The organism is Sphingopyxis flava (assembly GCF_900168005.1).
GTDB classification, from domain to species: domain Bacteria; phylum Pseudomonadota; class Alphaproteobacteria; order Sphingomonadales; family Sphingomonadaceae; genus Sphingopyxis; species Sphingopyxis flava.
The window spans coordinates 1-52,338 of sequence record NZ_FUYP01000022.1; the positions used below are offsets into that span (position 1 = coordinate 1).

Below are 52,338 nucleotides of genomic sequence, written 5' to 3' on the forward strand. Positions count from 1 at the left end.
TGCGCAGCTTCAAATCGGAATGCTGCGCGAGATCACGTCGGAATGCTGCGCACGATCAAATCGGAACACTGCGCGCGATGAACCCGGAATCCGCATTTTGCGGGATAAAAGCCACTCCGCATCACAGACCGATCGAAGGATGTTATTATCTCGGGAGGCGAGAATATCTCGTCTGTGGAGATCGAAGAGGTGTTGCACCGCCACCCCGCTGTCAGCGTTGCGGCCGTCGTCGCAAAGCCGAACGAGCGTTGGGGAGAAGTGCCTTGTGCATTCCTCGAGCTCCGCGATGGAATGGAGGTCGATGCTGCCTCTATGGCTCTTTTCTGCCGCAAGCATCTTGCAGGCTTTAAGGTGCCAAAGCATTTCGTATTCGGTACTATCCCAAAGACGGCTACAGGTAAGATGCAGAAGTTTGTGCTCCGAAAGATGGCAGTCGATTTCGACGTGGATTAAGATTACGCATCTACGCTCCGTCGCAAGAGACTGGGCGCCAACGGAAAAGGAGTAGAGCCCGGTCGTGTCCGTCAGCGCGGTGTCGTTTCGGCGGTGGCCTTCGTCATCGTCAGGCGGCTTTGGCGGTGATGTGCAGGGGCTGATTTTCCCCTCGATCATGGGTCGATTGAGTTCGGTCTTGCCTTCGATCTGCATGTATCGGTGCTGGTGCTGCGCAAGCGAGGTCTGAAAGCCGTCTTGTCAGGGTGATTTTTTGGCTTGGGATGCTTTGCCGGCAGCGCGACGCTTGGCGATGGCACCGATCCGGAGCTTTGCGTCGCGTTCGTCGATCACATCGGGATCGAAGGCTTTCCCGTAGCATCCGTGATGCCACTCGCAGGCGTCCTTGTGCTCTGGATGTCGGGGGTTGGCGATTGCGTCGAGGAACTTCTCGAACCCGGGCGTACCGCCGCAATCTTCAGGCGGAGCGCGGCGTTCGCCATCGACATATCGAGGATATTGGGCGCCGCGCTGCCCGGTCTCGACCTCTTCGATGGCGATGAGATGTTCCCAGTTATCGCCCATGTCGTAGGTATAGAGAAGTTGACGAACGCCGCGGTCGAGCAAGGTCCTGAGCTTGGCGTTTTTGGCGGCAAGCAGGCGGTCATCGTTCCAGTCGGGATCGAGCACGCCGTAACGCCGGTCCTCCGCCTCGAACTCCCAGAGGTGGTAATCGAGCCAGCCCATCGCGCCCTGGATCACATCATGGAGCATTTTGAGGCTGGCATCGACGGGCATCTCGACGCGGCGCCAAATGGGCGGGTCTGTGTCGGCGAGTGTGATGCGAATCCGGACGATCTGGTCGGTCATGCCGCCATGTTGACGGGCGCCCTTTGCGCTGTCCAGTTCCACGGCATGATCTCGTCCCACCGGGATGCGGGCCAGCCTGAAGCGACCTTCTCGATGATGCCGAGCGGGGGCGGGATGTCCTTGCTTTCGCGACTGGAAGAGGAGAGAGTGATCCTACTGCCGTGTTGCGGGGGGCGCTGATCGCCCCGCGTGTGACGTACCACGCCGCGCTCTTGGAACCGGAGGCAGTTGGTGCTTTGCTGCGGTCTATCGATGCATACACCGGAAACACGATTACGCGGCTCGGGTATCAAATTGCGCCTCATGTGATGGCCAGGCCCGGAGAGCTGCGTAAAGCCCTGTGGTCGGAGATCGACTTCGATAGTGCGGTATGGATTATCCCGGCGGAGCGCATGAAAATGCGCCGGCCGCATGCCGTAACTTTGTCGCGTCAGGTAGTGAGCCATTTGGGGGAGCTTCACGAGCTTACCGGACCAGAGGGTCTGTCTTTCCTGCCTTTCACACGTTTCGCCGCCCAATGAGCGAGAACACACTCAATCAGGCGTTCCGCCGCATGGGATATTCCACCGGGGAGGTGACGGCTCACGGCTTGCGCACCACCGCTTCGTCGCTCTTGAATGAAAGCGGCAAATGGCATCCCAATGCGATCGAGCGTTCACTGGCGCATGCGGACGCTAATGCCGTTCGCGGGACCTATAACCGAGGGCGATTGGGATGAACGGGTAGCGATGCATCAGTGGTGGAGCGATTATCTCGACGCCTTACGCGCGTCTGATGAAACCCAAATCTCGGCCCTAACCGCCAAATGAAACGCCTCCACTTGCAAAATTAGGCGTGTGTTCCTATGAATGGAAATGTAAATTTTCATTCTGGAGAATGTCATGGCAACGCGGCTGGCCTCACAGGCGGATCAGGGACGAGTTCTCTCGGAAGCGGTCGCGCGTGTAGCGACGTGCTGGAAACTGACGAACGAGCAGTTGGGCTCGGTGGTAGGCATTTCCGCAGCAACGGCCTCGCGGCTTCGTTCCGGCAGTTATCAACTTCAGCGAGCCGAGAAGGCATTCGAACTGGGGCAGTACCTCGTGCGCCTTTTTCGCAGCCTCGATGCGCTCATGGGAAGCGACGATGCGGCGTCGACGTCCTGGTTGAAGTCGGAAAACTTGGATCTTGGCGGCAGACCGATCGATCTGATCCGCACGATCCGCGGTCTGAACGATGTGGCCGACTATGTCGATGATTACCGCGCCCGCGTTTGAGCGAACGCCGAAGCCGGAGCATTTTCGCTCCTACAGTGGAAAGCTGTGGCGGATCGTCGAGGCGCAACATCGGATTTCGACCAACCGTCTGGCCGCTGGCGCCGACGATCAAGCGTTGCTCGAGCAGCTTGTGGAGGAAGTGAAACCGAACTTGCCGGTAGCGGCGCGACATCTCCACTATCTGCTCGCGACGCCGTTTCGCTACGGGCACAAGAGTAGCTCGAGATTTCGCCGCGCCGGCGAGAAGCCCGGCATCTTCTATGCCGCAGAGGCGATTGGCGCTGCGATTGCCGAGACAGCCTATTGGCGGCTGCGTTTCTACTCCCGGTCGCCTGGATTTCAGCCGCCGAGCACGACCGTGGAAAACTCGGCAATCAGTGTCTCGGTAGCGATGGATCGTCTGCTCGACCTGTGTGCAGACCCATTTGTTGCGGGCGCGTCGCTGTGGATGGCGCAGGACGACTATTCCGCTTGCCAGCAGTTTGCGTCTGAAGCGCGAGAGATTGACGCGCAGGCTATTCGCTATGCGTCCGTTCGAGATCCTGAGCATCGCGCGAACGTGGCCCTGCTTGACCCATCGGTCTTTCGTGACCCAGCGCCCGGCAACGCTCAAACTTGGCATATTCGCTACGAGCAAGGCGAGTTGATCGCTCTTCGCGCTTTTCCGTCGGAGGAGCGGTATAGGTTTCGGCCTTCAGACTTCGGCCTCTGACTAAGCTCTTTGACAAGCGAGTTGGGTCAGACGATCAGCGATTGCGGCGCAGTTATTTTGTCCTGATATAAACCCGAAGCTGGTCGCGCCTAATGTCGAAGGCGCCAGATTTTTCGATCAACAAGACGAGCTTGGCGCACCCGTAGCTGCGTGGATCGAAATCGGGCATCTCTGCCAGAAACCGGCTTCCAACCGCGCTTAGCGGGTACCAGCCATCCAGATCGTCGAGCTGGCCCAGCGCCGCGGTCAAGAAAGCATTTCACGACCGCAATATCGGTCAATTATCACACAAAGCCCTTCAATGCAGCGAATTGACGACCGTCCCGATCCCGTCGCCGGCACCGCGCGACTTCCTGCTCGATGCAGGCCAAGCTTCGCTCCCTGTAGCGTCAGGGCCCGAGCAAGTCGCTAAGATACATCCAGAACGGGTCCATTTCCCGCTCGTCATCATGTCGAGAGGGTCCGCCCTTCACCTCCCATGCTCGGGCGTCGCTTGGGAAAGGGAGGCTATTGTTCTCGCAGGGCGGAAGGCGACTTAAACCTGCGGTGGAAGTCGTCGAGATCGATGGTGAACTCGTCGCGCTTCAGAAAATCCTCGTCCGACAGGTGGGCCTGCTTGTCACGCGCCTTGTACCAGGCGCCATATTCGGGAATTTCCGAGGCGAACTTGCCGTAGTGGGTCGAATAGGTTCGCACTGCGATATGGGGCCGAGGTGTGTCCAGGCGGAAATTCAGCAGTCGCAGCCAGCCATCTCCGATGGCCGTGTGCGGAGCGGCCAGATCCACCACCGTCTGGCCGCGGCCCTGATAGTCGGCCATCATCTGGTAGACCGCGTTGCCGGCGCGGTTCTTATCGACACTGAATGCTTGGCCACCGACATGGCCGCTCAGCACGAGAAATATCTGATCGTGCCGGCTGATGAATTCCTCCCACATCATCCCCGGGTCATTGTCATGCGGGTCGAGACGGCTTTGCCGCGGGTTGGATTTCAGATTTCGCCTCCCGTCGCGACCAAGATAATCGTGAGTGGACACGATCGTGGGCAGGGCGGGAAAGCGTCCAATGACGCTTCTGGCCCACGCCAGTGATGCATCGGGCGCGTGATACTGCAGGCCGATGTGCAGAAACCGACATTGTCCCGCCGTGAAAAGCTGGGCGCTATCGGCACCGCCATCGTGCGAGCCGACATACCAGGGTTGGCCCTTGAAGACCTGGGACTTTTCCGAAAAGGCCGACCGAAAGCCGTCAAGTCCGCCTACGTGGCGCACGCCGTTCTTCCCTCGCTCGGGTTGCGGCGGGAACGCAGGATCGGTCCACAGCGCGTCATAATCGTGATTGCCGGGGACGACCGAGAAGGGCACTTTGCCCGCGATGAGCTCATATCCTTTAACGGCTGTGGGAATTTCAAAGGCCTGGGTATGAACCTTGGGCGACATTGCGATTTCGGATCCACCGTTGGACATCCATTTGAGAACGGCGGTGAGAAAGTCGACCACGGTAGCGGCGGGATGAGCCCGCTGCGGGCGGCGTAAAAGTCGTCCACCTTTACCCTTTCTGGCGACAGGGAGGGCGGGAGGATTTTCACCGTGGATTTGTATCGGAAGGTTCGCCTGGCTTGTTCAGAAGGCATGAGCCAGCGCGAGGCTGCGCGTCAGTTTGGAGTTTCCCGCGACAGCGTTCGGAAGATGTTGGCGTTCTCGGTTCCGCCTGGATACCGGCGGACGGCGCCGGTGAAGCGGCCGAAGCTGGATGGGTTCACCGAGATCATCGATGGCTGGCTGGAGGGGGATCGCGAGGTCCATCGAAAGCAACGGCACACGGCGAAGCGGGTATTCGAGCGGCTTCGCGATGAGCATGGCTTCACCGGCGGCTATACGATCATCAAGGACTACATGCGGGAGCGCGAGCGGCGCGGCCGAGAGATGTTCGTGCCGCTGGCCCATCCGCCAGGACATGCCCAGGCCGACTTCGGCGAGGCTGTGGTCGTCATCGGCGGCGTCGAGCAGAAGGCGCACTTCTTCTTTATGGACTTGCCGCACAGTGATGCCTGCTTCGTGCGCGCCTATCCCGCGGCGACAGCGGAAGCCTGGGTAGACGGCCACGTCCACGCCTTCGCCTTCTTCGGCAGGGTTCCGGTATCGGTCCTCTACGACAACGATCGCTGTCTTGTTGCGAAGATCCTGGCGGACGGCACACGTCAGCGGGCCACGCTCTTCAGCGGGTTCCTGTCCCACTACCTGTTCCGAGACCGCTATGGCCGCCCCGGCAAGGGGAACGACAAGGGCAGCGCGGAAGGATTGGTCGGCTATTCCCGCCGCAACTTCATGGTCCCGGTCCCGCGGTTTGTGAGTTGGGCTTCGTTCAACGCCTATCTGGAGGAGCAGTGTCGCAAACGTCAGGCGGATGTTCTGCGCGGCCAGTCCGAGACCATCGGGGAACGCCTCGTGCGAGATCTGGTCGTGATGTCTGATCTGCCACCCGCGCCGTTTGATGCCTGCGACCAAGCCACCGGGCGAGTCAGTTCCCAAGCGCTGGTGCGCTACAAGACCAACGATTACTCGGTGCCGGTCGCCTACGGCCACCGCGATGTCTGGATCAGGGGCTATGTCGACGAGGTTGTGATCGGCTGCGGTGGGGAGCTCATCGCACGCCATCCCCGCTGCTATGACCGCGAGGACATGGTGTTCGATCCGGTGCATTACCTTCCGCTCATCGAGAGGAAGATCAATGCTTTGGAGCAGGCCGCGCCTCTTGCCGAATGGAACCTGCCGCCTGAGTTCGCAACCCTGCGCCGCCTGATGGAGGCGCGGATGATCAAGGCGGGACGCCGGGAATATGTGCAGGTTTTGCGCCTGCTGGAAACCTTCGACATCGATGATCTCCACGCGGCCGTGAAGAAGGCCCTGCAATTGGGCGCGGTCGGCTTCGATGCCGTGAAGCACCTCGCTCTCTGCCATGTTGAGAAACGGCCGCCGAAGCTGGACCTCGATGTCTATCCCTACCTGCCGCGGGCCAACGTGGGGACCACCTCGGCGGCAAGCTACATGTCTCTGCTGTCGGGAGACGCGGCATGACCGGTGCGCCGCAGATCCTGCTTGCTCATCACCTGAAGACGCTGAAGCTCCCGACCTTCTTGCGGGAGCACGAGAAGCTGGCGCGCCAATGTGCAGCCGAGGGCCTGGACCACGTCCAGTTCCTCGCCCGACTGGTCGAACTGGAACTGATCGACCGCGAGGGACGGATGATCGAACGCCGGATCAAGGTTGCAAAGTTCCCCGCCAAGAAGAGCCTGGACAGCTTCGACTTCAAGGCGATCCCGAAGCTCAACAAGATGCAGGTACTGGACCTCGCCCGTTGCGAATGGATCGAGCGGCGCGAAAACGTCATTGCGCTCGGACCGAGTGGCACGGGCAAGACGCATGTTGCTCTGGGGCTGGGACTGGCCGCTTGTCAGAAAGGAATGTCGGTCAGCTTCACTACGGCCGCGGCACTGGTCAACGAGTTGATGGAAGCCCGCGACGAGCGCCGCCTCCTGCGGCTCCAGAAGCAGCTGGCCTCGGTCAAACTGCTCATCATCGATGAACTGGGCTTCGTGCCTCTGTCAAAGACCGGCGCCGAGCTACTCTTCGAGATGATCTCGCAACGCTACGAGCGCGGCGCCACGCTCATCACCAGCAACCTGCCGTTCGACGAATGGACCGAGACCTTCGGAACAGAGCGGCTGACCGGCGCTCTGCTCGACCGCCTGACCCACCACGTCAACATCCTCGAGATGAATGGCGAGAGCTACAGGCTCGCGCAAAGTCGGGCCCGAAACGCCGGCCAGACCCCATAGAAAACCGCAACGCGCGCTTGAGCCCGCCGCTCGGGCTACGCCCTCCCGGCGGGCTCAAGCGCGCAAGAAAGTGGCCTGCTTTTGCGCCGCCCCGTGGCCGGTTTTTGCTCCGCCGTTGACAGTGGTGCCGCTTACAGGACTCGAACCTGTGGCCCCATCATTACGAATGATGTGCTCTACCAACTGAGCTAAAGCGGCAACGCCGGCGCCTCTAACAGCGGGTTTCGGCGATGACAAGCGCCCAGTCATATTTGTTGCAGGCTATGCGAGCGGCGGCGGCTATTTTGATTCCTATCAGACGGGGAAGGGCGGCCGCCCATGGCGCTCACCCCGCCATCGCGCTGTGCCGATCGTGCGCACGGCTCCGGTTTCGGGCCGGATCCGCTACGCGCCCGCCTCTGCATCGCCGAGCGCCTTCTTGAGCGTGGCCTTGATATTACGGAGCAGGCGGCGGAGGGCGATGATGACGATCACCCCGGCAATCGCCAGGAGAACAGCAATGACGATAGCAAGGGGAGGGTAGGCGATCGCGAGCGCGAGCAATCCGCCTGTGGCGACGTCTTCGCCGGCCGACACGACGGCGTTGCTGTAGGGTTCAGGGCTGACATTGACGACCGCGCGGGTGGTCGCTTTGGCGCCGTGGCTGAGCAGAGCGCCGCCTCCCCCGAGGAGAAAGGCGATCACCTGCCAGGCGGGGTCCGACGAGTCGACGAGCGCGAGCGCCAATAGCGCGCCGCCGAGGGGGCGCACGATGCTGTGAATGCCGTCCCAGATCGAATCGATCCAAGCGACCTTGTCGGCGAGGAATTCCGCAAGCGTGCCAGCCGCCGCCACGCCAAGCACCCATGGATTGGCAAGGATCTGCAGGGCCTTCAGATGTTCGGGAAGAGGTAGCCATCCAAAATACATCGCGATGCCTGTTGCGAGGATCGTCAGGTAGAGCCGCCATCCGGCGAGCAGGCTGAGGCTGCTTGCGACGCCCAAGATCTCGACAATAGTCATGAGCCTGCTCCCGGCTGTCTTTCGGCGCATCCTGCACCGCCGCGCCCACGCTCGCAATGCTGGATGACAATGCGGCGAACGGCGGTTATCGATATTCTCATGACAGATAACAATGTGCAGACCCACGCATCCCGAACGCCGCCCGCCAGCGCCATTCCCGCCGCGACCCTCGTGATCATGCGGCGTTCCGATAGCGAAGGGCCTGATGAGATACTGATGGTGAAGCGGTCCAACACGATGGCGTTCGCTGCCGGGGCCGTCGTATTCCCGGGGGGGCGGATCGATCCCGACGATTATCTCGTTGCGGCGCAGCATGGTTTTGCCGAGGGTGATGTCGAAGGGGCAGCGCGCGTCGCTGCGCTACGCGAAACGCTCGAAGAAACGGGGCTGGCGGTTGGCTGGCCGACGCTCGCCGATACGGAGGCTGATGAGGTGCGCCGCGCGCTTCTCGCCGAGGAGCGGCTTTCGGACATTTTGAGCGCGCGCGGCGACCAGCTTGCGCTCGACGCCCTCGTTCCGTTCGCCCGCTGGTGCCCGAATTTCAAGGAGGCAAGGACCTTCGACACACGCTTCTTTGCCGTCGAGGCACCCCCGCACGGACACGAGCTCACTGTCGAAGCGGCCGAGCATAGTCACATCTTCTGGGCCAGCGCCCGCGCGACGCTAATGATGGCCGACCGCGGCGAAGTGTCGATCATCTTTCCGACGCGCCGGAACCTTGAGCGCCTTGCACAGGTCAATGATTTTGCTTCCTTTTCTTTCCATGCGGCCGATTATCCCGTCGAACTCGTCACGCCCTGGATCGAGGAGCGCGGGGGCGAGCCTCATCTTTGCATCCCCGGGCATCTCGGCTATCCGGTCACGAGCGAACCCTTCGAACGCGTTCGCCGCGGGTGAAGCGGGACGCGATGCTTGCGCTTTTGTGCCGTATTAAGACTTTTTGAGCCAATTACCGCTACAGGGCGAAAGTCGTTGCAATTATTGGCGACCATGCATAGAAGAACCTGCGGAATCGGGATGGGGAGTGATTCTCCTTGGCTTGGTTCGAGAAGATTAAAGTCCAGTGGATGGAGAAAAAGATGAATCTGCTCAAGAAAGCTGCGATCTCCCTCGCGGCCACTTCGATGATTGCGGCCCCGGTCGCGGCATCGGCTGCTCCTGTTGTTGCGGACGCTGTGTCGCGCGTTGACGGCCAGAGCGAACTCGAAGGTAGCTCGGGCTGGCTCATCGGCCTCCTGGCGCTGATCGCTATCGTCGGCGGTATCATCATCGCTGCGGACAACGACAAGGACACGCCGACCAGCCCGTAATTTGGCTGCTTAGCAAGTTTCGAAGGGCTCCGGATATTTTCGGGGCCCTTTTTGTATTGGGGCTTCGGCTGCGTGATGGGAGCCTTGGTCTTGCAGGTCAGCGAGCCCGAATTGCCGAGCTATAATCGAATGTTTCGCATCGTCCGCGAGCGCGCGAGCGGGATCGCCCCGCGCGCCTTGTCCGGCGCTGCGAGGTCGATATCGGCGAAGGCCAAGGTGAAGCCGGATCCCGGCATATCGGCGCCTGCATCGACCAGGATCGAGCCCCAGGGTTCGGCAACGAGACTGTGGCCATAGGTGGCGCGGCCATCGGCATGTTTGCCGCATTGCGCCGCCGCGATGACAAAGGATCCGGTCTCGATCGCGCGCGCGCGCAAGAGCACGTGCCAATGGGCCTCGCCGGTCGGGACAGTGAAGGCTGCCGGCACGGCCATTATGTTGGCGCCCCGCTCGACGAGCGCATGGTACAGCTCAGGAAAGCGAAGGTCGTAGCAGACGCTGAGGCCGAGCATCCCGACCGGCGTTTCGACGACCGCCAGTACATCGCCGCCCGCATAGTTTGCTGACTCAGTCCAGCGTTCCCCTGTGGGGAGGTCGACATCGAACATGTGGATCTTGTCGTATCGTGCGCGGATAGAGCCGTCTGCCGCGATGACATGGCTGCGATTGACGCGGCGATCGCCGGTATCAGCAAGGAGCGGCATCGATCCTGTATGGAGCCAGAGGCCGCGGCGGCGCGCCATCTCCTGCAATGCTTCGGGCCAGCGGCTCTCGGCTTCGCGCGTAATATGGGCCGCCGATCGCCCGCGGTCGCGATCGAGAAGGATCGACATTTCGGGAAGAAACGCCATTACGGCGCCCCCCGACGCAGCCTTGGCGAGCGCGCGGTCGATGAGTGCAAGATTGGCGTCAGGATCGATGCCGCTGGTCATTTGGACCAGCGCGATGCGGGAGGTCGGTACGGAGGTTTCCATGCGGTATCGCTAGGCAGAAGCGGTTGGCCGCGCAAGCGCGTCCCGGCACCCACAGTTCAGTGGCCAGCAAGGTTCGAACGGGATAAGATCGGGTGATGTCCATTCTTCTCGCGTCGGCGCCGCTGCGTCTCGCCCGCTCGATCCTGTCGGCTGCCGCCTTTGCCCTTCTGCTCGCGCCGCCCATTGCTGACGCTCAGCAGGTTGCGCCCGCAGCGCTGGCAGCGCCCCAGAAGCCCGCTTCGCTCAAGCCCGCGGCTGAAAGCTGGCTTTACGAAGGCAGCGACATTCCCCGCGACGCGGGCTGGCTGTTCGGCGAGCTCCCCAACGGGCTGCGTTATGCGGTTCGGAGCAATGGCGTGCCCCCCGGGCAGGTGTCGATCCGGGTCCGGATGGACGTCGGCTCGCTTTTCGAGACCGAGAAGGAGCGCGGCTTTGCGCACCTGCTTGAGCATCTCACCTTCCGGGGCTCGGAACATATTCCCGATGGCGAGGCGAAGCGTATCTGGCAGCGCTTCGGCGTGACATTCGGGAGCGATTCGAACGCGCAGACAACACCGTCGCAGACGGTCTACCAGCTCGACCTGCCGAGCGTGACAGCGGCGAGCCTCGATGAAAGCATGAAATTGCTCGCAGGTATGGTACGCGAGCCGCGGATTTCGGACGCCGCGGTGACGGCGGAGCGCGGCGTCGTCATGTCCGAGCTCAGGGAATCGGACGGCCCGCAAAAGCGGATTGCCGATGCGACCACAGCGCATCTGTTCGCCGGGCAGCTGCTCAGCAACCGTTCGCCGATCGGCACGATCGAATCGCTGACTGCCGCGCGCGCCAACGCCGTCGCGGCGTTCCACAATCGCTGGTATCGGCCCGACCGGGCGGTTGTGGTCATCGTCGGCGATGGCGACCCGCTGGAGTTCGCAAGGCTGATCGAGAAATATTATGGCGACTGGGAGAGCAACGGCCCCAATCCCCACCAGCCCGACTTCGGAAAGCCCGACCCCAGCGCCCCCGTTGCGCGCATAATCGTCGAGCCCAATCAGCCGCTGTCCTTGACGCTTGCAACGGTCCGGCCCTGGATCAAGCGGGTTGATACGGTTGAAAATACCCGCCGGCTTTATCTCGAATTCCTTGCGGTCGCGCTCGTGAACCGCCGGCTTGAAAACCGGGCCCGCAGCGGCGGTTCCTACCTCGTTGCGAGTGTTGAGCAGGAATATATGAACCGCAGCGCCGACATCACCATGGCGCAGATCGTACCGCTCAGCGACTGGCAGGCGGCGCTTGCCGACGTGCGCGGCGTCATCGCCGATGCAATTAAGACGCCGCCCTCGCAGGCTGACATCGACCGCGAGGCGAACGAGATCGAGGCGTTCCTGCAAAAGGAACTCGAGAACGCGCGCAACGAACCCGGCGCGCGGCTTGCCGACGACCTCGTGCGCGCGGTCGACATCCATGAGGTGGTGACGAGTCCGCAGGCGCAGGTCGACATGTTCAAGGCGATCCGCGCCTCCGCGACGCCCGAGGTGATGCTTAACATCAGCCGGGCTATCTTCACTGGGCCAGCGACGCGGCTTGTCCTCACAACGCCGACGCCTATCGAGGGCGGCGAGGGCGCGCTGCTGGCAGCGCTCGCGCGGCCCGCGACGATCAAGGACGAGCGCCTCGCTGCGATCAAGGCGGACTTCAGCCAGCTTCCCCCGCTCGGCGCGCCGGGAACGATCGCCTCGAGCACGATGATCGCCGGACTGCGCGCAGAGCGGATCGAGTTTGCAAACGGCGTTACCGCGCTCGTGTCGAACAATCCGGTCGAGCCCGGCAAGGTGCGCGTCAACGTCCGCTTCGGAAGCGGCAATCGCAGCGTCGCTGCCGACGCTCCCAATCTTTTATGGACGGGTGACTATGCGCTCGTTGCAAGCGGGATCGGGCCCTGGGGTCAGAATGCGATCGACCAGCTCACCAACGGCCGTCAGATCCAGCTCAATTTCGCGGTCGATGACGATGCGTTCGAACTGTCGGCCGAGAGCAAGCCTGCAGACCTTGCCGACCAGTTGAAGCTTATTGCCGGGAAGCTCGCCTTCCCTCGTTGGGACGCAGCCCCCGTCGATCGGCTGCGCATTGGCTATCTCACGGGCTATGATCTTAATGATGCAACGCCCAATGCCGTGCTCGACCGAAACTTGCGCGGCTGGCTCGCGGGCGGCGACCGGCGCTGGGCGCCGCCCAGCCGAGAAGAGATCGAAGCGCTGACCCCGGCCGCCTTCAAGGCCTTCTGGGCGCCGCGTCTTGCGAGCGGGCCTATCGAGGTCCAGATCTTCGGCGATCTTTCCGCGGTCGACTACAAGCAGATATTGGCAAGCACCTTGGGCGCGCTGCCGCCGCGCTCGCCGCTTGCGCCAGCGGGCGGCGAGAAGGTTCGCTTCGCCAAGCATGTCACCGAGCCTGTCCTCGCTTATCACCGGGGCGAAAAAGGGCAGGCAGCCGCGATGACCGCCTGGCCGACAAGCGGGGGCCTTGGAGCCCCGCGCGACCAGCAGGGACTCCAGGTTCTTGCCAGCATCTTCAACGACCGGCTCTTCGACCGGCTCCGCGCCGAGCAGGGAGCCAGTTACGGCCCCGTTGTCGACAGCCATTGGCCCACCGCCTTCGAGAGCGGCGGCTATCTACTCGTCGGAAGCTTGCTCGCGCCTAAGGACATCGAGCGTTTCTACACGATTGCGCGCGAGATCGCGGCCGATCTTGTCGCCAACCCGGTGACCGCGGACGAACTTGCGCGCAACGCGGGGCCCATCCGCGAGCAGGTGGCGCGTGCTTCGACCGGTAATGTCTACTGGATGCACATGCTCGAGGGGGCGACGCGCGACCCGCGGATCGCCGCGGCGGCGCTTTCGATCCAGGACAATATCATGGGGGTCACGCCGGCAGACATTCAGCGGCTTGCCAAACAATATCTCGAGCCGGCGCGGCAATGGTCGCTTGCGATCCTGCCCAAGGGGATGACGCTTGCAGACGCATCCGCCATGGACAGGCCGTCTGCGGTATCGGCAGGCGGGCGATAAGCCGCTTCTAGCCGTCCTCGCCCGCGGGCGCTGGCGCTGATCGCACCCGCCGGATGCGCGGCTCACGGTCGAGATGGCTCTTCGTCATGATGTCGTGGCGCATCTTGGCGCGCACGTCGTGGATCGAGGCGATGACGGGTCCCATGGCGACGCCAAGGTCGATCAGCACCGCCTCGGCAAGCTGCAGCGAGCTTTCGAGCGTCTCGGGGACCGCGTCGGTGGCGCCCGCCTGATAGAGCGCGGCCGCGTGATCGGACCCGCGCGCGCGCGAAATGATCGGCAGCTCAGGGTATCGGCGGCGCAGCTGGCGCGTCATGCGCAGCTGCTGAACCGGGTCGTCCATCGTGAGCACTACCGCTTCGGCATTTTCGATTCCGAGCTTGTCGAGGCTGCCGGGGCGCGCGACGTCGGCATAGCGTGTCTCGAATCCATCGCGCCGGGCCTGAGCGACCGCATCGATGTCGGCATCGACCGCGACATAGGAACGCTGATGCTCGCGCAGGAGCTCCGCGACAACGCGCCCCACGCGGCCGAAACCGATGATGACGGTGCGCTTCGGCGGCGCATCGTCGGGCTCGGCCTCGACATTGCCCATTTCAATGCGCCGCGCGACGCTCCGGCCGATCCGCGCAAGAAGCGGCGTGATGGTGAGGCCGATCGCGGTGACAAGCTGCCAGAACTCGGCGGTCTGGCGGCTGATGAGCTGCGCCTGAAAGGCGGCCGCAAGTACGATGAGGGTGGTTTCCGAAGGGCTCGCCATCAAAAGCCCGACTTCGGCCGCGGTGCCGCGGCTCGCAGATCCTGAAAAGCGCAGCATTGTCGCGGTGACGATCGCCTTGATCGCGACGACGCAGACGACCGCGGCGAGGAGCGCGGGCCATTGCCCGGCAATCGACTTGAGGTTGAGCCCCATGCCGACGCTGATCAGAAAGACCCCGAGCGCGAGGCCCTTGAAGGGCGCGGTGATGGCCTCGACCTCGCCATGATATTCAGTCTCGGCGATCATCAGGCCCGCAAGGAGCGCGCCGACGATGGGTGAGAGGCCGACCGTCGCGGTCGCGAGCGCGGCGACGATGACGACGAGAAGGCTTGCAGCGAGGAAGAGTTCGGGGTCCTTTGCGCGCGCCGCCTGCGCGAAGATGCGCGGGAGGAGGAACCAGCCGCCGATCGCAAGCGCCGCGACGACGAGCACGCCCTGCCATAGCGTCGTCAGCAGGAGTTCAGCATTGTCGCCGCCGGCGGTCGGAGCGAAGGCGCCGAGGACGAAGATGATCGGGACGATCGCAAGATCCTCGAACAAGAGCATCGAGAAGGAGGCGCGGCCTACCGCCGATTTGGTCCCCGCGATGGGAAGGACGAGCGCGGTCGAGGAGAGGGCAAGCGCGGTGCCGAGGCCGAGGGCGGCCGGCAGGGACAAGGTCCCGATCATGTAAAGGAGGCCGCCGAGAATGGCGCCGCTGATTAAGAGTTCGGCCGCGCCAACCCCGAAAACGAGTTTGCGCAATTGCCAAAGGCGCCGGAATGAAAGCTCAAGACCGATCGAGAAGAGCAGGAGGATGATGCCGAACTCGCCGAAGAGTTCGATATCTTCGGCCGATCGGATCGTGATGTGGCGCAGCCAAGGATAGTCGCCGACGAGCGCGCCGAGCCCTGAGGGACCCACGAGCAGGCCGACGAGAATGAAGCCGATTACCGGAGTGATACGGAACCGGGCGAAGGCGGGGATCACGATCCCCGCGGCCCCCAAGACAACGAGCGCGCTCCCGAGACTGGATGCTTCCGTTTCGATGGACATGAAACGCTCTTAAGGAGCGCGGCGCAGCTTGGCTATGCCTTTGTCAATCAAAACGCTTGGCGCAAAAGAAAGGGGGAGCCGAGGCTCCCCCTGAGACGCCTTGGCTCAGGCGCCCATCTTCTGCTCGAGATTTTCAACGATCGCCTCGAAGAAGCCTTCGGTGGTCAGCCAATTTTGATCGGGACCGATCAAGAGGGCGAGGTCCTTGGTCATCTTGCCGCCCTCGACGGTCTCGACGCAGACCCTTTCAAGGTCGCTTGCGAACTTCACCAGTGCGGCATTGTCGTCGAGCTTGCCGCGGTGCTTGAGGCCGCCGGTCCAGGCAAAGATCGACGCAATCGGGTTGGTCGAGGTCGCCTTGCCCTGCTGGTGCATGCGGTAGTGGCGGGTAACCGTCCCGTGCGCGGCTTCCGATTCCACCGTCTGGCCGTCGGGGGTCATCAGCACGCTCGTCATAAGCCCAAGCGAGCCGAACCCCTGCGCGACCGTATCCGACTGGACGTCGCCATCGTAATTCTTGCAGGCCCAGACGAACTTGCCCGACCATTTGAGCGCCGAGGCGACCATGTCGTCGATGAGACGATGCTCATAGGTGATGCCGAGTTCGTCGAACTTCGCCTTGAATTCGGTCTGGTAGATTTCCTCGAAGAGATCCTTGAAGCGGCCGTCATAGGCCTTGAGGATCGTGTTTTTCGTCGAGAGATAGACGGGCCACTGGCGCGCAATGCCGTAGTTCAGGCTCGCGCGCGCGAAGTCGCGGATCGAATCGTCGAGGTTGTACATGCCCATCGCGACGCCCGACGAGGGGAACTGGAACACTTCCTCGTCGATCACGGTGCCGTCCTCGCCTTCGAACACGAGACGCAGCTTGCCGGGGCCCGGGACGCGGAAATCGGTCGCCTTATACTGGTCGCCGAACGCGTGACGGCCAACGACGATCGGGTCGGTCCAGCCGGGAACGAGACGGGGGACATTCTTCATCACGATCGGTTCGCGGAAGACGACGCCGCCAAGGATGTTGCGGATCGTGCCGTTCGGCGACTTCCACATCTTCTTGAGGCCGAATTCCTCGACGCGCGCTTCATCGGGGGTGATCGTTGCGCACTTCACGCCGACGCCATGCTTCTTGATCGCGTTCGCGGCCTCGACGGTGATCTTGTCGTCGGTGCGGTCGCGTTCCTCGATGCCGAGATCATAATAATGAAGGTCGATATCGAGATAGGGCAGGATGAGCCGCTCGCGAATCCACTGCCAGATGATCCGCGTCATTTCGTCGCCGTCGAGTTCGACGACGGGGTTGGCTACCTTGATCTTGCCCATATGCGTGCCTTTTCCTTGGGGAGTCGAATTGCAGCGGGCCTTAGGCAATGCCGTCCGATTGATCAACTCTCCTGACCCAGCGGCGCAGCGCGCCATCCGGGGGGGGCGAATGTCGGGGCACCGCCCGCGGGGCTTTCCTGGAAGTGACCGCGCCGCGAATTCGCGGCGCCGTGTGTCTTTTCAGGGTGGAACTCAGCCCTCGCCTTATTCATTGTCAGTGCCAAGGTCGCACCGTAGAAGAGCCCGCATGTCCACAACCATATCCTCGAACCGCCCCGGCGGCGGCATCAAGTGGCGCTGGCCTTCGATTCACCCCGAGGGGCGCAAATTTCTGTTGATCGCTGCGATCGTTACGCTGTGTTTCTGGCTGCTCGGCTGGGAAATCGCCGGCTGGCTGATGCTGGGGCTTACCATCTGGGTCGGCGCTTTTTTCCGCGATCCTGAACGCGTCACGCCGGTCGGCGCCGAATTTGTCATCGCGCCCGCCGACGGGCTGGTGACGCAGATCGCCGAAGTCGCACCGCCGCCCGAGATTGCGGGGCCCGATGGCCTCGGCGAGGCACCGCTGCTGCGCGTGTCAATCTTCATGAGTGTCTTTGACGTCCACATCAACCGCACGCCCGTCGCGGGCACGCTGCGCAAGCTTGCCTATATTCCGGGCCGTTTCGTCAATGCCGACCTCGACAAGGCAAGCGAGGATAATGAACGCCAGCACTTCCTCGTCGAACGTGCCGACGGCCTCCGTATCGGCTTCACCCAGATTGCGGGCCTCGTCGCGCGCCGGATCATGCCTTTCGTCAGCATGGGGACCGAGCTTTCGACCGGCCAGCGTGTCGGCCTCATCCGCTTCGGAAGCCGCGTCGACGTCTATCTGCCCGCGGGCACGACGCCGCAGGTGCTGCTCGGGCAGCGCACGCTGGCGGGGGAGACGATCATTGCACGGATCGGCGAGGGCTCGATCCTTGAGGGCGTCGGACAATAATGGCCGAAGCTGAGCTTATGTCCCCTTCAGAGCCGGGGCGCGGCATTCGCGGCATTCCGCTGCGCGCCTTTGCGCCCAATGCGATCACGGCGCTTGCGCTCTGCTTCGGGCTGACCGGGGTACGCTTCGCGATCGGCGGGGAGTGGGACAAGGCGCTCGCCGCGGTCATCTTTGCCGGGGTGCTCGACGGGATGGACGGGCGCATCGCCCGGCTCCTGCGGGCGCAGAGCAAGTTCGGCGCCGAACTCGACTCGCTTTCCGACGTGATTGCCTTCGGGGTGGCGCCGGCGATGATCCTGTTTCTCTGGTCGCTCGCTGACGCGCCGAAGTTCGGCTGGACGGCGGCGCTGGCGCTTGCCGTATGTTGCGCGCTTCGCCTTGCGCGCTTCAATTCGCGAATGGAGGCCGATTTCCAGCCGCACAAGTCAGCCGGCTTCAACACAGGCATTCCCGCCCCTGCCGGGGCGGGGCTCGCCTTCGTTCCCGTCTATCTTTGGCTCGTGACGGACCATGAGCTGTTCCGCGCCTGGTATGTCGTGATGCCCTGGGCGCTTGGCGTTGCCATGCTGATGATCTCGGCGATCCCGACCTACAGCTGGTCGTCGATCCGCCTGCGCCGCTCATGGCGGCTGTTCGCGCTTGCAGGTGTTGGACTTCTCGGCGCCGCACTTGTCACAGCGCCCTGGCCAACCTTGCTCGCGGTCTCGACTCTTTATCTTGTGCTCTTGCCATTCGGGATCGCAAGCTATGCGAAGGTCAGGCGGCGCGGCTCAGCGGCGAGCGAACAGGCATAGCGACCCCGACCGGACGCGGCGCATCGCGGCGAGCCTTCGCGCGGCGGAGCGCTGCCGCCCGCGTCACCGGACCGGTCTGCGGCCCCGCGTTGATCGGGAAGGCGCCTTCGCCAGCGAGCGCGGAAAGGATCGCCTCGCCATTCATCTTCAGCATCCCCAATATCACTGCGATGCCGAGCCCGGCGGCGATGGCGAAAAGGAGAGCAGCGGCGATCTGAAGCATGAGCCATGTCCTTCTTGAGGGCTTTTCAGGCGGCCCGCCCCTTCGACGATTCCGCACGGGCCTTGTTCCTGTGTTCTCTATTTGTTCTCAACGATATTGAGACGAACGGTTCTATATCATCGATGAAGCGAGTGTATTCGGCTTTTCGCCGTGGAAGGCGGGCAGCGCAATCCGGGGTGCCAAAGCTGTGCGCCGCGGGGCTTCGGGAGACGAGAGACGGCGAGTGCCCCCGCGCAAATCCGCTCTCTGCCCCTTGCCTTTCCTAGCAAACGCGGCTAACGGGCCGCCCATTCCACATGGAAGGCGCACATACCGGTGCCGGGCTATCCCTCAGCGGAGACCCTGGTTCTTGCCTTTCAGAGGACTAACCGGAAGGAGAAAGACTATGGCGACCCCTGTCGTCACGATGCAGAATCTTATCGAGGCCGGCGCGCACTTCGGCCACCAGACCCACCGTTGGAACCCGCGCATGAAGCCGTACATCTTCGGCGCGCGCAACGGCATCCACATTCTCGACCTCTCGCAGACCGTGCCGCTCTTCGCCCGCGCGCTCGACTTCATTTCGTCGACGGCTGCTGCGGGCGGCAAGGTGCTGTTCGTTGGCACCAAGCGCCAGGCGCAGGGCCCGATCGCTGACGCGGCGCGTGCGTCGGGCCAGCATTTCGTCAACCACCGCTGGCTGGGCGGCATGCTCACCAACTGGAAGACGATCTCGAACTCGATCAAGCGCCTGAAGTCGCTCGAGGAACAGCTTTCGGGCGACACCTCGGGTCTCACCAAGAAGGAAGTGCTCAACAAGACGCGCGAGCGCGACAAGCTCGAGCTCAGCCTTGGCGGCATCCGCGACATGGGCGGCATTCCCGACGTGATGTTCGTGATCGACGCGAACAAGGAAGAGCTCGCGATCAAGGAAGCCAATGTTCTTGGCATCCCGGTCGTTGCGATCCTCGACTCGAACGTTTCGCCCGACGGCATCGCCTTCCCTGTGCCCGCTAACGACGACGCAGCGCGCGCCATCCGCCTCTACTGCGATGCGGTCGCCCAGGCGGCGACCCGTGGCGGCCAGCAGGCCCGGGCGGACCGCGGCGAGGACCTCGGCGCGGCGGTCGAACCCGTCACCGAGCCCGCGCTCGCCGAAGAGGCTCCCGCCCCGGTGACCGAAGATGAGCAGGTTCCGGCCGAAGCTGCTGCCGAAACCGAACGTCAAAGCGACGCCTAAGGGCGCGCTGGCATGACGAGGCGGCGCGCAGCGATGCGCCGCGCGCCGCCTTGGTCATCATTTGACTTATTCCCCCGCCACGCATGCGGGGCAGATCGCAGGCTGCAACCGGGCCTGCCGTATTTGGAAAGGATATAACCATGGCTGAGATTACGGCCGCTCTCGTCAAGGAACTGCGCGACCGCACCGGCGCAGGCATGATGGACTGCAAAAGGGCGCTTGCTGAAAATAACGGCGACATCGAGGCGTCGATCGACTGGCTGCGCACCAAGGGCCTTGCTGCCGCCGCCAAGAAGGCCGGCCGCGTCGCCGCCGAAGGTCTCGTTGGCGTCGCCACCGACGGTACCAAGGGCGCGATGGTCGAGGTGAACAGCGAAACCGACTTCGTCGCCAAGAATGAGCAGTTCCAGGGTTTCGTCCGCGACGTGACGCAGGTTGCGCTTAGTGGAAGCATCAGCGACGCCGAAGCGCTCGGCGCCGCCGCCTATCCCTCGGGCGGTACGGTCACCGAGGCGCTGACCCAGAATATCGCCACGATCGGCGAGAATCAGTCGCTGCGCCGCGCTGCGATCCTCTCGGTCGGCTCGGGCGTCGTCACCGGCTATGTCCACAATGCGGCGGCCCCCGGCCTCGGCAAGATCGGCGTCCTCGTCGCGCTCGAGTCGAGCGCTGGCGCCGATGTGCTCGAACCGCTTGGCAAGCAGCTTGCGATGCATGTTGCGGCCGCGAACCCGCTCGCGCTCAACGGCGATGATCTCGACGCCGACCTCGTTGCGCGCGAACGCGCGATCGCCGAGGAAAAGGCCGCGCAGTCGGGCAAGCCCGCCGAGATCGTGTCGAAGATGGTCGACGGCACGATCGCGAAGTTCCGCAAGGAAAATGCGCTGCTGTCGCAGCCCTTCGTGATCGACGGAAAGACCCCGGTCGCCGAAGTCGTCGCCGCCGCCGGCAAGGACGTGGGCGCGACGATTACCCTGAAGGGCTTTGTGCGCTTCCAGCTCGGCGAAGGCATCGAGAAGGAAGAGAGCGACTTTGCAGCCGAAGTCGCCGCTGCCGCCGGCCGCTGATCGAAAAGCAAGGGCTGCCGCGCTGCCAGGCGCGGGAGCCTGCTTGGCAATGGCGCGCACTCTCACTAGGGTGCGCGCCATTCGCATATTGTGCCCCCATCGATAGAGGTTCCCCCATGGCATTGCCCGGCCTGAAACGCATCTTGCTCAAACTGTCGGGCGAGGCGCTGATGGGCTCCAGCGCTTTCGGGATCGACCCCGACACGGTCGCCAGCATGGCCGCCGAGGTGAAGGCGGCAAAGGACCGCGGACTCGAGATCTGCCTCGTCATCGGCGGCGGCAACATCTTCCGCGGCATGGCTGGTGCGGCCAAGGGCATGGACCGCGCTCAGGCCGATTATATGGGCATGCTCGCGACCGTCATGAACGCGCTCGCGATGCAGAATGCGCTCGAGCAGCTTGGTGTCCAGACGCGCGTCCAGTCCGCGATCGAGATGGACAAGGTGTGCGAGCCGGTGATCCGTCGCCGCGCCGAGCGCCATATGGAAAAGGGCCGCGTGGTGATCTTCGCCGCCGGCGTCGGCGCCCCCTATTTCACGACCGACAGCGGGGCTGCACTCCGCGCTGCAGAGATGAAATGCGATGCGCTTCTGAAAGGCACCAGCGTCGACGGGGTCTATAATGCCGACCCGAAGAAGGATACGTCCGCGACCCGCTACGACCGGCTGACCTATGACCGCGTCCTTGCCGACAATCTGAAGGTGATGGACGCGAGCGCGGTGGCGCTCTGCCGCGACAACCATATCCCGATCGTCGTGTTCAACATTCGCGAACCCGGCAATCTCGCGCGCGTCCTGGCTGGCGAAGGTGTCGCCACAGTGGTCGGCGACGCTGCCGGCAACGCCTAAGAGAGGAATGAAAAATGGCGAAATATGACAAGGCCGATCTTGAACGCCGCATGCACGGCGCGGTCGAATCGCTGAAGCATGATCTGGCGGGTCTGCGCACGGGCCGCGCGCATGCCGCCCTGCTCGATCCGGTGACGGTCGAGGTCTACGGCGCGCACATGCCGCTCAATCAGATTGCATCGATCAGCGCGCCCGAACCGCGCATGCTCACCGTGCAGGTGTGGGACAAGTCGAACGTCGGCCCCGCAGACAAGGCGATCCGCTCGGCGGGTCTTGGTCTCAATCCGATCGTCGATGGACAGATGCTGCGTCTTCCGATCCCTGAAATGACGCAGGAGCGACGTAAGGAGCTCTCGAAGCTCGCTGGCCAATATGCTGAAAAGGCGCGTGTTGCCGTGCGCAATGTCCGCCGTGACGGCATGGACAATCTGAAGGCCGACGAGAGCAAGAAGGAAATCAGCGAGGACGAGCGCAAGCGCCACGAGACCGAGGTGCAAAAGCTCACCGACGCGACGATCGCGGAGATCGACGCTGCGGCCTCGGCGAAGGAAAAGGAAATCCTGGGCTAGTGATTTTCCGGCGCCCGCCTTTTTGGGTACGCATCGCGCGAAGCCGAGACCCGCGTTGGACCAGTGCCAGGTCAAAGAACATCCCCGCGCCGCTCGGCGCGAAGGGGATTTGAGGCCGCGCGATGTCGACAACTGACCCTCGTGCCCGCCATGTCGCCATCATCATGGATGGCAATGGCCGCTGGGCCAAGAAGCGGCACCTGCCGCGCGTCGCCGGCCACCGCGCGGGCGTGGAGGCGGTGCGAAAGATCGTGCGCGCAGCGGGCGACCTTGGCCTTGAGGCGCTGACCCTTTACGCCTTTTCCTCGGAAAACTGGAAGCGGCCCGAAGAGGAAATCAACGACCTCATGGGGCTGATGAAGCGCTTCATCCTGAGCGATCTTGATGAATTTGCGGCCAATGATGTCCGGCTCAAGGTCATCGGCAATTGGCGCGCGCTCGCCCCCGATGTCGTGGGGCTCATCGAGAATGCGCTTTCGCGGACCGCGGGCAACAAGCGCACGACGCTCGCGGTGGCGCTCAACTACGGCGCGCAGGACGAACTCGTGCGCGCCGCGCGCGCTGCGGCGGGGGAGGGTGCGATCACCGCTGAGGCGATCGAGGCGCATCTCGACACGGCCGACCTGCCGCCGCTCGACCTCCTCATTCGCACCTCGGGCGAGGTGAGGCTCTCGAACTTTCTGCTGTGGCAGGCCGCCTATGCCGAGCTTTATTTCACCGACTGCCTGTGGCCCGACTTCGCTCCGGCCGATCTTGCGGCGGCGCTCGATCAATTTGCGCGGCGCGAACGCCGCTTTGGAGGTTTGTAGGATGGCGACGGCGGCAAAATCGGACCTTGGGCTGCGCATCGTATCGGCGCTTGTGCTGTTCGCGATTGCCGGCGCAGCGCTCTGGTTCGGCGGCTTTGCCTTTGCCCTGCTTCTGCTTGTCGGGGGCGCGCTCGTGCTCGTCGAATGGTTCGCGCTCGTGCGCGCGATGGCGCTTGGCAGCGGTGCCAGGGGAGCGCTGATGATCGCGGGGCCGTTTCTCGTGCTCGGCGCGATCGCGGGGCTCTGGTTCATTCGCGAGCGCCTCGGCGTCTCCGCGGCGCTCTGGGTGTTCGGCATGGTCTGGGCGACCGATATCGGGGCCTATTTCGCGGGGCGCGCCTTCGGCGGCGCACGCCTTGCGCCCAAGATCAGCCCGTCAAAGACCTGGTCGGGGCTGATCGGCGGCATGGTGGCAGCGCTCATCGCCAGCGCGACGATCGGCGACCGCGCCGGCATTATCGGGGTTCCGCTCTGGATCGGCCTCTTCATGGGGCTGCTCTCGCAGCTTGGCGATCTTGGCGAAAGCTGGATGAAGCGCCGCGCGGGCGTTAAGGATTCAGGCAAGCTCATCCCCGGGCACGGCGGCCTCTTCGATCGCGTCGACGGGCTGCTGCCGGTCGCGCTGCTCCTCGGCGCGCTTGCGCTGTTTGGGCATGTCACCGTCCGGGCGGCGATCTGAGATGAAGCGCCGTCTCTCGCTCTTCGGCGCCACGGGCTCGGTCGGGCGCTCGACGCTCGACCTCGTCCGCGCGGACGGCGAGGCGTGGTCGCTGTCGGTGCTCACCGCGAACAGCGACGTCGCTGAACTGGGAAGGCTTGCACGCGAGTTCCGCCCGACACGCGCAGTCATCGCCGATGAAGCGCGCTTTGGGGATCTCAAGGAGGCGCTCGCCGGCACCGGTATCGAGGTTGCGGCAGGCACCGAGGCTCTCGTTGAGGCGGCGAATGAGCCGACCGATCTTGTCATGGCGGCGATTGTCGGCTGCGCGGGGCTCGCCTCCACGATGGCGGCGCTCGAGGCCGGCCACGATGTCGCGCTCGCCAACAAGGAGGCACTTGTCTCCGCGGGCGAACTCATGACGGCCGCAGCGCGCGCGTCGGGGGCGACGATCCTGCCCGTCGATTCGGAACATAATGCGATCTTTCAGTGTCTCGCGGGCGGCCGTCTCAGCGAGGTACGGCGGATCATCCTGACCGCGAGCGGGGGCCCCTTTCGCGCGATGAGCGCCGCCGAGATGGCGCATGTCACCCCCGCACAGGCGGTTGCGCACCCCAATTGGTCGATGGGCGCGAAGATCAGCGTCGATTCGGCAACGATGATGAACAAGGGCCTTGAACTTATTGAGGCGCATCATCTTTTTCCCATTGGCCTCGAGCGGATCGAGATCCTCGTTCACCCGCAGTCGGTAATCCATTCGATGGTGGAATATATCGATCGTTCGATCCTCGCTCAGCTTGGCTCGCCCGATATGCGCATCCCGATCAGCAGCGCGCTCGCCTGGCCGCGGCGCATGGAAACGCCGTGCGCTCCGCTCGATCTTGCCGCGATTGGCCGGCTCGATTTCGAGGCGCCCGACGAGGCGCGCTTTCCCGCAACCGCGCTCTGCCGCGCAGCGATTGCGGAGGGCGGGGCGCGCCCGGCGCAGCTCAATGCCGCGAACGAGGTCGCCGTCGGCGCCTTCCTTGCGGGGCGCATTTCCTTCCCTGCGATCATCGACACCGTACGCCGTGTGGTCGACGCTGCGGCCCCGGCCCGTCCGGGCTCGCTTCAGGACATATTCAGCGTCGATGCCGCATCGCGCGCGGCGGCGCAGCAATTTGTGGACCAATGTGAACATGTCTGACGTGCCTTTCTGGCTTTATGTCGTCGCCTTCCTCCTCGTGCTGGGACCGCTCGTCTTCGTGCATGAATATGGCCACTATATCGTTGGCCGCTGGTGCGGGGTGAAAGCCGAGACCTTTTCGATCGGCTTCGGCCGCCGGATTGTCGGGTGGCGTGATCGGCGCGGCACCGAATGGAAGATCGGCTGGCTCCCGCTTGGCGGCTATGTCCAGTTTGCAGGCGACCGCGACGCGGTCAGCCAGCCCGACGCCGAATGGCAAAATCTGCCTGACGCCGAGCGCCTGCAAAGCTTTCCTGCCCAGCCGGTCTGGAAGCGCGCGCTGATTGTCGCGGCGGGGCCTTTCACCAACTTTATCTTCGCGATCCTGATCCTCGCGGGCTTTGCGGCGCTGAGCGGCGTGCCCACCAATCCTCCGGTCGTCGGATCGGTGATAGCAGGCTCGGCCGCGGACGAGGCGGGCCTGCGTCCAGGAGACCGGATTGTCGCGGTCGACGGGCGGTCGATGGACCGCTTCATGGACATTCCGATGGCGGTTGCGCATCGGCCCGGCGAGACGATGGACATCCGTTTCGCGCGGGGCGGCAGCGAGCAGACGATCCGGCTGACGCCGCGGGCCGTCAAGGAACAGGACCGATTCGGCAATGTCTTCGAGCGCGGGCTGATCGGCATCGGGCCGGGCGAGGTCGTCTTCGAGAAGGTTCCGCTTCTCGAGGCGCCGCTCGTTGCGACGCGCCAGACAGGGCAGATCATCCGCCAGACCTGGGAGGTGCTCGGCCAGCTTCTCACGGGCAACCGGTCGATCAAGGATATGAGCGGGCTGGTGAAGATCGCGCAGGTGTCGGGCGAGGCTGCGAGCCTCGGCGCCCAGCAGCTTGTGTTCCTCGCCGCGCTCATTTCCATCAATCTGGGGTTCATAAACCTCTTGCCATTGCCCATGCTCGATGGTGGCCATCTGCTCTTTTACGGCTATGAAGCGCTCCGGCGGCGCCCGGCGTCGCTCGAAGTGCAGGAATGGGCATTCCGGTTCGGCTTTGCGGCGATCGTGACCTTGATGTTGGTCGTGACTTTCAACGATTTGGCCTCAATCGGGGTATGGGACGGGATCGCGCGCTTGATTGGATAGGCGGACTGGTGCAGGAGTGCGCGCCAACCCGCTGCTAAGCGGGTTGATCGCTTTCGGGTTATTTTGGCGGGATGAACAGCGTGGCTTCACACAATTTCAGGGCGCGGACGCAGCTGTCGGCACTCCTAATGGCAGGAACGATGCTGGCGTGGCCCGCCGCACCGCTTCTGGCCCAGGAAACCGCACCGACGCCGCCTCCCGCCGTGCCGACCCTGGCAGTGCCTGCGCCCGAGGCCGTCCCGACGGCCTCGACGATCCGGTCGATCACGGTCACTGGCAACCAGCGCCTTGAATCCCAGACGATCCTCTCATATCTCCGCCTGCGCGTTGGCCAGTCCTATGACCGCGCAACGCTCGACCAGGCGCTGAAGGATCTTGCAGCGACCGAGCTCTTCAAGGATTATCAGATCACCGACGACGCCGGCGCTCTGACGATCCAGGTCACCGAAAACCCGGTGATCAACCGCGTGATCCTCGAGGGGAACAAGCGGCTCAAGGAAGAGAAAATCCGCCCCGAGATCAGGCTTGCTCCGCGCCAGATCTTCACGCGTTCGAAGGTCCGCGCCGACGTCGCGCGCATCATCGAGCTCTACAAGCGCCAGGGCCGTTTCGCCGCGACCGTCGAACCCAAGATGGTGCAGCTCGACCAGAACCGCGTCGACGTGGTGTTCGAGATCAACGAGGGGCCGAAATCGAAGGTCCGCCAGATCAACATCATCGGCAACGAGAAGTTCAGCGACGGCGACATCAAGGACGAGATGGCGACAAAGGAGACGGGGCTTTTGACGATGCTGTCGTCGAACACCACCTACGACCCCGACCGCCTTGCCTACGACCAGCAGAAGGTGCGCCTCTTCTACCTGCAGAACGGCTATGCCGACTTCCGCGTGATTTCCGCGGTCGCAGAGCTTACGAGCAACAAGCAGGATTTCATCATCACCTATGTCGTCGAGGAAGGCGAGCGCTACAAGTTCGGCGAGGTGAACCTCGAGAGCAGCCTGCGCGACTTCAAGCCGGAAACGATGAAGACGATGCTGCCGATGAAGACCGGTGACTGGTACAATGCCAAGCAGGTCGAGGACACGGTCGAGCGCCTCAGCGAGACCGCCGGCCTGTTCGGCTATGCCTTTGCCGACATCAACCCCGAGTTCCGCCGCAACCCCGAAACGCGGACGATGGACATCACCTTCAACGTTGCCGAAAGCCCGCGAACCTACGTGGAGCGGATCGACGTCAATGGCAATACGCTGACCCAGGACAAGGTGGTCCGCCGCGAATTCCGCCTCAACGAAGGCGATGCGTTCAACAGCTTCGCGGTGAAGCGCACCGAGGGGCGCATCAACAGCCTTGGCTATTTCCAGGAAAATCTGGAGGTCCAGCGCAAGGAAGGCAGCGCGCCCGATCGCATCATCCTTGAAACCAATGTCGAGGAGAAGCCGACTGGTGAGCTCTCGCTTTCGGCGGGCTTCTCGTCGATCGAAAGCTTCCTCGTGCAGGCCTCGATCCGCCAGCGCAACTTCCGCGGCAAGGGGCAGCAGCTGCAGGCCTCGGTCAACTATTCAAGCTATTCGAAGTCGGTCGAACTCGGCTTTACCGAGCCCTATCTTTTCGACCGCAATATCTCGATCGGCGGCAGCGTCTATCGCCGCGATCTCAATTCGTTCAACTTCATCAACAACGACCGCCGCACGACCTTCGAGCAGACCACGACGGGTTTCCAGATCAATGTCGGCGTGCCGCTCACCGAATATATGTCGGCGTTTGGGCGCTACAGCCTCAATTTCGACGATGTGTCCCTCGATCGCAGCATCTATTATTTCGGCAACGAGTGCGACCCGCTGGTGGCGGGCCGCTATCTTTGCGACGCGATCGGCAAGCGGACGACTTCGCTCCTTGGACTTACGCTCGCCTATGATGATCGCGACAATCGCCTGCGTCCAACGCGCGGCCAGTCCTTGTCCTTCAGCCAGGATTTCGCGGGTCTTGGCGGCAGCGTCAAATATGTTCGCAGCCGTGCATCGGCGAGCAAGCACTTCAATCTCGGTAGCCGTTTCATTCTCAATCTTTCGGCGGAAGGCGGATACATCTATCCGCTCGGCGGCCGCCCCACGCCGTCGAGCGACAAGGTCCGCCTGACCGACCGCTTCTTCCTCGGCGAGCCCCAGATGCGCGGCTTCGACATTCGCGGCCTTGGGCCGCGCGTGATCCGCTACAGCAATGTCGATATCAGCGACCCCGCCAATCCGGTTCTCGACACGACGATCAACCGCAACCAGCTCATCGACGACGCGCTGGGCGGGCGCGCTTATTATCAGGGCCGCGTCGAGATCGACATTCCGCTCGGCTCGGGCGCGAAGGAAATGGGGCTGCGGCCTTCGGTCTTCCTCGACGTGGGCTCGGTCTTCAACGTTCGCCGCCCGCAGCTTACGACGCTTGCGGATTTCCGCGATCCGTCAGATGGCCTCACCAAATATCTGTGCCGCAATGCCTCGACAGGCACCCAGCAGTTCGGGACGCAGGCCACGGGCTCCGACGGTACACCGAGCGGCAGCTACAGTGTCTGCCCCGAAGGCTTTTCCTCGCTCGCCCCGTTCGAGGAACGCTTCTATGGTGACACCTGGATGCCCCGCGTGTCGATCGGTGCGGGCGTCAACTGGAATTCGCCTTTCGGTCCCTTCCGGATCGACTTCGCTTACGCCCTTCGCAAAGAAGAGGGCGATGATACGAAACGCTTCTCATTCAATGTAGGAACTCAATTCTGATGAAGAAAATTTTTGTCGCTTCGGCGCTGGCGCTTGCCGCGCTGTCGGTTTCGCCCATGACCGCAGCGCCCGCCGCTGCCCAATCGAAGACCGGGATCGGCATCGCCGACCTCGATGTGGCGACGACGCGCTCGAACGCCTACCAGACCGCGCTGAATCAGATCCGCACCACCTACAAGGCGCAGATCGATCAGGTCGAGGCGCGCGATCAGACGCTGGGCGCAGAGCTCAACGTGCTGCGCGCGAGGGCGAACGAAGAAGCCAAGAAGACCCCGCAGAACAAGGCGGCTCTCGATGCCGCGGTCAAGGCATTCCAGGACAAGTCGGCCGCAGCCCAGCGCGAGATCGCGCAGATGGCGCAGCCCTATGAACTCGCGCGCGCCTACGCGATCGACCAGATCACCGTGCGTCTCGACGATGCGGTCAAGGGCGCGATGACCAAGCGCAAGGTCGATCTGCTCCTCAACTATGACCAGCAGGTCGTTCTCGCGGCGCAGCCGCCGGTCGATATCACCGATGCGATCATCGCTGAACTCAACACGCTGGTGCCGAGCGTGTCGATCGCCGTTCCTGCCGGCTATCAGCCGGGTCAGCTGATGCAGCAGAAGAACCAGGCGCTCATTAACGCCGCCCGCGCGCAGCAGGGTCAGGCAGCACCGGCTGCGACGACGCCGGCGACCGGCACGCCGCCGACCACGCGCTAAGGCGATGGCAGAGGGAAGCGAGGATAAGGCTGCTCTGGGCCCGGCGGACATCCGCCGGGTCCTGGCGCTGCTGCCGCATCGCTATCCGATGCTGCTTGTCGACCGGGTGGTCGCGATGGAGAAGGACAGCTCGATCCACGCGATCAAGGCCGTGACGATGAACGAGCCCTTCTTTCAGGGACATTTTCCCGGCCGGCCGATCATGCCCGGTGTCCTCATCGTCGAGGCGCTGGCGCAGGCCGGCGGCGTCCTCGCGATTGAATCGCTGGGGCTCGCAGGCTCAGGCAAGCTGGTCTACTTCATGGGCATCGACGGGGTGAAATTCCGCAAGCCTGTCGAGCCCGGCCATCTTCTCGACCTCCACGTCACCATCCTTCAGGCGAAGCGGAACATCTGCAAGTTCGAAGGGCGCGCGATGCTGGATGGGCAGCTCGCGACCGAATGCCAGTTCACCGCGATGATCGCGGATCCGCCCGCGGATTAAGGCGCCCTTGCAAATTATTGCGTTCGCCGTTAGGGGACGCCGCTTCGCGGCCCCCCGACGGGAAAGCATCGACTCAGCGGCTGGTCGGAAACCAGCGGCACAGGAGCTTTAGAGATGAAAAAAGACATTCACCCCGACTATCACATGATCACGGTCAAGATGACCGATGGCACCGAGTATCAGACGCGCTCGACCTGGGGCAGCGAGGGCGATGTGATGACCCTCGAAATCGACCCCACCGCGCACCCGGCGTGGACCGGCGGTCAGGGCCGCATGCTCGACACGGGCGGCCAGGTTGCCAAGTTCAACAAGCGCTTCGGCGGCCTGACGCTCAAGCGCTGATTGCGCACTCCCGGGCTTGGCCGGGAGGAGCTATTCCAGAAGTTTTGCAAGCGCGCTTTGCCAGCCGGCAAGGCGCGCTTTGCGTATGTCTGCCTCCAGCGCGGGGGTGAAGCGCGTGGTCTGTCCGCGCATCGCCTGCGCCGCGCTTAGAAGATCGGGGTAGAGGCCCGCGCCGGTCGCGGCGAGCATGGCGGCGCCAAGCGCGGTGCTCTCGATGAAGTCGGGCCGCTCGACGGTGAGGTCCAGCATGTCGGCAAGATCCTGCGCCATCCAGTTGTTCGCCGCCATGCCGCCGTCGATCCTCAGGTCGGCCCAGTCGACGCCGTCGGCGGCAAAGGCGGTTTTGAGATCATGCGCCTGATAGGCCTGCGCCTCGAGCGCGGCGCGCGCCACATGCGCCTTGCTGCTCGCAAAGCTGAGCCCGGAGAGCGCGGCGAGCGCCCCGGGCTGCCAGTGCGGCGCCCCGAGGCCCGAGAGTGCGGGCACGAGATAGACGCCGCCATTGTCGTCGAGCGAGCGGGCGAGCCCTTCGCTCTCGCCCGCGCTTGCGAGAAGGCCGAGCCCGTCGCGGAGCCACTGGATAAGGCTGCCCGCGACGAACACCGAGCCTTCGAGCGCGTAGGATCGCACATCGCCTTCCTGGACGAGCACGGTGGAAAGAAGGCGGTTTGCCGAATAGGGCCGGCGCGTTCCGCTTGCCGAAAGGATGAAGGCGCCGGTGCCGAAAGTCGCCTTGGTCTGCCCGGGGGCAAGGCAGGCCTGGCCGATCGTCGCGGCTTGCTGGTCGCCCGCCATGCCGCAGATCGGAATCGCGCCGCCGAAGAGCGCGGGATCGGTCGTCCCGACGCTCGTCGTGCAGCCGGCGATTTCGGGAAGGAGCGCCATTGGAACGCCGAAAAGGTCGCAAAGTTCTGCATCCCAACCCCCTGCGCCGTCGATGGCCATCAGCAAGGTGCGCGAGGCATTGGTCGCATCGCTCACATGGACGCCGCCGGTCAGGCGATAGACAAGATAGGATTCGATCGTTCCTACCGCGAGACGGTCTCCTGCCTCGCAAAGCTGCGGCCAGTTTTTAAGCGCCCAGCCGATCTTGGTTCCAGAAAAATAGGGATCAAGAAGAAGGCCGCTTTTTGCCTGCACTGCCGCCTCATGGCCTCCCTCTTTCAGCGCCATGCAGTCGGCGGCGGTGCGCCGGTCCTGCCAGACGATCGCGGGGGCGAGGGGCTCGCCGGTCTTGCGGTCCCAGAACACCGCCGTTTCGCGCTGGTTGGTTATGCCGATCGCTGCGATCCGAGCCGCGCCGCCCGCCTTGTCGATCATCGCGCGGGTGCAGGCGAGGGTGGCCTTCCAGATTTCGGCCGCATCATGCTCGACTAGCCCGGGGCCCGGGTAATGCTGACGGAACTCGCGCTGCGCGCTGCCGAGGGGCGTGCCGTCGGCGGCAAAGAGCATCGTGCGGGTGGAGGTCGTGCCCTCGTCGATGACGATGATATTCTCGGTCACTCGCTGGTCCCCTCGTCGCGCCCTGCAGAGCCTGGTTGGGCCCCGCCTGTCTCTTCCCCCGCACGATGCAGAAAGAAGGGCCCCTCGACAAGGTCGGCGCGATATGGGGCGCAAATGTACAGACGATCGCATTGGACCGAGGATGGTGTGGCGAAGGCGCCGGGCCATCCGGAGCGCCTTCGCTTTCTCCTGCTTGAAATTTCCGGTCTGGCGGTTCGCGATACATTAGGGGGGGCTCAATGTTGCGGCTACTCGACCGAGTAGAATTATGACAATGATTTGCATGGGTTCCTGATATGTTCCATTTAGCCTCGCAGGCCGACCGTCATCGACTGTCTCCTTTCTGCGGACGAGCCACAGCGCGGCGGCGAACACTATCACCGCGCCGATGACGATGCCGATGTTGGCGCGACGGTTCGGGTACATCCGCCATATGAAACTGATCATGATGAGCGCCATGGTCGCGCCCATGACCACCGCCATCCAGGTTCGCGTCTGGCTGTATTCGACGTGCCCCAGCACGTACGTGTTTACATCAGTCCGAACATGACGATGGTCGATGTCGCGATCATGGCGGCGAAGCTGCGGTAGCTCATGCTCATGCCGCCGCGGTGTCCCGGATGTTTCGCTTCAGGTTCCAGCTTATTCATGGCGCGCTCCGATCTTCTCTGCAGCTTCAACGTGCGGACGCGGCTGAAGTGCTCAAGCCGCGATGCGAAGGCGCGGGAACGACATGACACCCGTTCGGATTGATCTCCAGTTGGAACTATTCGCCCCATGTGCCGGATCTCGAATACCTGAAGTATATAGTTGACTAGGCAATCACATCGGCATAGTTTCCTAGTCAACTAGAGGATCGCTATGCCTCCGACCCCACCCGTCTCGGACCTCACCGCGCACATTGGCTTCTGGATGCGCATGGTGTCCAACCACGTGTCACATGCCTTCGCGGCCAAGCTTGCCGACAGGCGAGTGACGGTCGCCGAATGGGCCCTGATGCGCGCGCTCTATGGCAAGGAGCCAATGCCGCCCAGCCGGCTCGCCGACGCGATGGGCATGTCGAGGGGCGCGATCACCAAGCTCGCCGACCGATTGATCGCGAAATCGCTGATCATGCGCGAAGCCAGTACGGCCGATGGTCGGGCACAGACGCTCGCGCTGACGGCACGCGGTAGCGCCCTCGTGCCGGATCTGGCCGCGCTCGCCGATCTCAATGATGCCGAATTCTTCGGATGCCTCACCCCGGACGAACGCGAAACGCTGGGACGTCTCCTGAAGAGCCTGGCCCAACGCGGCAACATGACCGCAACCCCGCCCGAATGATCGCGATCCACCTCACCCACGGAGACGCCACTATGAATGAACAGCAGAAAGCCACTGCCGGAACCTGCCTTGCGGCAGCCGACGGGAACACCATGACCTTTCCACAGATCGTGGGAACGTTGATGGAAGCCGGGTTCGAGAGCTATGCGATCGACTTCCGACGGGCGACCGCAACCTACTACCTGCCCGACGGAGAGAGCCTCGAGCTGCCCGCGCATCGGGTCGATGCCCCCGTTGCACCGGCGTTCGACACCGCGCGCATGCAGGCTGCGATCCGGGAAGCGCAGCAACAGGTCCCCGGCTACACCTACAGGGGCTTCTGCGAGAAGGCCGCCTTGTCGGGCTGCGCCGGCTACATCGTGTCGTTCTCCGGCCGTCGCGCCTTGTACATCGGGCGCACCGCCGAAATCCATGTTGAGCGCTTTCCAAATCAGTAGGCACGAGCCGCCGCCTGCCCAGATGGTGAGATGCGGATGGCAGTAACTTGCGGGAGCAATCGAATGGGTTTCAGACAATCCCGAGGCGATCGTGAGGATGAGCGCGGCCTAGGCGCCGTGGACAAATTCCGGTGAGCGCTGCTGCGCTCAGTCAGGGTTATTACGTTTAGCCGCTTTGACTGCCCAGCGCACGAGAAGGCCGACCCCGATGGCGACAATCGCGGTGGGCAGTAGGACTTGGGTTAGAAAGCCCTTCTTGCACGTGGTGTCCGGTGCGCAGTCGCCCAATGCATCGGCGAGTAGGAGGAACATGAAGACGGGCACGCCCAAGATAGCGGAGGCTATGCATCCCCAACGGCCTTCGACCGTCGCCCCGCCTTTATATCCGCCGTCGCTCATTGGCATTGGATAGCCCAATGCCCTGCCCACGCAAAGAAGCCCAACCATCTGGATCCAAGTACCCGATTGACGCGAGCCGGTGACATTGATTCAAGGCTGCTTTTTGGGAGGCAGGTTTGAGCCGGGGCGATCTGACTGAGACGGAATGGCGTGTTCTGAAGGGCTTGTTGCCAATCGAACCAGAAAATCGCGGCCGAGGCAGACGCCCCGAGCAGAACCGCTCCATCATCAACGGCATTCTCTGGCGGCTCCGATGCGGAGCGCCGTGGCGCGACGTGCCGCCTAAATATGGCAGTTGGAACACCATCTATCGGCGGTTTCGACGATGGAGCGAAGCCGGGGTCTGGGAAACGGTCGCCGTGACACTCGCCGAGGTCATGGCAGACAGCGGCCACTACAGCATCGACAGCACCACCGTTCGCGCCCATGTCTCGGCAGCGGGCGGAAAAGGGGGACTCATCGACGCGCTCTTGGCCGCTCGCGGGGCGGGTTCACCAGTAAACTTCACTGCCTGGCTGATGCCCATGGAAGACCGCTCGCCTTCCATCTGACGGTCGGCGAGGCAGCAGACTGCAAAGCCTATGACGCCCTGATCGGGCTGCCCGAGCGCGCGCCCAACGCCCTGCTTGCCGACAAGGGCTACGATGCCGATGCGATCCCCGCCGACCTTGCCGAACGGAAAATCGAAGCCGTCATTCCGGGTAAGTCAAACCGACGTGTGAAGATCAAGCATGACCGGACGCTCTACAAGCAGCGCAACCGGATCGAGAGGATGTTCGGTCACCTCAAGATCAACCGCGCAATCGCCACCCGCTACGATCAACTGGCGGAAAGCTTCCTTGGTATGGTCCACATCGCCACCGCCAGATACTGGATCAAATTTGTCCACGCCGCCTAAAAGCAAGCGCCGAAATCGGGCTGTCACGGGAAACTTCCAGTCAGTTTTAGCACAGCCTGGGGGTCTCCCCGCAGAAGGGGTCGGACGAGACGAAGGGCTCGGAGGCAGGGGAAGGCTTCCCCCCCATGTCATCGCGCCAATCTCATCGCAGGTGCGGCATAGTGCAAATCCGCAACCCCCGCGGATGTCAGAATTTCCGATGATACAATTCCTCGGATAATAGCGTCCATGTCCCGAGGGTTCGCATCGCTCCCGAAGTCACATCCAGCCGATGCGCCTCTTTGCTTAGAGAAGCGGGACAGCAAGCCCCAAGGGCGTGGTCTGCGTCGTGTGCCCATGCCTGGCTCGGCCGCGGACCTCATCTCAACTCTGTTTGCTAGTTTCTTAAAATGCGATGAAAGGGGTATAAAATGGCCCATCCGGCGCAACTCTAGGACGCACGCCAGTCAACTCGGAGACTTCGTTTCCAGCAGGGGTTTGTTGACAAAAACGCGCTAGAAGGGCAATTTACTACCCTCTATCTAGCAGAATCATAGACAAATGAAGCCTCGCCAGCACAAGACCGCCAGCTTCCTGTCGGCTCATCCGGTTTTCACGCGGGCTGAGTTTGCGGCGGCCTTCGGTCATCCGCCGAGCGCGGCCAATGTCACCAGCCTGCTCAGGCATCATCTGCGAGCCGGCAACATCAAACGGGTCAGCCGCGAGGTGTTTGCCGCGGTGCCGGCGCATCTGGCGGCGGAGCGGATGGTGATCGACCGCTTTGCCGCGGCGAGCAAGCTGCGCCCCGATGGCGTTCTGGGGTTTCACTCCGCGCTCGAGCTGCATGGCATAGCCTATTCGGAGTTCAGCGAGGTCCAGCTCATCAGCGCCGGGCGGGCCGAACGTGTGGACCTGCCGTTTGGCGCGTGTCGCTTCGTTGCTCCGCCGAAGGCGCTGGTGGTGGCCGGCCAGGCTGACTGCCTGACCATGACCATGGATCGGCAGGGGGTGGCGGTCCGTGTGACCGCCGTCGAACGCACGGTCGTCGATGTCCTGCACCGGCCGGATATCGCCGGCGGCGCCGAGGAGGTCCTGAAGTCGCTGGACCTGGTGCGCTATCTCGATCCGGCGAAGGTTGCCGACTATGTCGAGCTGCTAGACAACCGATCGCTCGCCTCCGTTGCTGGCTGGTGGCTCGAGAAGCGGCGTGATGCGTTCGGCGTCATCGACGATGTTCTGACACGCCTTCGGGCGCGGCTTCCGCGCTCGAAGCATTATGCGCTGGGCGCCGAACCCGGTCGCGCCGTACTCGTCGCGCCGTGGCGCGTACTTCTCCCGCCCCAGGCGGTTGACGCCGCTTTTGAGGGCGTGTGATGGTCGCGTCGCGAGAAACGCTTCAGGACATCGCGGCCGAGCGCCAGCTTCAGCCTGCGACGCTGGAGCGGGTGATCCGGCTGATCGACATTCTCGATGCCTTCGGCGCTGACCCGCTGATCGGGCCGCGGATCGCTTTGAAGGGCGGCACGGCGCTCAACGTCTTCCATTCCGATCTGGATCGCCTCTCGGTCGATATCGACGTCAACTATGTCGGCGCGCTCGACAAGGAGCAGATGGACGCGGACCGGCCGGGATTGGAAGACCGGATCGAGCGCTTGATGGAATCAAAAGGCTATGCCGCGCGGCGTGAGCCGTCCGAGCATGCCGGCGGCAAATGGATATACCGCTACGCTTCCGCGCTTGGCGGGGCGGGGACCCTCGAGATCGACATCAACTATCTCTATCGCGGCCCCCTCTACGGGGTGGACCGCATGCCGTCGGTGACGATCGGTTCTTACCAGGCCACGAATGTGCCGGTTCTCGATATCCACGAGATCATTGCCGGAAAGATGGTCGCACTGGTCACGCGGCGTACCGCACGCGATCTGTTCGATGCCCACCGGATCATCGCCATGCCGGGTCTCGACTGGGCGAAGATCAAGGCGGCGACCTTGATGATTGGCGCCAGCGCCAAGAGCTTCGACTGGCGCACGGCCTCGCCGGACGGGATCGGATGCGAGGTCGGCGACATCACCGGCAAGCTGACCATGTGCCTGCATGATCGGTATTTCGATGCCTTCGGTGGCCCCGCAGCCTGGACCGAGAGCGTCACGGCCGAGTGCCGAGAAAAGCTCGCGCCGCTGTTTCAGTTCGCGGCCGGGGAGAGAGCGTTTCTGGACGGCGTGCTTGATCGGGGTGAGATCGACGCGTCTGCTCTCGAGGCGCCGGAGACCGTGCGCGCCGCGATCGAAGCCAGTCCGGCTCTGCGGTGGAAAGCACAGAACGTCAAAGCCTGGAAGTCCGGCGAGAAAGCGCTGGCGCCAAGAGCGCGACGAGCGGGGCGGTCACGCGGCGAGGCCAAGTGAACACTGAAGCGGATAGGAAAATTCGTGGTGCCGCGCCTGCAAGCGGCCGGTTGGGAAGGCGCGCCGCACGCGATCAACGAGCAGCGAACCTTCACCGATGGCCGCGTGATCTTCGTCGGCGGCAAGGCGAAGCGCGGCCGCCAGAAGCGCGCCGACTATCCGATCGCGATCGCCGAGGCCAAGGCGGCCTAAAAATCCGCGACCGACGGCATGCAGCAGGCGAGGGACTATGCAGAAATTCTCGGTCCGAAATTTGCCTATCGCGTCCACCGCCTCCTCACGGACTATGATGCGGCGGGCATGGTGCGGCGCTCTCGGCGCGTGCGAGCCGCAAAGCGCCCGGGCGCGGCGCGAACGCCCTTCCGGAGATTTTGGCAGTATCTTGCAATCGGGTGCGACATCTGCCATATGATTGTGCAGCGCAGCATGGCGGGTACACCGCCGCAACACCGGCAGCGTGATTTTCCCGCCCGAGACAGGCGCGGGACGAGCCGGAAGCGCTTTTGTCCCCTGAGGCACCCTTTCACGCGGGTCGTTTCGAACCCGCCCGCCGCGTGCGGCCGTTCTTCGGCGCGTTCGCGGCCTGTATGTGAGTATGAAATAATATGGAATTCAAGGACTTCGGCCTCCACGCCGACATCGAGCGCGCGCTCGCGGCCAAGCGTTACAGCCAGCCGACCCCGATCCAGGAGCAGGCGATCCCCGTCCTGCTCAAGGGCCGCGACCTTTGCGGCATTGCGCAGACCGGCACCGGCAAGACCGCGGCCTTTTCGCTCCCCTCGCTCGACTATCTGCTGAGCAATCCCAAGCGACCCGCGCCGCGCGGCTGCCGCATGCTTGTTCTTTCGCCGACGCGCGAGCTTGCAGCGCAGATTGCGCAGAGCTGCCGTGATTATGGCCGCTTTACGAAATTCAGCGTCACGACCGTTTTCGGCGGCGTACCGATCAACCGGCAGATCCGCGACCTTGCGCAGGGCGTCGACATTCTCGTCGCCACGCCCGGCCGCCTGCTCGACCTCATTGACCAGCGTGCGCTTCGCCTTGCGGATGTCGAGATTTTCGTCCTCGACGAGGCCGACCAGATGATGGACATGGGCTTCATCCACTCGCTGCGCAGGATCGCCAAGCTTCTGCCGGAAGAGCGCCAGAATCTCTTCTTCTCGGCGACGATGCCCAAGGAGATTGCGGCGCTCGCGCAGCAGTTCCTCAATGATCCGGTCACCGTCTCGGTGGCGCCGCAGGCGACGACCGCCGAAAAGGTCCGCCAGCAGGTGACCTTTGTCGAGCAGAAGGAAAAGCAGGCGCTCCTCCACCATGTGCTGAAGAGTGAGGAAATCGACCGCGCGCTCATCTTCACGCGCACCAAGCATGGCGCCGATCGCGTCGTGCGCCACCTTGCGGGTGCCGGGATCCAGGCCTATGCCATCCACGGTAACAAGAGCCAGGCGCAGCGGACGACCGCGCTCCAGGCCTTCCGTTCGGGGCAGGTGCGCCTGCTCGTCGCGACCGACATCGCCGCGCGCGGCATCGATGTCTCGGGTGTGAGCCATGTGATCAATTTCGAGATCCCGAACGTGCCCGAGCAATATGTGCACCGCATCGGCCGCACCGCGCGCGCCGGGGCCGAGGGGCTTGCGATCAGTTTCGTCGCGCCCGACGAAAAGGCTTATCTGCGCGATATCGAACGGGTGACGCGCACCCGCGCCGAGCCCGTCAAGCTGCCCGACGGCTTTTCGGAAATGGTCCGCAATCTTCCCAAGCCGGCCCAGCCGCCGCGCAACACCGGCGGGAAGGGCCGCGATCCGCAGCGTCAGCGCGAAGAAGCGTTGCGCAGGAAGGGCGAGGGGCAGCGCGATGCAGCGCACCGCGGCCCGCGCCGCGAGGCGCAAGCCGGTGACGGCGCGCAGCAGCCGCAGCGCAAGCGGCGTTTTCGTCCGCGCCGCAGCGGCGTTGGCGCGCACAAGAGCGCGGTGACGCGGGTCGGATAATCCCTTCGCACCCGCTCCTTCCGCTCGCGGCCGAGCTTGCCCATTCCTCAGTCTTTCCCTAGCGTTACGCGAGTGAAAGAAGGGCCCGGGGGCAAACTCGGCCGCGAACGGGAGACGCGCATGGCCGGGCAGGACGCTGACGTAGCCACGACAAGCCGGCAGAGCGAACGCAAGGTCATCCTGGCCTCTTCGCTCGGCACGGTCTTCGAATGGTATGATTTCTACCTCTACGGTCTGCTCGCGACGATCATTTCGGCGCAGTTTTTCTCGGGCGTCAATGAGACCACGGGTTTTATCTTCGCGCTAGCAGCCTTTGCGGCCGGCTTTGCCGTGCGCCCGTTCGGTGCGCTCGTCTTCGGCCGGATCGGCGATCTTGTCGGGCGCAAATATACTTTCCTCGTGACGATGGGGCTGATGGGCCTCTCGACCTTTCTCGTCGGCGTCCTCCCGAGCTATGCGGCGGTGGGCGTCGCGGCGCCGATCCTGCTTGTTCTGCTCCGGCTCGTGCAGGGGCTTGCGCTCGGCGGCGAATATGGAGGCGCTGCGACCTATGTCGCTGAACATGCGCCCGAAGGGAAGCGGGGTCTCTTCACGAGCTTCATCCAGACCACCGCAACGCTTGGCCTCTTCGCCGCATTGCTCGTCGTCATCGCAACGCGCTTTCTCGTGGGCGAGGCGGCCTTCGCCGCCTGGGGGTGGCGCATTCCCTTCCTCATCTCGGTCATTCTCCTTGGCGTCTCGCTGTGGATTCGCCTCCAGCTGGAGGAAAGCCCCGTTTTCCGGCGAATGAAGGAAGAGGGGACGACCTCCAAGGCGCCGCTCACCGAAGCCTTTGGCCGCTGGTCGAACCTCAAATGGGTGCTCGTGGCGCTGCTCGGCGCGGTCGCGGGGCAGGCAGTCGTCTGGTACACCGGGCAGTTCTACGCGCTCTTTTTCCTCGAAAAGACGCTGAAGATCGATGGCGCGACCGCGAATATCCTGATCGCCATCGCGCTGGCGCTCGGCACGCCTTTCTTCATCGTCTTCGGCTGGCTGAGCGACCGGATCGGACGCAAGCCGATCATCCTTCTCGGCTGCGCGCTTGCGGCGCTCACCTATTTTCCGGCCTTCCAGATGCTGACAGCGGCCGGCAATCCGGCGATGGCGGCAGCCCAGGCGCGCGCTGCGGTCACGGTCACTGCCGATCCTGGCGTCTGCTCGTTCCAGTTCGACCCGGTCGGCAAGAACAAATTCGAGCGCACCGGCTGCGATATCGCCAAGGCCGCTCTCGCCAAGGCCGGGGTCAGCTATGACAGCGTGACGCGCGAGCGTATCACGGGCGCGCCCGCGCATGTCCGGATCGGCACACGCGAGCTTGTCGCGCCCGAACCGTGGCGGCTGGCGGAAGAGGCGCGCGGCGATGCCGCCGAAGCCTTTCGCCGCGAGCTTTCCGCTGCGACTGGAGAGGCGGGCTATCCTGCGGCCGCCGACCCCGATGCGATCGACAAGCCGCGCGTCGTTGCGATCCTCTTCTGGCTCGTCCTCCTCGTGACGATGGTCTATGGCCCGATCGCAGCGCTTCTCGTCGAACTTTTTCCAAGCCGCATCCGCTATTCGGCGATGTCGCTTCCCTATCATATCGGCAATGGCTGGTTCGGCGGCTTCCTGCCCACGACCGCCTTCGCGATGGTCGCAGCGACGGGGAACATCTATTATGGTCTTTGGTATCCGATCGGAGTTGCGCTGCTGACGCTGGTCGTGGGCTTGCTCTTCCTTCCCGAAACGTTCCGCCGCTCCATTCATTGAGCGCGCCGATTGACCCCGCCGGAGCGCCCGCTAGGGTCAAGCGACCGAGTTGGGGGAGGGTTTATGATCGACGATGATGATTTCGAGGACCCGCCGCTGCGGCGGCCGCTTCTGCGGCGCAAGCGCGTCCTGATCCCGCTCGGCCTGTTGCTCCTCGTGCTTGCGGCCTTTCTTGCGCTCAGAACGCCAGACACCGACCGCGATGCGATGATCGCCAAATATGGCGGCAGCGATGCCCAGTTTGCGCGTGGTCCTGCCGGCCAGCATATCCATTACCGCGATCAGGGCCGGCGCGACGGGCCGGTGATGCTGCTCCTCCACGGATCGAACAGCAGCCTTCATACGTGGGAGCCGCTCGTGAAGCAGCTGGGCGCAAGCTACCGCATCGTCACGCTTGATTTGCCCGGCCACGGTCTGACCGGCGCGACACCCGACAAGGATTATGGCGCCGAGGGGATGATGGCCGCGGTCGATGTCGTCGCAGCGCAGCTCGACCTTGATCATTTCATTCTCGGCGGAAATTCGATGGGGGGCTGGACCGCGTGGCGCTATGCGCTCGCCGAGCCCGGCCGCGTCGATGCGCTACTGCTGCTCGATGCGGCTGGCATGCCGCTACGCAAGGGCGAAAAGCGGCCGCCTTCGAATGTCGGCTTTCGCCTTCTCCAATATCCTTTCGGCCGCTGGCTCGCGGGCCAGATCACGCCGCGTGCGCTCGTTGAGAAATCGCTGCGCGGCTCGGTTGCGCGGCAGGAGATCGTCGATGACGCGATGGTCGACCGCTATTGGGAGCTGCTGCGCTTTCCAGGCAACCGCGAGGCGACGTCACTGCGGGCCCGCCTCGACCGCGAGCCCGCGATGGCCGACCGGATCGGCGAAATTCGCACGCCGACGCTGATCCTCTTCGGCACGGAGGACCGGCTGATCAATCCGAGCGCGGCAGAGACATTCCATGAGCGTATCGCGGGGTCGGAAGTTGTGCTCCTGGCCGGCATCGGGCATCTGCCGATGGAAGAGGCGCCCGAGGCGACCGCGGCTGCGATCGCCGACTTTCTCAAGCGGCGGCTTGCGCCGGCTTCGGCTGGTCCAGAAACGCTGTAATCCGTGCCGCGACCGCCGCAGCATGGGTGAAGGGAAAGAGGTGCGATCCCGGCATCGCCTCAAGGACGGCGCCGTCGATCAGCTCGGCGATCGCCTCCCCGTGGCACGCGGGTACAACCCCGTCGCGCTCGCCCATCAGAACCAGTGTCGGCAGCCTCTTCAGCGAGGGCAGCATCGGCGCGCTCGTCCAGCCCGCCATGGCCGCGGTCTGATAGGCGAGGCCGAGCGGGGTGGCAGTGGGAAGCTTGAGCCCGCTTGCGAGCATGTCGTCGTCGAGGAGCGCCGCCCAGCCTATCCCGGGGGCTGAGACCGTCGGCGTGGTCGCCATCAGGACCAAACGGCAGACGCGCCCGGGAAATTGAACCGCGATCTGCTGCGCCAGCGCGCCGCCCCAGCTGAAGCCTGCAAGATCGATTCTTTGCTGGCCGAAGCGGTCGGCAATCTCCATCACCGTCGCTGCCATTGTCGGCGCGGCATAGGGGAATAGCGCATCGGGCGACCCCCCGACGCCGGGCATATCGAGCGTCCACACCTCGCGCCCCGAAATCTGCGCAAGCAGCGGCGCCGCAGCGCCGATGTCGGCGCCGATGCCATTGAGGAAGACGAGCGGCGTTCCGCCCGCATCCACGCGCCAGCGCGCAACGCGCAGCGCGAGGCCAGAGACCCGCTGCATGCTAAGAGTGGGGGCGCCCGCAATCCTGCTCATCGCGGGGGGTGCCTTTGCATATCCGCGAGACGGTGGAAAGCCCGCGCGGCCTATGTCGGAGAATGAGTGGCCGCGGCTGCGCGCGCGGCCTGTTCGTAGCGCAGGCAGTCAAAAATCTTGGCGCCTGCCAGAAACACCGAGCCCGAGCAGGCGACGAGCAGCAATTTGCCGCCGATGCCGGGATACTGCTCGAGATAGGCCATGCCCCGCGCCATCGCGCCGACGCCGAGGGCGTAGATGATAAGGCACGCCTCGAACCGGGTCTTGATAACGAAGAGTCGTCCGATTTTTTTCCACATCATCGTCGGTCCAGCAAAAGCCATGCCACTCGCGCAAATCCGGGACCTGTGCTTTCGGGCATATGGTTACCCGTAAATTAATCCGACAATCGAGGGAAGGGGGAGGGGGCAGCAGGAGCATTTTGGGCGGCAGCATGCCCCCCCATTCGCCGCATTGCATGAGCCCGGCTTTGCTGTCATCGTGGCCGCCATAGCCGTCGGTGGGGAGATGCGTGTGCCAAGACCGCAGCCGCATTTGGAAGAGGTTCTCAAATCTGAACCCGGGCCGCATATCGCTGCGCTCTTCGATTTCGACGGTACGATCATCTCGGGCTATTCAGCGACCGCGATGCTGCGCGAGAAATTTCAGCGCCGCGAAATGTCGGTGGAGGAGATCGCCGAGACGGCGCAGCTTGTCGCGCAGCACAGCCTTGGCAATATCGGCTTTTCGGGCCTCATGAGCGCCGCTGCGAAATTCATGAAGGGGGTCGATGAGGAAAGTTTCGTCGTCTTTGGCGAGGAGCTCTACGAAAAGCATATCGCGCGCAAAATCTATCCTGAAACCCGCGCGATCATCGAGGCGCACAAGGCGAAGGGGCACCGCGTCGCGATCATTTCTTCGGCGACGATCTATCAGATCGCACCGACCGCGCGCGATCTTGGCATTGGCGACATCAAATGCTCAGCCTATGAGATAGAAGATGGCGTCTTCACGGGCGAGATCGTCCGGCCCCTTTGCTTTGGCGAAGGCAAGGTGCTCGCGGCCGAGGAACTCGCGGCCGACTATGGTCTCGATTTGGATCAGAGCTTTTTCTACTCGGACAGCGATGATGATATCGAACTGCTCGAGCGCGTCGGCAAGCCGCGCCCGCTCAATCCGAATTTGAAATTGAAGGCGATTGCCGCCGAGCGCGGCTGGCCGGTGCAACGTTTTGCAAGCCGCGGCACCCCCTCGTGGATCGACTATACGCGCACCCTCTACGCGACCGGCTCGCTCGTCGGCGCCTTTGCTGCAGGGCTCCCCATCTGGGCGCTGACGCGCTCGCAGCGCGAGGCGGTCAATTTCTCGATGGGCCTCTTTGGCGATTTTGCCACCGCGATCACCGGGGTCGAGCTCGAAGTCGAAGATGAGCGCCACCTCTGGGCAGCGCGGCCCTGCGTCTTTGTCTTCAATCATCAGAGCAAGGCGGACGTGATGATCCTCGCCAAGCTCATCCGCCGCGACATGGGGAGCGTCGGAAAAAAGGAGATCCGCGATATCCCCATCCTCGGCAAGCTGATGGAATGGGGCGGCACGGTCTTTATCGACCGCGCCGACGGCAAGAGCGCGATCCGGGCGATGGAGCCGCTGGTCGACGCGATCCGCCAGGATGGAAAGTCGATCTGCATCGCGCCCGAGGGCACGCGCACCCTCACCCCGAAACTGGGCCGCTTCAAGAAGGGGGCCTTTCATCTCGCGATGCAGGCCGGCGTGCCGATCGTCCCCATCGTCATCCACAATGCGACCGACGTCGCCCCCAAGAACGAGTTCGTGATGCGGCCCGCAACGGTGCGGGTCACCATATTGCCGCCGGTCGACACATCGCGCTGGAGCGCGAAGACGATCGGCGAGCACGTCCATGAGGTGCGGGGAATGTTCCTGCGCACGCTGGGGCAGAGCGAGGAGGATGCCGAGGAGATGGCCAAGCCCGCGCGGGCAAGGCCGGTGAAGAGTGCCGCCAGGAAAGAGGCAGCGCCGAGACCCGCGAAGACGCGGGCAGCGAAGAAAGCGGCAAAGGGGTGAGGGATCCTTCACCCGCTGTTCGCATCGCGCGAAGGCACGATGCCCCTCGCTAGCGCTCTTCTTCAGCGGCGCGCCGCTTCGCCCGGGGCGCGCCGGGACCGGGCGGGGGCAGGCTGAGCCGTGGCGGACGGAACGCCCCGCGCGCCAGCCGCCTCCAGGGTCGCCGCGACCGACCGTCTCTACATTATCGACGCGCGCAACCGGGTCGAGCGGCGGGTGCTCCTCGACTGGATCCATGCGACCGCGGGCGACCTCGGCGGCGACGAGGCGCCGCGGTGGGTGAGCCTCAGCATCGCCGATGGCGACCAGGCGCTCGATCTCGATGCGCTGAAGGGGCGGCTCGGCGAGGCCGCGGGCCGCGATGTCGTGCCGCTGCGTGTCGCGTGGCGCATCCCTCATTTCGAGCGCGACCGCGCGCTGAAATTTCGGCACCTGATCTTCGGCGACCCGCGCCAGCCAGGAGCGCTGCGCGCGCAGCTGATCCTGTGGCGCGACAGGCGCCGCGCGCAGATACTGGTCGGCGAGGCGGCAAGCGAGGACATGCTGAGGGCCCGGTTCCTGACCCAGGCAGGCGGCGGGGACGCGGAGGAGGGCGAGCGCGAATTTGCAGCCTTTGTCGCGCGCCAGGCGGGGCTCGCGCTCGACGTCGCCGAGCGCGGCATCCGGGGGACGCGCTACAAGGTCCCGCGCTTCGTCGCGGACAGCCTGCGCACCAGCCCGAAATTCCGCGCCGCGCTTGCCGACCTGGCTGAGCAACTCGGCCGTCCGGTTGGCGAGCTCTACCGCGAGGCCCGGCCGCTCATGAGGGAGGTGATCGCTGTCCCGGGCGCGCTCTTCCTCGACTTGCGCGCGCGCCTCGACCGCATGATGTTCGGCGGCTACGCGCCCGAAATGGAGGTCGATGCGGGCGAATTGGCCAAGCTCCGCTCGGCGCTGCGTGAGCATCCGACCTGCATCCTTTTCACCCACAAAACCTATATCGATGGCGCGACGCCGAGCCGTCTTGCCTATGAGAATGACCTCCCGATGCTTCACAGTTTCGGCGGCGCCAATCTCGATATCGCGGTGATGGGGCCTTTTTTCCGCCGCTCGGGAATGATCTTCATCCGCCGCAGCTTCCAGGACCAGCCGGTCTACAAACTGGTGCTGCGCCATTATATCGCCTGGCTGCTCACCAAGCGCTTTCCTTTGAGCTGGGCGTTCGAGGGCACGCGCTCGCGGCTCGGCAAGCTCATGCCGCCCAAATATGGCCTGATGAAATATGTCCTCGACGCAGCGCATGCGACGGGGACGGGCGACGTGCATTTCGTCCCCTTCGTCACCAGCTTCGATCTGATCCGCGATGTCGAGGAATATGCCGCCGAGCAGACAGGGCGCAGCAAGAAGCCCGAATCGCTCGCCTGGTTCCTCGGCTATATGCGCAGTCTCCGCGCGCCCTCGGGCCGCATCCGCATCGACATCGGCGAACCGGTGGTGATCGAGCGTGCGCCGGGGCCCGACGACCGGCGTGCGCTCGAGCGGATCGCCTTCTCGGTTGCGGTCGAGGCGAACCGGGTGACCCCGCTCACCGTCACTTCGGTTCTTTGCCTCATGCTGCTCGGCACCGCGCCGCGCGGGGTCACCGAGGCGGAGATGCACGCGACGATCGCGCGGGTCGTCGAATGGGCCCGCGCGCGCGCGATCCGCCTCAGCCGCGAGCTTGAAAGCGGCGATGAAGGCGCGCTCGCAGCAACGCTTGACACGCTCATGGCGGGCGGACTTTTGACCCGCTTCGATGGAGGGAGCGAGCCCGTCTATTCGATCCCGCCGGACCATCATCCCATGGCGAGCTACTACCGCAACATCATAGCGCATCATTTCCTCGACCGCGCGATGATCGAGCTTGCCTTGTTTGCACTGCGCGACGCGGACCGGGGCGATGTGACAGAGGCGTTCTGGGCGCGGGTCGACCGGCTGCGCGACCTCTTCAAATTCGAGTTCTTCTACCCGCCGCGCGATGTGCACCGCACCGCGCTCGAGGCGGAACTTGCGCGCATCGACCCCGCCTGGGCAAAGCGTCTCGCAAGCGGAGACCGCGGCGTCGCGCAGCTCATCCGCCGCTGCCAGCCGCTTGTCGGCCATGCAATCCTTCTGCCTTTTGCCGAGGCCTATTCGGTCGTTGCGGAGATTCTCGCGCGCGCCGCGCCCGGAGAGGCGGTCGACGAAAAGGCGCTGCTCGACGCAGCCCTGGTCGAGGGTCGCCAGGCCTGGCTGCTCCGCCGGATCAGCAGCGAAGCTGCGATCGGCAAATTGCTCTTTGCGAACGGTCTCGCTCTGATGCGGCATATGGGTCTTGCAGAGACTGCGGCCGCTGAGAGCCTCCCGGCGCGCCGTGCGCTGCTCGCCGAGCTTCGCGCCCTTGCCAATCTGATGGAATCGATGCGCCTTCAAACGCTCGCGCTCGCCGACCGCCTGCTGGGGCCGCCATGAGGATGATGGAAGAGAAGGAACGATGATGCTCAAGCAGCTCAGCGCGCAGGATGCCCAGTTCCTCTATACCCAGACCGCGAACAATCTCACCCATATCATGGGGGTCTATATCTACGACCCTTCGACCGCGCCGGGGGGCTTCGTCCGCTTCAAGGACATCATCCGCCACGTCGAAAGCCGTCTCGACACCTCGCCGCTCTTCCGGCGCCGCCTCCACCGATTGCCCTTCGATCTTGACCATCCCTATTGGGTCGAGGATGAGCATTTCGACATCGAGGCGCATATGAGCCACGCGCGGCTGCCGGAACCTGGCGACTGGCGCCAGTTCTGCATCGCGGTCGCGCGGTGGTTTTCGAAACCCATGGATATGAACCGGCCGCTCTGGGACATTTATGTCATCGAGGGGCTCGATCGTGTCGAGGGCATCCCCAAGGGCAGTTTCGCGATGCTCCACCGCGTTCACCATGCCGCGGTCGACGGCGCATCGGGGGCGCACGCCTTCATCGCGATGAGCGATATCGATGCCAGGGGAACGCCGGCAATCGCCGAGCCGCCGCCGCCCGAAGCGCTCGGGCGCCCGCCTTCGAGCGCCGAAACGCTCACGCGCGCCTGGTCGGCATCGATGCAGTCGCCGGTGAAGTTCATGAACGCGCTTTTGAAGGTCTCACCGGCCATCGTCGCCTCGGCGCGCAAGTCGATCGCAGAGGGCGGAATGGCCGCGGGCGTGCCGCAAACGCGCTTCAATGTGCCCGTGGGGCCGCACAAGATGTTCGATGGCACCAGCCTCGCGCTCGCCGACGTCGCCGAGGTGCGAAAGAAGGTGCCCGGCGCGACGGTTAACGACGTCGTGATCGCGGTGGTCGGCGGCGCGCTGCGCAAATATCTGGAAAGCCATGGGGAACTTCCTGACGAGAGCCTCGTCGCCGTCGCGCCGATCAACCTTCGCGGCAAGGCGAAAGGCGAAGGGAAGGGGGTCTCGAGCCCCGGCAACCAGGTCTCCGCGATGAGCGTGCCGGTGCGCACCGACATCGCCGATCCGCTCGCCCGGCTCGCGGCGATCCGCGGCTTTACCTGTGAGGCGAAGGAGGCGAAGGCGGGTGTCAGCGCGCGGCTGATGACCGATCTTTCTCAGCATATCCCCGGCGCGACGATGGCGGCGGTCGCGCGCATTCTCACCAGCGAACGTTTCGCGGTGCGCGGGACCAATCTTTTCATCTCGAACGTGCCAGGCGCGCACGTGCCGCTCTATCTCGCCGGCGCGCAGCTTGTCGCGCAATATGGCATGGCGCCGCTCGCCAACAATATGGGGCTCTTCATTGCAACGCCGAGCTACAATGGCCGGATCGCCTTCTCGATCATATCCGAGCGCGAGGTGATGCCCGACATCGCCTTTTTCCGCGGCTGTATCGAGGAAAGCTTTGCGGAGCTGATGGCAGCGCCGAAAGGGGAGGAGGCGAAAGCCGCTACGGCAAGGCCAAAAGCAAAGGGCAAGGCCGCTGCACCGGCAAAGCGCGCGCCCAAAGCCAGGGCGAAACCAGTTGCCAAAGAGAAGGCAAGGCGCAAAACTCGGGAAAAATAACCCTCTTCGAGGACGACCGGATGATTTTTTCCCCGACGCTGAGTGCCGACGCCGAACTGGCCAATGCGCCGGACTATGCCGCCTGGTCGAAAGCGGCGCGGACGCACGATGCGAAATCGGGAATGCAAGCGTGGCGCGAAGCCGACGCAAGCGAGCATTTCGACTATAAGGCAATCCGCGCCCGGCTCGAAAAGCTGCGTGCTCTCTCCGCGTCTGGCGACGTCAAGGGGCTGCTCTTCGTGCTCAACGAGGGCATCCACGGGAACATCGACGGCATGGGGCACGAGCGGCTTTACCAAAAGGCGCGTTTCGGGACGAAAATACTGATCGAGACCTATGTGGCTGAGGTCGTTGCCGCGCTCGGCAAGATCGCTTCCTCGCGCGCCATCCCGCGCGAAGAAAAGCGCGACTTTTTCCGCCGCGCCCAGCATTGCTACGGCCGCTCCGCGCTCCTGCTTTCAGGCTCGGGAAGCTATCTCTTCTTCCATGTGGGGGTGGTAAAGGCGCTCTGGGACGAAGGCGTGCTGCCCCATATCCTTGCCGGCTCGAGCGGCGGCTCGATCGTCGCGGCGATCGTCTCGACGCGCCCGGACTTCGAAGTCGGAGCGTTTCTCGCGAGCGACCGGCTTGCCAATCCTGCACGGGGCGCTGAAACCCGCCGTCTCGCCTCGGACGAGGTGCGCGCCCGGCTTGCCGAGCTTATTCCCGATCTCACCTTTCGCGAGGCATGGGAGCGGAGCGGCCGTCATCTCAACGTCTCGGTCGCACCGGCCGAAAAGCATCAGAACGGTCGCCTCCTCAACGCGATTACGGCGCCCAATGTGCTCATTCGCGAGGCGGTGCTTGCCTCCTGCGCCGTCCCCGGGGTTTTTCCGCCGGTGACGCTGATGGCGCGCGGCGAGGACGGCGCGCGCGTGCCCTATCAGCCCGACCGGCGCTGGGTCGACGGATCGGTGACGCATGACATTCCGACGAAGCGGCTCGAGCGCCTCTACGGCGTCAACCATCATATCGTCAGCCAGGCAAACCCGCTCGCGCTGCCGTTTGCGAGTGCCACCCGCAAGCAGATGGCGCCTATCGAGGCAATCCAGCACGCCTCGCTCGCGACCTTCAAAGTGTGGCTCAACGCCAATATGACGATCTTCCGCAAGCCGCTTGAACTGGTGCCGCCGCTCAACAGCCTCGCCAATCTCGCGCGGTCGGTGATCAACCAGGAATATACCGGCGATATCAACATCATTCGTCCGCCCAAATTCTGGTCGCCGACCAAGATCCTCTCCGACCTTGCGCAGGAAGATATCGACGAGCTGATCGACACTGGCATGCGCACCGCCTGGCCCAGGATCGAGATGGTGCGCACCCAGACCGCGATCAGCCGCGCGCTCGATGCGATCCTCGCGCGCGTCGACAAGGCAGGCGACGATGGCCCGGGACATCGCAGCTCGGCGCTGACGAAGGCAGCCGGCTGATCGTGGCGACCGGCGCGCTCGTCCTTCCCGAAGGCTCGGCGGGAGCGGGGGCGGCGCTCTCGGTCACCCATTGGCTTCCCGCCGAAGCGCCGAAAGCGGTCGTGCTACTCGCGCACGGCTATGCCGAACATGCCGGCCGTTATGCGCATGTCGCCGAGCGCCTCACGGACGCGGGCTACGCGATCTATGCGGTCGATCATTGGGGACATGGCAAGTCGGATGGGACGCGGGGCTTCGTACCGCGCTTTTCGGCCTTTATCGACGGCATGGCCGAGCTGCTGACACTCGTCGAGGTCCAGCATGGAGGCACGCCGCGCCTGCTCCTTGGACATAGTATGGGCGGGCTCATTGCGACGCTCTTTCTGATCGAGCGGCAGGACGCGTTCGTCGCCGCGGCGCTCTCGGGGCCGGCGATCGTCCCCGCCGCGCCGCCTTCGCGCATGACGATCTACCTCAGCCGCTTTTTGTCGCGCTTCTTCCCGCGGCTCGGCGTGCTGGCGCTCGATGCCGAGGGTGTGAGCCGCGACCCTGACGTGGTCGCGGCCTACCGCGCCGACCCGCTCGTCTACAAGGGCAAGATCGGCGCACGGCTCGGCAAGGAGTTCATGGACGCGATGGCAGCGGCGCAGGCGGACGCCGAGAAGATCACTCTGCCGATCCTGCTCCAGCACGGCGACGCCGACACGCTCACGGCGCCTTCCGGCTCACGCTATCTCTTCGAGCATGTATCCTCGGCAGACAAGACCCTCAAAATCTATCCAGGGCTTTTCCATGAAATCTACAACGAGCCGGAACGCGGCGAGGTACTCGATGATTTGATCGGCTGGTTCGATGCGCATGTCGTGAGGGCATGAGCGCACGCAAGCAAGAGGAGGGCGGGAGCGCGCCATGAAAATTCTGCTCGTTCTGATCTTTGCGCCTCTGATCGCGCTCATCCTTCTCTATTTTCTCTTCCCCGGCCGCCTTGTCGCCTTCGGGCGCTGGCTCCTTCGCAGGCGCGGCGGTCTCACGCTGAGACGCATTACCGTCGATGGCCGCGCCTGGCCCTATCTCGAAGGCGGCGACCCGGAAAAGCCGCTGCTGCTGCTTGTTCACGGTTTTGCGGGTGACAAGGATAATTGGTCGATGATCGCGCCCTATCTCACGCGCGACTATCATGTCATCGCACCCGATCTGCCAGGGTTCGGGGAGAATGAGCGCAACCCTCAGCTCGCCTATGACATCGCGGCGCAGACCGCCCGGCTCAAGGGATTTGCCGACGCCCTGGGGCTCCAATCCCCGCATCTTTGCGGAAACAGCATGGGGGGCTGGATCGCGCTGCGCTACGCCCTTGACTATCCCGATGCGCTCGCGAGCCTGATCCTGCTCAACAATGCCGGGGTAAAGGGCGCGAACGACAGCGATCTTGAAATACAGGCAGCCAGCGAAGACTATAATCCGCTCGTCCTGGCCAATCTCGAGGACGCCGACCGGCTGCTCGCGATGGTGACGCACAAGCCCCCCTTCATCCCGGCGCGGCTCAAGCCTGCGCTTTATGCCGATGCGCTCAAATATCGCGATCAGCTCGACGGCGTCTTCTGGGTCATTGCGACCGAGGCGCGCGACCATCCGCTCAACGACCGGCTCGGCGAGGTGCGAGCGCCGACGCTGATTCTCTGGGGCCGTCACGACCGGCTCATTGACGTGAGCTGCGTCCCCGTACTCGAAGCGGGCATTGCGGGCAGCCGCGCGCACATATTGGAGCATGTCGGCCACGTTCCCATGGTCGAGGACCCGAAAAGCACCGCCAGGATCATCAGGGACTTTCTGGAAGCGCTTTCCTAGGTTGTGTGGACGAATTTGATCAAGCAAAGTCCGGCGGCGAAACTGACGATGGACCGGAAATTCTGCGCGGTTTTTTCGCATCTGAGTGCGA

Annotated in this window: 50 protein-coding genes, 1 tRNA gene and 1 pseudogene; 38 read left to right on the top strand and 14 right to left on the bottom strand. The window is 63.8% G+C overall.

The window, feature by feature from the left end:
- Positions 1–9: 9 nt before the first annotated feature.
- Together B5X69_RS22450 and B5X69_RS15255 are read right to left on the bottom strand one after the other, a co-directional pair.
- Positions 10–648, bottom strand: a complete 639-nt coding sequence (locus B5X69_RS22450; protein WP_425441518.1) for a hypothetical protein — start codon at positions 646–648, stop codon at positions 10–12.
- Between the two features lie 45 nt (positions 649–693).
- On the bottom strand, positions 694–1,344 hold the full coding sequence (locus tag B5X69_RS15255; RefSeq protein ID WP_245798765.1) for a plasmid pRiA4b ORF-3 family protein: 651 nt from the start codon (positions 1,342–1,344) through the stop codon (positions 694–696).
- Positions 1,345–1,493: 149 nt separating this feature from the next.
- On the opposite strand from B5X69_RS15255, the gene B5X69_RS22275 reads away from it, so the two are divergent.
- From B5X69_RS22275 to B5X69_RS15270, 4 genes are all read left to right on the top strand, one after another.
- Positions 1,494–1,823, top strand: coding sequence for a tyrosine-type recombinase/integrase (locus B5X69_RS22275; protein ID WP_281250940.1), 330 nt, complete (start codon positions 1,494–1,496; stop codon positions 1,821–1,823).
- A complete protein-coding gene (locus B5X69_RS22280; protein ID WP_281250941.1) occupies positions 1,820–2,020 on the top strand; it encodes a tyrosine-type recombinase/integrase in 201 nt (66 codons plus the stop codon). The genes B5X69_RS22275 and B5X69_RS22280 overlap by 4 nt, the downstream gene beginning before the upstream one ends.
- A gap of 163 nt (positions 2,021–2,183) precedes the next feature.
- The gene (locus B5X69_RS15265; protein WP_079639557.1) at positions 2,184–2,558 is read left to right on the top strand and encodes an MbcA/ParS/Xre antitoxin family protein; all 375 of its coding nucleotides are present in this window, start codon (positions 2,184–2,186) and stop codon (positions 2,556–2,558) included.
- Positions 2,536–3,270 carry an RES family NAD+ phosphorylase gene (locus B5X69_RS15270; RefSeq protein ID WP_245798766.1) on the top strand — a complete coding sequence of 245 codons (735 nt, stop codon included), beginning with the start codon at positions 2,536–2,538 and terminating at the stop codon, positions 3,268–3,270. The genes B5X69_RS15265 and B5X69_RS15270 overlap by 23 nt, the downstream gene beginning before the upstream one ends.
- A 52-nt stretch (positions 3,271–3,322) precedes the next feature.
- Here B5X69_RS15270 and B5X69_RS15275 read toward each other — a convergent pair whose 3' ends face one another.
- Complete coding sequence (locus B5X69_RS15275) at positions 3,323–3,520, bottom strand: OST-HTH/LOTUS domain-containing protein (RefSeq protein ID WP_079639524.1); 198 nt, start codon at positions 3,518–3,520, stop codon at positions 3,323–3,325.
- Between the two features lie 257 nt (positions 3,521–3,777).
- Entirely contained in the window at positions 3,778–4,767 is a 990-nt protein-coding gene (locus B5X69_RS15280) for a metallophosphoesterase family protein (protein WP_079639525.1), read from the bottom strand.
- A 90-nt stretch (positions 4,768–4,857) separates the two neighbouring features.
- Here B5X69_RS15280 and istA point away from each other — a divergent pair, with 90 nt between their 5' ends.
- Positions 4,858–6,345: an IS21 family transposase gene (istA, locus tag B5X69_RS15285; protein ID WP_139375818.1), complete on the top strand. Its 1,488-nt coding sequence runs from the start codon at positions 4,858–4,860 to the stop codon at positions 6,343–6,345.
- A complete protein-coding gene (gene istB, locus B5X69_RS15290; RefSeq protein ID WP_028095139.1) occupies positions 6,342–7,106 on the top strand; it encodes an IS21-like element helper ATPase IstB in 765 nt (254 codons plus the stop codon). The genes istA and istB overlap by 4 nt, the downstream gene beginning before the upstream one ends.
- Positions 7,107–7,228: 122 nt before the next feature.
- On the opposite strand, the gene B5X69_RS15295 is transcribed toward istB, so the two are convergent.
- Positions 7,229–7,304, bottom strand: a tRNA-Thr gene (locus B5X69_RS15295).
- Between the two features lie 186 nt (positions 7,305–7,490).
- On the bottom strand, positions 7,491–8,108 hold the full coding sequence (locus tag B5X69_RS15300; protein ID WP_079639558.1) for a DUF4126 domain-containing protein: 618 nt from the start codon (positions 8,106–8,108) through the stop codon (positions 7,491–7,493).
- Positions 8,109–8,207: 99 nt separating this feature from the next.
- Here B5X69_RS15300 and B5X69_RS15305 point away from each other — a divergent pair, with 99 nt between their 5' ends.
- Positions 8,208–9,005, top strand: coding sequence for an NUDIX hydrolase (locus tag B5X69_RS15305; protein ID WP_079639559.1), 798 nt, complete (start codon positions 8,208–8,210; stop codon positions 9,003–9,005).
- A 137-nt stretch (positions 9,006–9,142) separates the two neighbouring features.
- Entirely contained in the window at positions 9,143–9,418 is a 276-nt protein-coding gene (locus tag B5X69_RS15310; protein ID WP_245798767.1) for a hypothetical protein, read from the top strand.
- A 119-nt stretch (positions 9,419–9,537) separates the two neighbouring features.
- Here B5X69_RS15310 and B5X69_RS15315 read toward each other — a convergent pair whose 3' ends face one another.
- Positions 9,538–10,392 (bottom strand): carbon-nitrogen hydrolase family protein, encoded by an 855-nt coding sequence (locus tag B5X69_RS15315; RefSeq protein WP_079639527.1) that lies wholly within the window; start codon positions 10,390–10,392, stop codon positions 9,538–9,540.
- A 95-nt stretch (positions 10,393–10,487) separates the two neighbouring features.
- On the opposite strand from B5X69_RS15315, the gene B5X69_RS15320 reads away from it, so the two are divergent.
- Positions 10,488–13,442, top strand: a complete 2,955-nt coding sequence (locus B5X69_RS15320; RefSeq protein WP_079639528.1) for a M16 family metallopeptidase — start codon at positions 10,488–10,490, stop codon at positions 13,440–13,442.
- Positions 13,443–13,449: 7 nt separating this feature from the next.
- Here the strand turns inward: B5X69_RS15320 and B5X69_RS15325 are convergent, their stop codons facing one another.
- Together B5X69_RS15325 and B5X69_RS15330 are read right to left on the bottom strand one after the other, a co-directional pair.
- Positions 13,450–15,237 carry a cation:proton antiporter domain-containing protein gene (locus B5X69_RS15325; RefSeq protein WP_079639529.1) on the bottom strand — a complete coding sequence of 596 codons (1,788 nt, stop codon included), beginning with the start codon at positions 15,235–15,237 and terminating at the stop codon, positions 13,450–13,452.
- Between the two features lie 105 nt (positions 15,238–15,342).
- Positions 15,343–16,557, bottom strand: a complete 1,215-nt coding sequence (locus tag B5X69_RS15330; protein WP_079639530.1) for an NADP-dependent isocitrate dehydrogenase — start codon at positions 16,555–16,557, stop codon at positions 15,343–15,345.
- Between the two features lie 247 nt (positions 16,558–16,804).
- Here B5X69_RS15330 and B5X69_RS15335 point away from each other — a divergent pair, with 247 nt between their 5' ends.
- Together B5X69_RS15335 and B5X69_RS15340 are read left to right on the top strand one after the other, a co-directional pair.
- Positions 16,805–17,539, top strand: a complete 735-nt coding sequence (locus B5X69_RS15335; RefSeq protein ID WP_079639531.1) for a phosphatidylserine decarboxylase — start codon at positions 16,805–16,807, stop codon at positions 17,537–17,539.
- Positions 17,539–18,333: a CDP-alcohol phosphatidyltransferase family protein gene (locus B5X69_RS15340; protein WP_245798768.1), complete on the top strand. Its 795-nt coding sequence runs from the start codon at positions 17,539–17,541 to the stop codon at positions 18,331–18,333. Before B5X69_RS15335 ends, B5X69_RS15340 begins: the two co-directional genes overlap by 1 nt.
- Here the strand turns inward: B5X69_RS15340 and B5X69_RS15345 are convergent.
- On the bottom strand, positions 18,296–18,556 hold the full coding sequence (locus B5X69_RS15345; protein ID WP_079639532.1) for a hypothetical protein: 261 nt from the start codon (positions 18,554–18,556) through the stop codon (positions 18,296–18,298). The genes B5X69_RS15340 and B5X69_RS15345 overlap by 38 nt on opposite strands.
- 385 nt (positions 18,557–18,941) lie before the next feature.
- Between B5X69_RS15345 and rpsB the strand changes: the two genes are divergently transcribed.
- The 12 genes from rpsB to rpmE all read left to right on the top strand — a co-directional run bounded on the left by rpsB (position 18,942) and on the right by rpmE (position 30,327).
- Positions 18,942–19,775 carry a 30S ribosomal protein S2 gene (rpsB, locus tag B5X69_RS15350; protein ID WP_079639533.1) on the top strand — a complete coding sequence of 278 codons (834 nt, stop codon included), beginning with the start codon at positions 18,942–18,944 and terminating at the stop codon, positions 19,773–19,775.
- Positions 19,776–19,915: 140 nt separating this feature from the next.
- Positions 19,916–20,842: a translation elongation factor Ts gene (tsf, locus tag B5X69_RS15355; protein ID WP_079639534.1), complete on the top strand. Its 927-nt coding sequence runs from the start codon at positions 19,916–19,918 to the stop codon at positions 20,840–20,842.
- Between the two features lie 116 nt (positions 20,843–20,958).
- Positions 20,959–21,690 carry a UMP kinase gene (pyrH, locus tag B5X69_RS15360; protein WP_079639535.1) on the top strand — a complete coding sequence of 244 codons (732 nt, stop codon included), beginning with the start codon at positions 20,959–20,961 and terminating at the stop codon, positions 21,688–21,690.
- Positions 21,691–21,704: 14 nt separating this feature from the next.
- Positions 21,705–22,259, top strand: coding sequence for a ribosome recycling factor (gene frr / locus B5X69_RS15365; protein ID WP_079639536.1), 555 nt, complete (start codon positions 21,705–21,707; stop codon positions 22,257–22,259).
- 122 nt (positions 22,260–22,381) lie between these two features.
- Positions 22,382–23,068: a polyprenyl diphosphate synthase gene (gene uppS, locus B5X69_RS15370; RefSeq protein WP_079639537.1), complete on the top strand. Its 687-nt coding sequence runs from the start codon at positions 22,382–22,384 to the stop codon at positions 23,066–23,068.
- A 1-nt stretch (position 23,069) separates the two neighbouring features.
- Positions 23,070–23,747 carry a phosphatidate cytidylyltransferase gene (locus tag B5X69_RS15375; protein WP_079639538.1) on the top strand — a complete coding sequence of 226 codons (678 nt, stop codon included), beginning with the start codon at positions 23,070–23,072 and terminating at the stop codon, positions 23,745–23,747.
- A 1-nt stretch (position 23,748) separates the two neighbouring features.
- Positions 23,749–24,912, top strand: a complete 1,164-nt coding sequence (locus tag B5X69_RS15380; protein ID WP_079639539.1) for a 1-deoxy-D-xylulose-5-phosphate reductoisomerase — start codon at positions 23,749–23,751, stop codon at positions 24,910–24,912.
- On the top strand, positions 24,905–26,035 hold the full coding sequence (gene rseP / locus B5X69_RS15385) for an RIP metalloprotease RseP (protein ID WP_079639540.1): 1,131 nt from the start codon (positions 24,905–24,907) through the stop codon (positions 26,033–26,035). The genes B5X69_RS15380 and rseP overlap by 8 nt, the downstream gene beginning before the upstream one ends.
- A gap of 71 nt (positions 26,036–26,106) precedes the next feature.
- The gene (bamA, locus tag B5X69_RS15390; RefSeq protein WP_079639541.1) at positions 26,107–28,797 is read left to right on the top strand and encodes an outer membrane protein assembly factor BamA; all 2,691 of its coding nucleotides are present in this window, start codon (positions 26,107–26,109) and stop codon (positions 28,795–28,797) included.
- On the top strand, positions 28,797–29,501 hold the full coding sequence (locus tag B5X69_RS15395; protein ID WP_079639542.1) for an OmpH family outer membrane protein: 705 nt from the start codon (positions 28,797–28,799) through the stop codon (positions 29,499–29,501). The genes bamA and B5X69_RS15395 overlap by 1 nt, the downstream gene beginning before the upstream one ends.
- A 4-nt stretch (positions 29,502–29,505) precedes the next feature.
- A complete protein-coding gene (fabZ, locus tag B5X69_RS15400) occupies positions 29,506–29,985 on the top strand; it encodes a 3-hydroxyacyl-ACP dehydratase FabZ (RefSeq protein ID WP_079639543.1) in 480 nt (159 codons plus the stop codon).
- Positions 29,986–30,099: 114 nt separating this feature from the next.
- Positions 30,100–30,327, top strand: a complete 228-nt coding sequence (gene rpmE / locus B5X69_RS15405; RefSeq protein ID WP_053554681.1) for a 50S ribosomal protein L31 — start codon at positions 30,100–30,102, stop codon at positions 30,325–30,327.
- Between the two features lie 30 nt (positions 30,328–30,357).
- Here the strand turns inward: rpmE and B5X69_RS15410 are convergent, their stop codons facing one another.
- A complete protein-coding gene (locus tag B5X69_RS15410; RefSeq protein WP_079639544.1) occupies positions 30,358–31,830 on the bottom strand; it encodes a glycerol kinase in 1,473 nt (490 codons plus the stop codon).
- Positions 31,831–32,055: 225 nt separating this feature from the next.
- On the bottom strand, positions 32,056–32,301 hold the full coding sequence (locus B5X69_RS21725) for a hypothetical protein (RefSeq protein WP_217699139.1): 246 nt from the start codon (positions 32,299–32,301) through the stop codon (positions 32,056–32,058).
- A gap of 390 nt (positions 32,302–32,691) precedes the next feature.
- On the opposite strand from B5X69_RS21725, the gene B5X69_RS15420 reads away from it, so the two are divergent.
- From B5X69_RS15420 to B5X69_RS15470, 9 genes and pseudogenes are all read left to right on the top strand, one after another.
- Positions 32,692–33,153: a MarR family winged helix-turn-helix transcriptional regulator gene (locus B5X69_RS15420; protein WP_079639545.1), complete on the top strand. Its 462-nt coding sequence runs from the start codon at positions 32,692–32,694 to the stop codon at positions 33,151–33,153.
- Positions 33,154–33,185: 32 nt separating this feature from the next.
- On the top strand, positions 33,186–33,590 hold the full coding sequence (locus B5X69_RS15425) for a DUF1398 domain-containing protein (RefSeq protein ID WP_079639561.1): 405 nt from the start codon (positions 33,186–33,188) through the stop codon (positions 33,588–33,590).
- Between the two features lie 515 nt (positions 33,591–34,105).
- Positions 34,106–34,887, top strand: a protein-coding gene (locus B5X69_RS21045) for an IS5 family transposase (protein ID WP_217699140.1) whose coding sequence is annotated in 2 segments (ribosomal slippage) — positions 34,106–34,430 and positions 34,430–34,887 — 783 coding nt in all. Because the reading frame shifts where the segments join, the coding sequence is not laid out codon by codon here.
- Between the two features lie 540 nt (positions 34,888–35,427).
- On the top strand, positions 35,428–36,240 hold the full coding sequence (locus B5X69_RS15445; protein WP_079639548.1) for a type IV toxin-antitoxin system AbiEi family antitoxin domain-containing protein: 813 nt from the start codon (positions 35,428–35,430) through the stop codon (positions 36,238–36,240).
- Positions 36,240–37,268, top strand: a complete 1,029-nt coding sequence (locus B5X69_RS15450; protein WP_079639549.1) for a nucleotidyl transferase AbiEii/AbiGii toxin family protein — start codon at positions 36,240–36,242, stop codon at positions 37,266–37,268. The genes B5X69_RS15445 and B5X69_RS15450 overlap by 1 nt, the downstream gene beginning before the upstream one ends.
- Before the next feature lie 3 nt (positions 37,269–37,271).
- Positions 37,272–37,529, top strand: a pseudogene (locus B5X69_RS21560) (type I restriction endonuclease subunit R); the annotation flags it as partial.
- Between the two features lie 344 nt (positions 37,530–37,873).
- Complete coding sequence (locus tag B5X69_RS15460; protein ID WP_079639550.1) at positions 37,874–39,256, top strand: DEAD/DEAH box helicase; 1,383 nt, start codon at positions 37,874–37,876, stop codon at positions 39,254–39,256.
- Between the two features lie 120 nt (positions 39,257–39,376).
- Positions 39,377–41,041, top strand: coding sequence for an MFS transporter (locus B5X69_RS15465; RefSeq protein ID WP_079639563.1), 1,665 nt, complete (start codon positions 39,377–39,379; stop codon positions 41,039–41,041).
- A gap of 63 nt (positions 41,042–41,104) precedes the next feature.
- Positions 41,105–42,139 (top strand): alpha/beta fold hydrolase, encoded by a 1,035-nt coding sequence (locus tag B5X69_RS15470; protein WP_079639551.1) that lies wholly within the window; start codon positions 41,105–41,107, stop codon positions 42,137–42,139.
- Here the strand turns inward: B5X69_RS15470 and B5X69_RS15475 are convergent.
- Both B5X69_RS15475 and B5X69_RS15480 read right to left on the bottom strand, forming a co-directional pair.
- Positions 42,093–42,845, bottom strand: coding sequence for an alpha/beta fold hydrolase (locus B5X69_RS15475; protein ID WP_079639552.1), 753 nt, complete (start codon positions 42,843–42,845; stop codon positions 42,093–42,095). The two genes, B5X69_RS15470 and B5X69_RS15475, sit on opposite strands and share 47 nt — an antisense overlap.
- Before the next feature lie 50 nt (positions 42,846–42,895).
- On the bottom strand, positions 42,896–43,144 hold the full coding sequence (locus tag B5X69_RS15480; protein WP_079639564.1) for a hypothetical protein: 249 nt from the start codon (positions 43,142–43,144) through the stop codon (positions 42,896–42,898).
- Positions 43,145–43,352: 208 nt separating this feature from the next.
- Here B5X69_RS15480 and B5X69_RS15485 point away from each other — a divergent pair, with 208 nt between their 5' ends.
- The 6 genes from B5X69_RS15485 to B5X69_RS15510 all read left to right on the top strand — a co-directional run bounded on the left by B5X69_RS15485 (position 43,353) and on the right by B5X69_RS15510 (position 52,247).
- Complete coding sequence (locus tag B5X69_RS15485) at positions 43,353–44,906, top strand: HAD-IB family hydrolase (protein WP_079639565.1); 1,554 nt, start codon at positions 43,353–43,355, stop codon at positions 44,904–44,906.
- A 120-nt stretch (positions 44,907–45,026) separates the two neighbouring features.
- Positions 45,027–47,375, top strand: coding sequence for a glycerol-3-phosphate 1-O-acyltransferase (locus B5X69_RS15490; RefSeq protein ID WP_079639553.1), 2,349 nt, complete (start codon positions 45,027–45,029; stop codon positions 47,373–47,375).
- A gap of 25 nt (positions 47,376–47,400) precedes the next feature.
- A complete protein-coding gene (locus B5X69_RS15495) occupies positions 47,401–48,954 on the top strand; it encodes a WS/DGAT/MGAT family O-acyltransferase (RefSeq protein WP_079639566.1) in 1,554 nt (517 codons plus the stop codon).
- A gap of 20 nt (positions 48,955–48,974) precedes the next feature.
- The gene (locus tag B5X69_RS15500) at positions 48,975–50,423 is read left to right on the top strand and encodes a DUF3336 domain-containing protein (RefSeq protein WP_079639554.1); all 1,449 of its coding nucleotides are present in this window, start codon (positions 48,975–48,977) and stop codon (positions 50,421–50,423) included.
- 2 nt (positions 50,424–50,425) lie between these two features.
- Complete coding sequence (locus B5X69_RS15505; RefSeq protein ID WP_079639555.1) at positions 50,426–51,277, top strand: alpha/beta hydrolase; 852 nt, start codon at positions 50,426–50,428, stop codon at positions 51,275–51,277.
- A gap of 34 nt (positions 51,278–51,311) precedes the next feature.
- Positions 51,312–52,247, top strand: coding sequence for an alpha/beta fold hydrolase (locus tag B5X69_RS15510; protein ID WP_079639556.1), 936 nt, complete (start codon positions 51,312–51,314; stop codon positions 52,245–52,247).
- The last annotated feature ends 91 nt before the right edge of the window (positions 52,248–52,338 follow it).

Coding starts and splice junctions, on each gene's coding strand:
- B5X69_RS15335 (WP_079639531.1), top strand. CDS start 16,805: ATGTCCACAACCATATCCTCGAACCGCCCCGGCGGCGGCATCAAGTGG.
- B5X69_RS21725 (WP_217699139.1), bottom strand. CDS start 32,301: ATGGGCGCGACCATGGCGCTCATCATGATCAGTTTCATATGGCGGATG.
- B5X69_RS15270 (WP_245798766.1), top strand. CDS start 2,536: ATGATTACCGCGCCCGCGTTTGAGCGAACGCCGAAGCCGGAGCATTTT.
- B5X69_RS22280 (WP_281250941.1), top strand. CDS start 1,820: ATGAGCGAGAACACACTCAATCAGGCGTTCCGCCGCATGGGATATTCC.
- B5X69_RS15320 (WP_079639528.1), top strand. CDS start 10,488: ATGTCCATTCTTCTCGCGTCGGCGCCGCTGCGTCTCGCCCGCTCGATC.
- B5X69_RS15300 (WP_079639558.1), bottom strand. CDS start 8,108: ATGACTATTGTCGAGATCTTGGGCGTCGCAAGCAGCCTCAGCCTGCTC.
- B5X69_RS15330 (WP_079639530.1), bottom strand. CDS start 16,557: ATGGGCAAGATCAAGGTAGCCAACCCCGTCGTCGAACTCGACGGCGAC.
- B5X69_RS15375 (WP_079639538.1), top strand. CDS start 23,070: ATGGCGACGGCGGCAAAATCGGACCTTGGGCTGCGCATCGTATCGGCG.
- B5X69_RS15460 (WP_079639550.1), top strand. CDS start 37,874: ATGGAATTCAAGGACTTCGGCCTCCACGCCGACATCGAGCGCGCGCTC.
- uppS (WP_079639537.1), top strand. CDS start 22,382: ATGTCGACAACTGACCCTCGTGCCCGCCATGTCGCCATCATCATGGAT.
- B5X69_RS22450 (WP_425441518.1), bottom strand. CDS start 648: ATGCAGATCGAAGGCAAGACCGAACTCAATCGACCCATGATCGAGGGG.
- B5X69_RS15395 (WP_079639542.1), top strand. CDS start 28,797: ATGAAGAAAATTTTTGTCGCTTCGGCGCTGGCGCTTGCCGCGCTGTCG.
- frr (WP_079639536.1), top strand. CDS start 21,705: ATGGCGAAATATGACAAGGCCGATCTTGAACGCCGCATGCACGGCGCG.
- B5X69_RS15465 (WP_079639563.1), top strand. CDS start 39,377: ATGGCCGGGCAGGACGCTGACGTAGCCACGACAAGCCGGCAGAGCGAA.
- B5X69_RS15265 (WP_079639557.1), top strand. CDS start 2,184: ATGGCAACGCGGCTGGCCTCACAGGCGGATCAGGGACGAGTTCTCTCG.
- B5X69_RS15500 (WP_079639554.1), top strand. CDS start 48,975: ATGATTTTTTCCCCGACGCTGAGTGCCGACGCCGAACTGGCCAATGCG.
- rpmE (WP_053554681.1), top strand. CDS start 30,100: ATGAAAAAAGACATTCACCCCGACTATCACATGATCACGGTCAAGATG.
- B5X69_RS15305 (WP_079639559.1), top strand. CDS start 8,208: ATGACAGATAACAATGTGCAGACCCACGCATCCCGAACGCCGCCCGCC.
- B5X69_RS15450 (WP_079639549.1), top strand. CDS start 36,240: ATGGTCGCGTCGCGAGAAACGCTTCAGGACATCGCGGCCGAGCGCCAG.
- B5X69_RS15425 (WP_079639561.1), top strand. CDS start 33,186: ATGAATGAACAGCAGAAAGCCACTGCCGGAACCTGCCTTGCGGCAGCC.
- pyrH (WP_079639535.1), top strand. CDS start 20,959: ATGGCATTGCCCGGCCTGAAACGCATCTTGCTCAAACTGTCGGGCGAG.
- istB (WP_028095139.1), top strand. CDS start 6,342: ATGACCGGTGCGCCGCAGATCCTGCTTGCTCATCACCTGAAGACGCTG.
- rseP (WP_079639540.1), top strand. CDS start 24,905: ATGTCTGACGTGCCTTTCTGGCTTTATGTCGTCGCCTTCCTCCTCGTG.
- B5X69_RS15420 (WP_079639545.1), top strand. CDS start 32,692: ATGCCTCCGACCCCACCCGTCTCGGACCTCACCGCGCACATTGGCTTC.
- bamA (WP_079639541.1), top strand. CDS start 26,107: ATGAACAGCGTGGCTTCACACAATTTCAGGGCGCGGACGCAGCTGTCG.
- B5X69_RS15475 (WP_079639552.1), bottom strand. CDS start 42,845: ATGAGCAGGATTGCGGGCGCCCCCACTCTTAGCATGCAGCGGGTCTCT.
- B5X69_RS15485 (WP_079639565.1), top strand. CDS start 43,353: ATGCGTGTGCCAAGACCGCAGCCGCATTTGGAAGAGGTTCTCAAATCT.
- B5X69_RS15380 (WP_079639539.1), top strand. CDS start 23,749: ATGAAGCGCCGTCTCTCGCTCTTCGGCGCCACGGGCTCGGTCGGGCGC.
- B5X69_RS15470 (WP_079639551.1), top strand. CDS start 41,105: ATGATCGACGATGATGATTTCGAGGACCCGCCGCTGCGGCGGCCGCTT.
- B5X69_RS15325 (WP_079639529.1), bottom strand. CDS start 15,237: ATGTCCATCGAAACGGAAGCATCCAGTCTCGGGAGCGCGCTCGTTGTC.
- B5X69_RS15445 (WP_079639548.1), top strand. CDS start 35,428: ATGAAGCCTCGCCAGCACAAGACCGCCAGCTTCCTGTCGGCTCATCCG.
- B5X69_RS15345 (WP_079639532.1), bottom strand. CDS start 18,556: ATGCTTCAGATCGCCGCTGCTCTCCTTTTCGCCATCGCCGCCGGGCTC.
- B5X69_RS15340 (WP_245798768.1), top strand. CDS start 17,539: ATGGCCGAAGCTGAGCTTATGTCCCCTTCAGAGCCGGGGCGCGGCATT.
- B5X69_RS15495 (WP_079639566.1), top strand. CDS start 47,401: ATGCTCAAGCAGCTCAGCGCGCAGGATGCCCAGTTCCTCTATACCCAG.
- rpsB (WP_079639533.1), top strand. CDS start 18,942: ATGGCGACCCCTGTCGTCACGATGCAGAATCTTATCGAGGCCGGCGCG.
- fabZ (WP_079639543.1), top strand. CDS start 29,506: ATGGCAGAGGGAAGCGAGGATAAGGCTGCTCTGGGCCCGGCGGACATC.
- tsf (WP_079639534.1), top strand. CDS start 19,916: ATGGCTGAGATTACGGCCGCTCTCGTCAAGGAACTGCGCGACCGCACC.
- B5X69_RS15480 (WP_079639564.1), bottom strand. CDS start 43,144: ATGTGGAAAAAAATCGGACGACTCTTCGTTATCAAGACCCGGTTCGAG.
- B5X69_RS15510 (WP_079639556.1), top strand. CDS start 51,312: ATGAAAATTCTGCTCGTTCTGATCTTTGCGCCTCTGATCGCGCTCATC.
- B5X69_RS15315 (WP_079639527.1), bottom strand. CDS start 10,392: ATGGAAACCTCCGTACCGACCTCCCGCATCGCGCTGGTCCAAATGACC.